Here is a 47,674-nt window from a genome sequence, read left to right as displayed (position 1 = left end):
TGAAAATTTAATATCTCTTCTTAAATCTTATAATATAATTATAGGAGCAGCTCACCCTTACAGAAAAGGAAGCAATATACCATCTCTACCCCTTAAATTATTAAATCAACTTGATTTTATAGACTTAAATGGAAAAGATATTGCTTTAAATAAAGACTACACAATAAATAAAACAAAAGAATTAAGTGAAAAACTAAATATCAATTATATAGCAGGAAGTGATACTCATCAAGCAACTCAATATGGTTGTATTTATAACAGTATATTTGATGATATTAATACTATTGAACAATTAAAATATTCAATAAAAAATAATAAATATTCAATTAATATTTCTGAAAGTATAGATATACAAGTTGAGAGTGCAACATTATTAAAAAAATGTTTAAAGAAAATCTATTCTATGGGTGGAAATTATGTTGATGTTTTAGTATCGCCAAGATAAGTATGAAATACTTATCTTGGTATTTTATCTATATAATAATCTTTTAAGCAATGAAGTTCTTCCAATTTATTTATAACATCTTCTCCCATTTTATATGCCGTTAAAATTACCAAGCTATCTAAAAGAATAACAGGAGCAGCCATTGAATGATATTCATTAGGTTGTCCTCTATACACATTTACAACAAAGTCAACGCAATCTAATAACTTATCATGTTTTCTTCTGGTAAAAATTGCAGTTTTAAAGTAAACCTTCTTTGCATAAGATAAAATAACTTCAACTTCTTTTGATAAATTTTCAAAGGAAAAAATTATAACTAAATCATCTTTTCTAATATTAATTAAATCTTCAAACATTTCCGAGCCGCTTGAATTCATTATAATTACATTTTTCCCAAATCGTTTTAATCTAAATTTTAATAAATCACATAAACTTTTTGCAGCACCTTTACCATATAAAAAGATATTTTTAGAATCAATAATACTTTGTGAAATATTATCAATTACATTTAAATCAAGCATATCAAAAGTTTTATTAATGCAATTCTGTTGATATAAATAAAAAGAAGATATCGGATCATCAATATTTTTGTCTATAGATACTCTAATTTTTTCCCCGGGTGTCTTTTTTCCCAGATTACTTAAAATTGCATTCTTTAAAGATTTAAAATTTGAATATCCAGCATGCCTAACAAATCTAGAAATCGTTGCTTGAGAAATGTTTAAATCTTTTGAAATTTCACCAATTGTCATAAAAAAAATAGAATCTATATTATCATAAAAATAATCAATAATTCTTTCTTCTAATTTTGTATAATTTTTGTTCTTATCAAAAAATTTATATATATCCATTTTATATTACCTTTAATCATATTATTTTATATTATATCATTAAAATAAATATCTTAATATTATATTTACAAACTATTTACATAAAATTATTATATTGCTAAACGTATACATAATGAAGTATAATAGTATATATAAACATAAAGAGGTGAGCCTATGAAAAAATATATATTGGCAATCGACCAAGGTACAACAAGCTGTAGAACGATTTTATTTGATGAAAACGCAGACATAGTCAGTGTTGAACAAAGAGAATTCAAACAAATTTATCCAAAGGCAGGATATGTTGAGCATGACGCAATGGAAATATGGATGACACAATTGTTTACCATAAAACAATGTGTTCAAAAAGCTAATATAAATATTGATGATATTAAAGGAGTCGGTATAACTAATCAAAGAGAAACCACTGTTTTATGGGATAAAGATACAGGATACCCAATATATAACGCAATAGTATGGCAGTGCAGAAGAACTGCAGATATATGCGAAGACCTAAGAGAAAAAGGTCTTGAACAACATATAATAAATACAACAGGACTTAAGATTGATGCTTATTTCTCTGCAACAAAAATTAAATGGATTTTAGATAATGTCGAGGGAGCAAGAAAGAAAGCCGAAGAAGGGAAAATTCTTTTTGGAACCATTGATACATGGCTTATATACAATCTAACAAAAGGAAAAGTACATGCAACAGACTACACAAATGCATCAAGAACAATGCTTTATGATATCCATAATCTAAAATGGGATGAAAAAATAATGGAAGCTTTAGATATTCCTAAAAATATCTTACCTGAAGTTGTTAATAGCAGTGGGATAATTGGATATATGGATAAAGAAATTTTAGGAAAAGAAATTCCTATTGCAGGCGTTGCAGGAGATCAACAATCTGCCCTATTCGGTCAAGGATGCTACAATATAGGAGAAGCAAAAAATACATACGGTACAGGACTATTCCTACTTATGAATACAGGAGAAGAACCAATAAAATCTCATAACGGACTTTTAACAACTATCGCTTATGGTATTGACGGAAAAATCACTTATGCCCTTGAAGGAAGCGTATTTATTGGAGGAGCTGTTGTTCAGTGGCTAAGAGATGAACTTGGTATGATTCAAACAGCAGCAGAAACATATCAAATCGCAACAAGTGTAAATGATACTAATGGTGTATATATAGTGCCTGCATTTACAGGTCTTGGAGCTCCTTATTGGGATATGTATGCAAAAGGAATTATAACCGGAATTACAAGAGGAGCAAAAAAAGCGCATATTGTAAGAGCAGCTCTTGAAAGCATCTGTTATCAAACAAAAGATCTCCTTGATGCAATAGAAGATGACAGTAAGATTCCTCTAAAAGAACTTATGGTTGACGGAGGTGCTTGTCAAAACGACTTTATAATGCAGTTCCAATCAGATATACTAAACTGCCCTGTAAACAAACCAAACTGCATAGAATCTACAGCAATGGGAGCAGCATTCCTTGCTGGACTTGCAACAGGAGTATGGAATAGTGAAAAAGAATTAAAAGAAGTAAGAAAAACAAGCAAACTTTTTAATAGTGAAATAACAGAAGAGAAAAGAAAAGAATTATATGCAGGCTGGAAACATTCTGTAAAAATGTGTTTAACAAAAAAAGATGAAATATAAAAAAAGACCTTATATAAGGTCTTTTTTTATATTGAATTTCCAAGTTCAATGCTTATTTCATTAAATTTAGAAAGAAGATCATCTATATCTATATTTTCTTTTTCTTCCCCTGCTTTATCAATAATCACATTACCTTTATGCATCATTAAAATTCTATTTCCATATTCAGTAGCAAAACGAAGATTATGAGTTACCATTATTGTAGTTATCTTCTTTTCTTTTACAATCTCATCTGTAAATTTCATTATAAGTTCAGCAGTTTTAGGATCAAGCGCAGCTGTATGCTCATCTAAAATTAAGAATTTTATATCTGACATTGTTGTCATTAAAAGAGCCATTGCCTGTCTTTGCCCTCCTGATAATGCACCAACTTTCGTATCTAGCATATTTTCAAGTCCAAGGTTTAATCTAGACAAAAGATCTTTATAATAATTTACTCTCTTCTTATTTGTCCCCATTCCAAGCCCATAAGATTTTCCTTTATTATCAGCTAAGGACATATTTTCAAGTATAGTCATGCTTGGACAAGTTCCCATTGACGGATCTTGATATACTCTTCCTATTTTTCTACTTCTTATATATTCTTTTTGTTTTGTTATATCTTCATTATCTAATATAATTTTACCATTTTCAGGTTCTAAACTTCCACATATTAAGTTTAATACCGTAGTTTTTCCTGAACCGTTACTTCCTATAACAGAAATAAAATCACCGTCATTAATATCTAAGTTAAAATCTTTAAATAAACATAATTCGTTTATAGTTCCTATATTAAAATATTTATCTATATGTTCAAGTTTTATCATGATTTCACCTTCTTCTTCCTATCCATGCTGAATACCAAAATAACAAAGAATAAAACAGCCGTTACAAGTTTCAAATCAGAAGCTTCAAGTCCACATTCAATAGCTATTGCAACACATGCCTTATAAATAACAGAACCTAAAACAACTGCGGTAGTTGCTTTTAACTTATTTGTTTTAAAAACATTCATACCTATTATTACGCTTGCAAGACCTATAACGATTGTTCCCGTTCCCATTGTAATTTCAAAAAATCTTTGTTGTTGACACATTACACTTCCCGCAAGAGCAACAAGCCCATTTGCAAGAGCAAGCCCAATTATCTTTGTTATTCCGCTGTCTTTTGCAAGAGAAGTAACTATTTTTTCATTATCCCCTACTGCTCTTAATAAATATCCTGATTTTGTTTTTAAATATAAATCAAGTAATAATTTAGCAATTAAAAGTATAATAAAAACTACTATAACTGTTTTAAACTGCGATATGGAATCAGGGAAAATACCATTTATAAAATCATTATCAAAAATAGTTTTATAATTAAAAATAGGAACATTTGCCACTCCACCGGCTATTCGTAAATTTATAGTATATAAAGCCGTCATCATAATAATCCCTGAAAGCAAGTCCCTTACTTTAAACTTTACGTGTATTATACCCGTAAGCACTCCGGCTAAAGCTCCCCCAAGTAGAGAAATTATTAAAGTTACATAAGGATTAACTCCCATTGTAATAAGTACTGCAGTAATTGCAGCCCCAAGGGGAAAAGTTCCGTCAACTGATAAATCCGGAAAATCCAAAATTTTATATGTAATATATACGCCAAGAGCCATTATTGCATATATAAAGCCCTGTTCAAAAATACTAAGTAATAAATCCAAAACACTCTCCTCTTTTCTTAAAATGTATAAATATGAAATTAAATATTAATCTTATATTTATAAACTTTTATAGTTTGCCATATATAAGAAAACTTATATATGGCAATTAAATTATTATTATTCTTCAGAAGCAACACTATCAAAAGTTTGTGAAGCACTTGATTGTACACTATCAGGAATTGTTATTCCAAGATCAGATGCAACTTTTGTATTTATAACAATTTCGCCAGCATTAAATGTTTCAAATTCCATATCTTTTGCCGTAGCTTCACCTTTTAATATTTTTGCAGCCATTTTTCCTGTTTGGTTTCCAAGTTTTACATAATCAATACCGACACAAGCAATACAACCATTTTTTATTTGTTCAACTTCAGAACCGAAAACTGGAATTTTCGCTTTGTTTGCTTTATCTAAAATTGTTGGAAGATTGCTTACAACAGTATTATCAGTTAAATTTGTTATACAATCAACTTTTTTAAGTAAACTGTCTGTTGCCATAGGAATATCAGCAGAAGAGCTTATACCTTGTGTAACAATAGTTATTCCATATTTTGAAGCTGCATTTTCATATGCTTCAATACCTGACTGTGAATTAACTTCACTTGTACTGTAAAGAATTCCTACATTTTTAACATCAGGCATCATATCTTTTATTAATTTTAATTGTTCGTCTGCCAAAATCAAATCAGATGTACCTGTTATATTTCCAACATTTTTATTATTATCGTCTACAAATCCAGCAAGTTTTGGAGATGTAACAGCTGTGTAAACAACGGGAGTATCCTTATCTTTAGTTGCGTTGTATGCGCTTTGTGCACTTGGAGTTGCTATTGCACAAATAAGATCATAATCTTTTGAAGCAAAACTTGATGCAATTTGATTATCAGTTGCCATATCTGAACCAGAATTTTTATATGTAACTGTTAAATTCTTTCCTTCTTCAATTCCTTCTTCCTTTAATCCTTGTAAAAAACCTTCTCTGCAGTTATCCAAAGAACCGTGATTTGCAAATTGTAAAATACCTATTTCATAATTTCCATCACTTGATCCTGATGAATTACCACATCCTGCAAGCACTCCTGCCATACACATTAAACTTAGTCCTACCATTAATACTTTTTTCATTTTCATTTGTCTTTCCTCTCTTTATTAAAAATTTTTATTTTTAATATAGAAAAAGCCTCAAGCAAAATTGCTTGAGGCGAAATATCCGCGTTGCCACTCAAATTGACATATATAATATGCCCACTCAAATTCGTATACCATCATATACGCCCTTTATGATAACGGGTCGGGTGCCCGATGGCCCATACTTTTTTCATTTCAAAGCCACCCTCAAAAGTCCATTCAACAAGGAAATCATGCTATAATCTCACCGTCTTATAACTCTCTGTAAATCATTCTTATCTTGTCTACTACTCTTTCTCTACGGTTTTCTATATTAATGTTGTTTTGATGATACTACCTTTTAAAAGAATTGTCAATAGTTTTTTGAAAATTTAGACAATATTAAAATTTATTCTTTTATAAATAAAGGCGGCGTAATTGGTGGAATTCGACCAAATGCAGACAAAATTTGAGAAATTAAAAGAGAAACTGTACAAATTGAACAGCTTAAAAAGAAATCCTCATTTTCGAGTATCACTTTTTTCAAATCCTCTTGTTTTATTTTAGATAGAAAAACAATTGTATTATCAAATTCTTTCTTAACCTTGAATGTAATCAAAACGCTTATTTCAAGGAACAATTCATCAAGATCCAATTCAATAAGACTTCTTGTAAATTCTATGGTTAACATTTTATCATTTACATCGATAATTTCTATATGGTCATTTATTTTAAAATCCACATCAAAACCAATTTCGGGATTTTCAAAATTAATGCTGCTTAATTCACTTATTTCATTTTCTTCAAAATAATCAACAAAATTATTCAACGTTATCTCCTTAAAATTTTATAGGTTTATTATATCAAAAAAAGACAAATCTTTAATAAAAAAAGGCATATAATTTTATAATAATAATAAAATCTCACAATATTAATTTTTAATTATCAGATAATATACAAATAAATGACAAAAAGAAATGATAACATATGTATATAAATATTAAAGGAGTGATAAAATGGATACATATATAAAAGCGACCATTGATGCAAGAAAAAATTTAATATTTAATCATTGCTATAATAGCAAAATAAAAAAATTTACTGATTTTTTATTTGAAAAAATAGAAAAAATGGCCGAAAATTGTAAAAATGTTGAAGAATTTGAAAACAAATTTTTAGAAAGTAAACTATGTGACAGATATAGATATATATATGAAAAAACCAATAATATAAAATAATTAAAAGTATATCCACTGGATATACTTTTTTTATTGACTTTTTTTATTTCTTGATATAATATATAATTATAATATATCCACTGGGTATATAAAGGAGGTAAAATGAGCAAAGAACCTTTATATAAAAAAATAAAAGAAGAATTAATAACAGACTTTAAAAACTTAGGATATTATTCAATATTACCAAGCGAAAGAGAACTTTGTGAAAAATATAACGTCAGCAGGCCTACAATAAAATCTGCATTAAAACTTATTGAAGAAGAAGGATTAATAGAAAAACGAGAGCGAAAAGGTACTTTCTATTTAGGCAATAGCCCTTATATAGACCATCAACTTACTTCAACATTAGGTTTTTACAGTGATGCAAAACTTCAAGGCAAGGAAATAAAAAGTAAAGTTTTATTTCAAAACATATGGAAAGCTGATGAATATATTGCAAAAAAATTAAATATAAATGAAGGTGATGAAGTTTTTAAACTGGAAAGACAAAGATATATAGATGATAAATTGTTTTCCCTTACAACATCTTACTTATTAAAAAAATATGCAAAATATTTAATGAAAGAAGATTTTACAAATGCATCTTTGTACAAAACATTATCAAATATAGGCATAATACCTTATAAAGGAAAACAAGAATTAGTAATAATTAAAGCTGATGAATACGATGCAATGCATTTAGACATTAAATTAAATGATCCAATAAGTTTATTAAAATCAACAACTTATACAATAACAAATGAACCAATTGAATATGTCGAAGCAAAATCAAACGCATACAAAACAAGATACGAAATGGAAGTATACCATAGAAAATAAAAAGGAGATTAAAATGAAATATATATTAGAAATGAGTATAAATGAAATGTCAAACCTGAGTTTTGATTGTGAATGCGGGAAAAAACATACTTTGAACATACACGATATATGTATAAAAGAAAATGCAATAGAAGAACTTGACAGAATAATATCACCTTTTAAAGATAATAAGATATTTGTTTTTAGTGATACAAATACATTTAACGCCGCAGGAAAAGAAACGTTAAATGAACTAGATAAAAACAATTATAATTATAAAAATTTTATAATTGAAACCGGAGAAGAAATATTAATCCCTGATGAAAAAGTTGTTGGCAGACTTTTTATGGAAATGGACAACGATACAAAACTTATTATAGCCATAGGAAGTGGAACCATAAACGATATTGGTAAATTCTTATCCATAAAAACAGGTATTCCATATATAATCATATGCACGGCTCCTTCAATGGACGGTTATGCATCAGACGGCGCTCCTCTTATATGTAACGGAATGAAAATATCTTTTAATGCAACTTTAGCTTATGCAATCATAGGAGATATAAACATAATGAAAAATGCTCCAATGAAACTTATAAGAGCCGGATATGGAGATATAATAGGTAAAATAACTGCTTTAATGGACTGGGAATTATCAAAAGAAATAAACGATGAATACTACTGCGAAACCTGTATTCAATTAACAAAAGAAGCTGTTCAAAAAACAATTAACAGCGCTGATAAATTAAAAGACAGAGATGAAAATGCAATAAAATACTTAATTGAAGCCCTTACACTTACAGGAGTTGCAATGGGACTTGTTGGTGTTTCTCGTCCTGCATCAGGAGCAGAACATATGCTTTCACATTATTGGGAAGTAGATTTTATAAAAAATAATAGATACCCTGAGCTACATGGAATAAAAGTAGGAATTGCCACTCCAATTGTTTCAAAAATGTTTTACCTATTAAGAGATATTATACCTAACAATATAATGGAAAATGTTTATACTCCAGAAGATATAGAAAATATGTTAAAAATAATGGGAAATCCGGTTTTACCAAAAGATATCGGAATAGATAAAAATCTATTTTATGAAAGCATGTTAAACTGTCATAAAATAAGAGAACGTTACAGTGTATTCAAATTTGCATTAGACAGAGGAAAACTTGAAGAATGTGCAAAAATAATCACTGATGAGATATATTAAAAAAGTGCCATAAGGCACTTTTTTAAACCCTTATAATATTAATTTCATTCTCAATATATTCTTTATATATATTTTCATCAAGCTCTTTTCCTGTTATTATTATATCAATGTCTTTTAATCCACAAACAGAAGCAAAAGCATTTTTTTCAAATTTTGAATGATCACATAACAAAATTTTCTGTCTTGCTTTTTTTATTCCCAGATTTTTTATGGAAACTTCTTCCATATTTGTTATCATGCATCCCCCATCCAAACTTATTGCATCAAAACTCATAAATGATATATCTACCCTAAGAGAATTTAAGTTTTGCTCTGTTAAAAAACCGGAAACAGTATAAAAACCATGTCGTAAAACGCCGCCTGCAATTATAACTTGCATATTTTTAGCACCTGATAAATTGGAAGCAATTTTTAAATCATTTGTAATAACCTGAATATCTTTATAATCATTCATAAAAGATGTCATTTCAGTTACAGTCGTGCTTGAATCCATAAAAATAGTTTGATTTGTATTAATAAAACCCAAAGCTGTTTTGGCAATTCTTATTTTTTCTTCTGTATTATGTGATTTCTTTTCATAATATGGCATTTCAAAACTACTGCCTTGATTAATTTTACTTACCCCTCCTCTTGTTACATTTAATTTCCCTTGAATATTCAAGTCTTTCAAATCTCTGTAAATAGTTGCTCTGGAAACATCGAGAATTTTTTCAAGCTCATTTACGCTAACATAACCTCTCTGATCCACTATTTCCAATATCCTATCAAATCTTTCAATTTGTATCATAATCTTACCTACTTTATTATTTTATATTATTTTCTCAAATTATATCATTAAATGATTTTCTTTTCAACCCATAAAACCCTTTATTTAAAAGCTTATCAATTTACATATATAATTACTTAAAGTAATATTTATGATACAAAATGATAAATTTTAATATTTTTTGTATCAAACTATTGCATTTATTCTCATATTGTGTTATATTCTACTCAAGAAATAGGAAAGGAGAAAGAAAATGAAATTAAATCCTTCAATAGCCTCTTCTAACACATTAAATATAAAAGAAGAACTTGATAAATTAAAAGAATGGCCTTTACTTCATCTTGACATTGAAGACAGTAGTTTTAGCCCAAACATAACATTTGGAATAAAAACGGCAAAATTAATATCAAAATATGCACCTGAAAAAGAGATTGATACACACCTTGTTGTAAAAGAACCTCTTCAATTTGTTGAAAATTTGTCAAAATTAAATATAAAATCTATAAGCTGCCATATAGAACCTTTATTATACCCTTTGGAATTTATCAATCTTGCAAAAAAATGCAAATTTGAAAATATAGGTTTTGCATTAAACATATCTACACCTATAAGTTATTTAAAACCTTTTTTAAATGATATAAATTATATAATTTTAATGACTGCAGAGCCTGATAATAAAGGAGTGACTTTTTATGAACCTGTAATCGAAAAAATAAAAGAAGCAAAGGAAGTCCTACCTTCTCACGTAAAGATATGGGTAGACGGAGGACTATCAAAAGAAACAATAGAAAAAATAAAAGATCTTGATATAGATACAGCCGTTGTAGGAAGATATGTTTTTTCAAGTGAAAATTATATAAACGCATTAGAAGAATACTCTTCTTAAAATATATGCAAATAAAACTTTAATCCAATTAAATACTAAGGAGGAAATAAAATGAGTTGGACAAAAGAAATCTTTAATGTAGAAAAACCTATTATTGCAATGTGCCATTTACCTGCACTTCCATCAGATCCCGGATTTGATAAAGAAGGAGGAATGGAAAAAGTAATCGAAAAAGCCAGAAGAGAATTTTTAGCACTACAAGATGGAGGAGTAGACGGTGTAATGTTCTCAAATGAATTCAGTTTACCATATTTAACAAAAGTAGAAACTCCCACTGTAGCGGCTATGGCTTACATAATAGGAAGATTAATGCCTGATATAAAAATACCTTATGGTGTGAACTGTTTATGGGATCCCATTGCATCTCTTGATTTAGCAGTATCTGTCGGCGCTAAGTTTATAAGAGAAATCATAAGCGGTGTTTATGCTTCTGACTTTGGGCTTTGGAACACAAATGCAGGGGAAAACTGTAAGACACCAATATAAAATCGGCGCAGAAAACGTTAAACTTCTTTATAATATTGTTCCGGAAGCAGCTGTATATTTAGCTGAAAGACCTATTGAGTCAATAGCAAAATCTACCGTATTTAACCATAAACCTGATGCACTTTGCGTTTCTGGACTTACGGCAGGCTCTCCAACAGATACGCAAACATTAATGAAAGTTAAAAATGCAGTACCTGATACAACAGTTTTATGTAATACAGGATGTAACAAAAATAATATAATTGAACAACTAAAACATGCAGATGGTGCTGTTGTTGCAACAACATTCAAAGTTGACGGTAAATTCGAAAATTAAGTAGACGGACAAAGAGTAAAAGAGTTTATGGATATCGTTAAAGAATACAGAAAAACATTATAAAACAAAAGTTCTATGTTATAAAACATAGGACTTTTGCATATACAAAATAAAAATAAATTTAACAAACAATGAAAAATCTGATATATATTAAATATACTACATTCATGCATAAGAAAAACATCCTTAAACTTGGTAAAAAAACTTCATTTGAAGCAAAACATTTCACGGTCATAAAAAAACTGAAAAATCTAATTTAACAATTTTAAAACTTTATTTAATCTTAGGTTACAATATTATAGGAAAAAAAATATTTAGCTCTTCCTCTTTTAAATATTTTATATTTGTAAATTATTGACTTTTTTATCATACTTTATTATAATAATAAAGCATGATAAATGGTCCGTTAGCTCAGCTGGCAGAGCACCTGACTCTTAATCAGGGTGTCCAGGGTTCGATCCCCTGACGGATCACCATTTTTGAAATTTAAGCCTTAAGATATTCTTAAGGCTTTTTTATTTATTGCAATAAAAAAATACATTTATGAAAATCATAAATGTATTTTTTTTATTATTCAGTTTCTTCAATTTCTTTTGCTTTTTTAACTGCATCATCAATTGTTCCAACAAGTAAAAATGCAGCTTCAGGTAAATCATCATGTTTACCTTGTAAGATTTCTTTAAAGCCTCTAAGAGTTTCTGAAATAGGAACATATGCTCCTTGTAAACCTGTAAATTGTTCAGCAACATGGAATGGTTGAGATAAGAATCTTTCAATTTTTCTTGCTCTTCCAACAATAAGTTTATCTTCTTCGCTTAATTCTTCCATACCTAAAATTGCAATGATATCTTGAAGTTCTTTGTATCTTTGAAGTATTTCTTGAACTCCTCTTGCAATTTGATAATGTTCTTCACCAACTACTTTTGGATCCAAAATTCTACTTGTTGATTCAAGAGGGTCAACAGCAGGATAAATACCTTTTTCACTGATTGCTCTTGAAAGTACAGTTGTAGCATCCAAGTGAGCGAATGTTGTTGCAGGAGCAGGGTCTGTTAAGTCATCGGCAGGTACGTATACCGCTTGAACCGATGTAATTGAACCATTCTTTGTAGATGTGATTCTTTCTTGTAATGCACCCATTTCTGTAGCAAGTGTTGGTTGATAACCTACGGCTGAAGGCATTCTACCAAGTAAAGCAGAAACTTCACTACCGGCTTGAGTAAATCTAAAGATGTTATCAATGAATAAAAGTACATCTTGATTTTCTTCATCTCTAAAATATTCTGCCATAGTAAGCCCTGTTAAAGCAACTCTCATTCTTGCTCCAGGAGGCTCATTCATCTGACCAAAGCATAATGAAGTTTTTTCTAAAACTCCTGAATCTTTCATTTCATAATATAGGTCGTTTCCTTCTCTTGTTCTTTCACCTACACCGGCAAAAACAGAAAGACCACCATGTTCTGTGGCAATATTACTGATAAGTTCTTGGATTAATACAGTTTTACCAACTCCGGCACCACCGAATAAACCGATTTTACCACCCTTTGTGTAAGGACAAATTAAGTCTACAACTTTAATTCCTGTTTCAAATACTTCAGGAACAGTTTGTTGTTGTTCAAAAGATGGTGGATCTCTATGAATTGGAGAAAGTTTAACTCCATCCATATCCATTTCTTTTCCATCTATTGGTTGTCCTAAAACATTAACCATTCTGCCTAATGTTTTTTCTCCTACCGGAACCATAATAGGATTACCGGTAGCAGTAGCTTCCATTCCTCTAATTAGCCCGTCAGTTGTATCCATAGCAATACATCTTACTGTATTGTCCCCGATATGTTCGCTAACTTCTATGATTAATTCTTCACCGTGATTATCTATTTTAATAGCTTCGTTTAATTTAGGTAATTCTCCGTCGTTAAACTGAACATCAACAACCGGTCCTACAACTTGGACTATTTTTCCTTTTATATTTTCCATAGGACTTTTTTGTCTCCTTTAATTCATGTGACTAATATTTCTTATGTCTAGAAATACCTTCATACGTATTTGCTAAATCTATTCTTACTAAAGCTTTCTTTAACTTATGTTCTGCATGAACAAATTCTTGACGGTTATATTTGCTTGAATGAAGTTTTTCTTCAGCTCTTCTTCTAGCTTCTTCAGCTCTTTTTACGTCAACTTCTTCAGGCCATAAAGCATCGTCTGTTACAACAAGGATTTTATTGTTTTCTATTAAAACAGTTCCTCCAAACAATGTCGCCTCTTGCCTTTCACCTTCTAAATTTGTTATATGCATTATTCCAATATCAGCAACAGTCATTGTAGGCACGTGATTACGCAGCACTGTCATTTCTCCGCTTGTAGCTCTAAAAGTAAATTTCTCTACATAATCTTTATAAAAAGTCCTTGTAGGAGTTGCAATTTCTAAATGTAAATTTTCATCATTCATTGTTCTTCTCCTTTACTTCAAGGCTTCTGCACCTGAAACTATTTCTATAAGTTCATTTGTAATACTTGACTGTCTGGCTGAATTGTATCTTATTTCAAGTTCATCTAAAAGCTCGTTTGCATTGTCTGTAGCTGCACTCATTGCCATTCTTCTTGATGCTTCTTCACCAGCATGATTTTCAATCATGGCACCATAAAGAAGACTTGTTATATATTGAGGAACTAATTCTTCCAATAATTCCTCTCCACCCGGCTCTATGACTAATTCACTTTTAACATCACTGCCGTCGCTGTTCTTCGCTTTTCTTGAAATAGGAAGAACTTTTGCACTTAATACACCTTGAGATACAACAGAGTTGAATTTAGAATAAATCATTCTTACCCCTCTGACATCTTTATTGCTGCTGTAAAGATTAATTACTGTACCGATAATCTTTTTAGCAACACCGTAGTTAGGGTCATCGCTTATTCCAATATATTCACCTACTACATCATATCCGTTTTTCTTAAAATAGTCGGCACCCTTTGCACCAAGTGCAAAAATATATGCATCTTCTTTTTTATCGCCTATTTGACTTACAGTTTCTTTAATAACATTAGAGTTAAAACCGCCGGCAAGCCCTTTATCACCGCTTAAAACAATATATATTATTTTATGAGCATCATCTCTTACATTAAAATATAAATTGTTTATGTGAGAAGTATATTTTGCTATTCTAAGAAGAAGTTGATATGTTGCATCTGTATAATGACTTCTGCTTATAGCTCTTTCTTTTGCTTTTCTAAGTTTTGAACTTGCAACAAGTTCCATTGCTTTAGTTATTTGCTTTGTACTTGACACACTTTTTATTCTTCTTTTAATGTCTGCCATATTTTCAGCCATAACTCATAGCTCCTTTATATTCGACCAGTTAGAAAAATATCTTTATAGTCGTTAATTAATTTTGTCAATTCTTCAGTTAATTGATCATCAAATCCTTTTGCAACTTTTAATTTTTCTAAAGTACTAGCTGCATTTGTATGTGCATATTCAACTAATCCTTTTTCAAAGTCTTTGATATCATCAACTTTAACATCTCTTGCAAAGTTATTTGTAATAGCATAAATAACAAGTATTTGTTCTTCTACTTTCATAGGAGAATATTGCTCTTGCTTTAACATTTCAACAATTCTCTTCCCTTTTTCAAGACTTGCCTTTGTTGACTTATCAAGATCAGAACCGAATTGTGCGAATGAAGCAAGTTCTCTGTATTGTGCATACTCTATTCTAAGAGGTCCGCCAACTTTTTTCATTGTTGTAATTTGTGCATCTCCCCCAACCCTTGAAACTGAAATACCAGGGTTTACAGCAGGTCTTACACCGGCATGGAAAAGTTCACTTTCAAGGAATATTTGTCCGTCTGTAATTGAAATTACGTTAGTTGGAATATATGCTGAAATATCCCCTGCTTGTGTTTCAATAATAGGAAGAGCAGTTATTGAACCGCCTTTTTCAAGTCTTGCAGCTCTTTCCAAAAGTCTTGAATGCAAATAGAATACATCCCCTGGATAAGCTTCCCTTCCAGGTGGTCTACGAAGTAGTAATGTCATTGAACGATAAGCCACCGCATGTTTACTTAAATCATCGTAAACTATTAATACATCTTTTCCTTTATCCATAAAATATTCTGCAATTGCACATCCTGAATAAGGAGAAAGATATTGAAGCGGTGCCATTTCACTGGCTGTGGCACATACTACTGTTGTATAATCCATTGCACCGTATTCTTCAAGTGTTCCTACAATTTGCGCTACTGTACTTGCTTTTTGTCCGATAGCAACATATACACAAATTACGTCTTCATCTTTTTGATTTAAAATTGTATCAACTGCTAAAGCAGTTTTACCTGTTTGTCTATCACCAATGATAAGTTCTCTTTGTCCTCTTCCGATTGGAATTAAAGAGTCAATGGCTTTATAACCTGTTTGTAGCGGTACACTTACTTTTTTTCTTTCAATTACACCGCTGGCTTTTACATCGGCTCTTCTGTATTCTTCAGCTATGATATTTCCTTTACCGTCAATAGGTTCACCAAGAGCATTTACAACTCTTCCGATAACACCTTCTCCTACAGGTACACTCATAATTTTACCTGTACATTTTACAGTGTCTCCCTCTACGATATTTGTATCATCACCAAGCAGAACACAACCAACATTGTCTTCTTCAAGGTTTAAAACCATACCATAAACATCACCAGGGAACAAAATAAGTTCACCCATCATTGCGCCATCTAAACCATGAACTCTGGCGATACCATCACCAACACTTAAGATAGTACCTACTGAAGTAGTTTCTATTTTTTGGTCATAGTTTTTAATTTGGTCTTTTATAATTCTACTGATTTCTTCGGGTTTTAAATTCATTTTTATTTCCCTTCTTAAACTATCTTTGTTTCTTTTAACTGTCTTTTTATTTGATTAAGTTCATTTTTTACTGATAAATCAATCATTTTTCCATTAATAAATAGTACGATACCCCCAATGATATCTTTATCTATTTTTTCATTTAAGATAATTGTTTTATCAAGTTTTTTTGATAACTTATTTTTTAAACTTTCTTTTAATTCATCACTTAACGGATTTGCACTTACAACCTCAACATCTAAAATACCTTTATATTCTAAGTACATTTTCTTAAAATTAAGATATATCATTTTGATTTCGCAAATCCTATCCTTATCAACTAAAATATTAAAAAAGTTTTTAAGTATTTTATTATCTTCATCACTAAGAATATTGTTAATGATACTTTTTTTATCTTCTTTCATTATTGTTTCGTTTGAAAGAACGTTATAAAGTTCTTCGTTACTTAATAATGAATCATAAAATGATGTAAATTTATCATATACAGTATCTATTATGTTTTCTTCTATACATAAAGATGATAAAGAATAAGCATATCTGTAAGCAGCATTACTCATAATGCACCTCATCCAAACTTGCAATAGCTTTTTTAATCAATGCTTCATCAGCATCTTTATCAAGTTTTGCATCTATAACTTTATTCGTTATATCTAAAGAAATATCAATAATATTATCTTTCATTTCTTTCATTGCAAGTTCTCTTGCACTTTCAATATCTTTTTTAGATTTAGCTTTAATCTTTCTAGCTTCCTCATTTGCCTGAGAAATAATATTTTCTTTTATTTCTTTAGCTTCTTTGGTAGCCTCGTTAGTAATAGCTAAAGCTTCTTCATTGATACTTTTTACTTTCTTTTCATATTCTTGTTTTAAAGCGTTTGCTTTTAAATTTTCATTTTCCGCTTTGTCAAATTCTTCGGTTATAATACTTTGTCTTTTATCAATAACATCTACGACTTTATCATAAAAGAATTTCTTTACCAAAATAAAGAATAGTAAAAATATTGCACCCTGAATTAACATTTGATAAAGCATTTCAGTTGAAAAGTTTATTAATGATCCAGCTAGCATATAATCACCACCTTACCTTTATTATCGTTGTCTTTTTTAGCTAAAAGGTTTAACAAATAATAAAATTAAAGCGACAACCAAACAATAAATAGCTGATGTTTCCGCAACAGCACAACCTGTTAATAATGTTTTTAATATTGTTCCTTCTGCTTCTGGTTGTCTTGCAACTGATTCACAAGCTTTACCTGTTGCATTACCTTGTCCAACCCCTGTACCTAATGCACCTATCATGGCAAGACCGGCACCTATTGCTGAACATGCTAAAATTAAATCACTTCCTGAAATATTCATTATTATTTCCTCCTTGAATAAAAAAGCATTTTTCTATTTTTATATTTTATCCGATTAAAAATCGGGTAAAGGCAAATTATTCTTCATCCATTGCGGATGAAATGAATACCATCGATAACATACAGAATATAAATGTTTGAAGTATTCCGGCAAACCAGTCAAAATAACCGTGACAGAATGCTACAAAGAATGATGGTATAAGTAATAATATGGCAACAATTCTAACAATCTTATTTTCCGTAAATTTGTTTGCTTTCCCAAAACATAAGTATAGACATAAAATCAATGATGTAAAGAAAACAAACATTGCAACTTTTGCGGAACCGACAAATATAGAATATACCAATGATAATATTATAAGTCCACCTGTAATGTTACCGAATAAACGGAAACCAAGTGAAACAGGATTTGCGATTTCACCAATAATATTTATAGGTAAAAAGAAAAATACCGGTTCTGTAAAATCCTTCAAGTATTTTTTTATACCTTTTGTTTTTAATCCATAATATTGAGTTAATACAAAAGTTATAATTCCAAGTGTAAGTGTTGTAGCCAAATCCGCAGTAGGAGGTCTTACTATCCCAAGGAATACAAAACTACTTAAGTTTGCAACAAGCAAGAAAGCAGCCAAGGCAAAAAAGTATGGTGTAAAACCAATGTTTTTCTTACCCATAGTACTGCTTACAAAATCTCTGCAAGCACTTACCATATATTCAGCAATAACTTGTTTTTTAGAATTAGGTCTAATTTCAAGACCTTTTGCTAAATACATTAAAAAAACGAAGGTTAAAGCTAAAATAATTACAGTCCAAATAATTGTATTAGATATAGGTATTTTGCCGATATTAAAAATATTATCAACAGTACTAATACTTACATTCATTTTCTCTTCTCCATTTTTTTATTACTTGTTTTTTAAACTAATAAGATTATAAACATATAACACGGCTCTAAAAGATAATAACCCTATTATTAGTCCTATTACATTTACTTTTATCCACTTATTAGCAACAAGAAAAACTAATACCAATATCAAGAGTACTTTTCTTATGGCAGCATGTAAATTGGCATAATTTACGGCACTGTCCTTATCCATCTTTATTGCCGTTCTTAAATCATTGAATAACATCCAATGAAATATTAAAGCAACAAGACATCCTGATATTATTCCAAGAATTATACTCTTATCTAATTTAAAAAGCAATACAAAAATTATAAAAATAAAATTTAAAATCAAAGTAAATATACTTATTTGAATTTGCTCTTTTAGTAAATCTTCAATGGTAAAATTCTCGTTATTTTCCTTATTCATTTTAAGCCTCATTCATTATTATTCGTATTGCTTATATGGTGGTTTGCAAAAGCAAACCACCATATTTTTTTATTTTTTCATTACATTTTTAAGAATATAATACATATTCCTAATGGCTGCCAATATACCAAGAAATAAAAATATTAACGTCCAAATATTACCCGTTTGAAACTTTGTATCTAAGAATTTTCCAAAAAACAAACATAAAACTATTGTTACAACAATAGTAATGCCCAGCTGAAAAAATATCGCCAAAGCTTTTGCAATACTTGAGATATCATTATTTTTATTATTTTCCGTCATATTTAACAACCTCAACTCCTGCTTCCTTTAATAATTCCATACTAAATTCATCAGGATAATTACCTTTATATACAATTCTTTTAATACCTGCATTTATTAACATTTTTGAACAGAGAATACAAGGAGAATCAGTTATATAAATATCTGCTCCTTCCACACTTACTCCCATGGTTGCCGCAGAAATAATAGCATTTTGTTCTGCATGGGTAGCCCTGCAAAGCTCATGTCTTTCTCCGCTTTTTATATTGTTTTTAAGTCTTATGCAAGTATCTTTTGTACAATGCTTAAGACCTTTTGGAGCTCCGTTATAACCGGTAGAAATAATTTTATGGTCTTTTACTATTATTGCTCCAACTTGTCTTCTTATACAAGTTGAACGAGTTTTTACAACTTCCAACATATCCATAAAATATTCATCCCACGAAGGTCTTTGATTATTTTCCATTATTTTTTCCTTTTATTATTTGTATACTTTTTCTTCGTATGCTTTAATTTTGTTAATTCTGTTTTCGTGTCTTCCGCCTAAAAATTCTTTTTCATCTAAATAAGCTCTAAGGATTTCAGCAGCAAGTTCAGGACCTGTAATTCTTCCGCCTAATACAATGATGTTTGCATTGTTGTGTTGTTTACACATTTTAGCAGAGAATGTATCTGTACAATGAGCAGCTCTGATACCTTTTACTTTATTAGCAGCAATGCTGATACCAATACCTGTACCACAAATTAAAATACCTCTATCAAATTCTCCTGCTGCAACAGCTTCGCCAACTTTAATTGCATAGTCAGGATAGTCAACACTATCTGCAGAATCTGTTCCGTAATCTACAAAATCATAACCTTCCTTTTTAAATGTGTCGATTAAGAATTGTTTTAATTCATAACCACCATGATCACTTGCAATAACTATTTTCATAATTTTTCTCCTTTAAAATTAATTTATTTAAACTGCAAAGCAGTTATTAACTATTTATAGATTTATTATATCTCCGGATGCAGACTTAAGAAGTCTATTCATATACGCAAGCCCTATACCTTCCGTATCCATAGCTTGAGCATAAATCACATTTAAATTTTCTTTATCCATTTCCCTTAAAAGAAAATATAAATTTTTGCTTGCATCAACAATATCTTTTCCCAAAGATTTTAGGAATACTTTATCATTTTCAATTTTACCTAAAATATTATTTAATCCTAAAAATCCTATATGTTCTTCTTTTAAATTATTTAGATAATTAATAATAGATTTATCTTCACCGCTTAAAACAACCACCTTTGTTTTAGGTTTATAATGTTCATATTTCATTCCCGGAGATTTTGGAAGAAGTGCATCTTCTTTGCTGTATCCATAAACTTTTTTGTTTATTACCTCTTCAATTTCTTTTGCACTTATTTTTCCCGGTCTAAGTAATTTTACTTTATCAGTCGAAACATCTAAAACCGTAGATTCCAAACCTATTTGAGATTCCTTTGAACATAGAATCATATCTACTTTACCACTAAGTTCCTCTACCAAATATTTTTTATTAGTTATACTTGGTCTTTTTGATATATTTGCACTTGGTGCTGCTATCGGAGTATTACAAGCTTTTATAAAAGCATTTGCTTCTTTGTCACTTGGCATTCTTATTCCGACTGTATCCAAGTTATTTGATACGCTGTTTGGAATATTATCTGATTTTTTCATAATTAAAGTAAGAGGACCCGGGAAAAATTTATCCATTAGTTTTTTTGCATCATTGCTTACTTCTCTAACTAATCCCTCAAGCATACCAAAATCACTAATATGGACTATTAATGGATTATCCATAGGTCTGTTTTTTGCTTTAAAAATCTTTTTAACAGCTTCATCATCGTAAGCATTTGCTCCAAGACCATATACTGTTTCCGTTGGGAAAACAACGGTTCCTCCGTTATTTATTACTCTGGCGGCTTCATTAAAAATATCTGTTAAATTGTCATTATTTGTTAAATCATATATTTTTGTTTCCATAATATTCCTAAGACATTTTTCTAAATTATATCATTAATTTTTTCATTTACATACAATTTATAATCAAATATATTGCATTATTTATAAAATAAATTTTAGTGTATAATAAAATTTTATTATATATATCTCTCCAAACTAAAAGGGTGCCAATTATAAAAATTACACCCTTGTAAAAAATATTATATTTTTATAAATCTCGGTAATTAATACTAATTATCAATTAATAATCATTATAATTACAATTCTTAAAATAACCTTTAAAAATTATCAAATTAAAAACTATTTTAATATTTTTAGTATCAATTTAGCTTCATCCATAATATTTTTAAGACTTCTCTTATTAAGAATATTTACTACTTCCAATACATGCATAGGTTCATGAATAACATAGTCGGCACCAGCCTTAATCAATGATTCACCACCTCTGAATCCCCAACCACAACCAATAGAAAATGCTCTCGCATTTTTTGCAATTTGGATATCAACTTCGCTGTCTCCTATAAACACAACTTCATCATGATGAATATCAAGTGTTTGCATCAATTGATTACAAGATGCAGGATTTGGTTTTAAAGGAAATCCTGAATCTGCTGCTATAATATGTTTAAATTCAATATCTTCAAAAAATTCGTTTAATAAAGGAACCAATAATCTTGAAGGCTTATTTGTTATAACACATAAGTCTATATTCTTTTTTCTAAGTCCTCTTAATGCATGTCTTATATTTTTATAAGGCTTACAATTTTCATTAAAATGTTTTGAATAATAGTATTGTACTTCAACATCCATTTCATGTAAAAGTTGTGGGTCGTTCATTGATTTTGGAGTAACCATGTTTATCATATCATAACAGCTTCCTCCAAATACATCCTTATATTGTTCAATTGGAACTTCATCGAATCCATGAGCTTTTAATACATGATTAATACTGTTTGCAGTATCCACCAAAGTATCCATTAACGTTCCATCAAAATCAAATACTGCTGCTTTTATCATATTTCTTCTCCTTTTATATTATTAATTATTTAATTTATTTACTATATCAATAATTTCTTCTGGGCTATCTACAATATATTTTGCCCCGGCTTGTTTAAGTTCTTCAACAGGTCTAAAGCCCCAGCTTACACCAATTATTTCACTAATATTTCCGTTTATTGCTGTTTGCATATCAACATTGCTGTCTCCAATATAAATGCATTCTTCACCACTTACTTCTAATTTATTCATTACATAATCAATACATTCTTTGCTTGGTTTAACTGGGAATTTATCAGTCTTACCTAAAATCACACTAAATGGGAAATCTCCATAAACTTTTTTTAGCATAGGAACAGTAAATTCATGACCTTTATTTGTAAGAACGCCTACTTTTATATTCATTTCAATAAGCTTATTAAGCATATTTTCAACACCCTCATATGCCTTTGTATTATCCATATAATGTTTACCATAATATGCATTAAATTCATTAAATATTTTAGTTATTAATTCTTCATCGTTTTTCTTTTCCTCAGGTAATATTCTTATACATAAATTTCTTATTCCGCTTCCAACAAAAAATCTGTATTTTTCTTTATCATGCACTTCAAATCCGTTTTGTTTTAACACATAGTTACCTGCATTTGCCAAATCTTCAAGAGTATCTATTATTGTTCCGTCTAAATCAAATATTGCTGCTTTAATCATAAATATTTTCCCCTCTATACTTTTATAATTTTAATATTTTATTTATTTTATTTTTTGATATAATAATACAAGTATGAAAAATTTATTAATAAAACTAACGAAAAAAAACAATTTAATATATTTTTTTATTATTATATATGTCCTTTTCATTTTGTGGATTTTAAATATATCGTATAGTAATAATTATAACAAAGTATGCAAAATTTTACAAAATAAAAATGAAATAACTTCAATAAGCAAAAGTTCTTCTAATCCTATAAATTATGAAAGAAATAAAAATTCAAACTATATTATTGTAAAAGAAAGTATATTAACAAACGAGAGAAATGAATGCATAGGATTTATAGATAAAGGTAATAAAATCAAAATAATAAAAAGTAATAATGATAAAAAAATAATAGCTTTTGCAAATACAAAAAGAATATCACTATCAAAAACATTTTCTAAAATGAAAAACATCCCTTTTCATATATTAACAATAGGTAGCATTAATAGCGACAGCATACAAAAAATAAAGTTAAAAAAAATTTATTTAACATTTGATGACGGCCCTACACAAATGACAAAGGAAGTATTAGACGTATTAGAGAAAAATGATGTAAAAGCGACCTTTTTCTTTAATGCTGCAAAAGGTAAAGAAGATGAAAAAATAATTAAAGAAATAGTAAACGACGGACACCTTCTTGCTCTACACACTTATTCTCATGATTACAAAAAAATTTATAAAAATCCCAAAGCTTTTATTGAAGATTTAGAAAAAAACAGAAAAAACTTTAAAGACATAACAGGATATGATTGTAGAATTTTTAGATTTCCTGGAGGAACAAACAATACAGTATCATTCTCTTATGGAGGGAAAAAAGTAATCAAAAATATAATAAAACTGTCAAAAGAATACGGATATGATTATGTAGATTGGAATGCATTCCCTAATGATACAATATCAAAAGTTTCAACAAAACAATATAGTATTATAATAAAACAAGCAAAATGGAATGAAGAAACAGTTGTTTTAATTCATGTATTTGACAGAAATAAAAGTTTGCCAAACGGGCTTGACAATGTAATAAAACAACTAAAAAAACAAGGATATACCTTTGATACAGTAGACAATCTTTCAACGGAAATAAAATTCTCACCTGCAAATTAAAAGGCCCAGCGCCTTTTTTTTTTGTATTTTTGCATTGCATTTTTGCAACAAAAATATACTTTTTGTTTAAACATAGCCTTTTTACAGTAAAAATTGTTGGCATGCAATTTGCATTATATATTATAAAACCCAACTACCCTAACATAAAACATTCGAAAGGAAGGTATATATTATGGCTTTAATGACAGGTAAAGAATATATCGAAAGTATACGAAAATTAAATTTACAAGTATATATGTTTGGAGAAAAAATTGAAAATCCAGTAGATAATCCAATTTTACGACCTTCATTGAATTCAGTAAGAGCTACATATGATTTAGCACAAATGCCGGAATACGAAGATTTAATGACAGTAACATTAGAAGACGGCAGAAAAATAAATAGATTTACACATATTCATCAAAGCACAGATGATTTAATTAAAAAAGTCAAAATGCAAAGACTATGCGGACAAAAAACAGCATCATGCTTCCAAAGATGTGTAGGAATGGATGCATTCAATGCAGTATATAGTACAACTTACGAAACAGATAAAGCACATGGAACAAATTATCATGAAAACTTTAAAAAGTTCTTAAGATATTGCCAAGACAATGACCTCGTTATTGACGGTGCAATGACAGACCCTAAGGGAGACAGAGGACTTCCTCCTTCTAAACAAGAAGATCCAGATTTATATTTAAGAGTCGTTGAAAGAAGAGAAGACGGAGTTATTGTAAGAGGTGCAAAAGCGCATCAAACAGGAATGGTTAACTCTCATGAAGTTTTGGTTATGCCTACGATAAATATGACAGAACAAGACAAAGACTATGCTATTTCCTTTGCGGTTCCAACAGATACTGAAGGTATTTTAATGATTGTAGGCAGACAATCTTGTGACACCAGAAAACTTGAAGATTCTGATATGGATGTAGGAAATGCAGAATTTGGAGGAATGGAAGCTCTTGTTATTTTTGATAATGTTTTTGTTCCAAATGAAAGAATATTTTTAAATGGAGAATATGATTTTTCAGGAATGCTTGTTGAAAGATTTGCAGGTTATCACAGACAATCTTACGGAGGATGTAAAGTTGGTGTAGGAGATGTTCTTATAGGTGCAGCAGCAGTGGTTGCAGAATATAACGGAGCAGCAAAAGCTTCTCACATAAAAGATAAATTAATTGAAATGACACACCTAAATGAAACTTTATACAGCTGTGGTATAGCTTGTTCTTCTCAAGGATATAAAACAATGTCCGGTAATTATATGATTGATTTACTTCTTGCAAATGTATGTAAACAAAACGTAACAAGATATCCTTATGAAATTGCAAGACTTGCAGAAGACATTGCAGGAGGAATAATGGTTACAGCTCCTTCACAAAAAGATTTAGAAAGTCCTGTTGTAGGAAAATACGTAGAAAAATATTTAAAAGGTGTAGCTAATATACCTACAAAAGACAGACTAAAAATTTTAAGACTTATAGAAAATCTAACACTTGGAACAGCAGCAGTAGGTTACAGAACAGAATCCCTACACGGAGCAGGCTCACCTCAAGCTCAAAGAATCATGATAGCAAGACAAGGTAATTTAAATATGAAAAAAGAACTTGCAAAAAATATTGCAAATATAAAAGAATAACTTATATTTTTCTTTTACCTTAATCAAAATAAGAGGAAAGGAGTAAAAGATGGATATAAATAAACTATATAAAAGTAAATTAAAGACCGCTGAGGAAGCTGTAAATTATATAAAATCAAACGATAGAGTAGTTATTGCCCATGCGGTAGGAGAACCTATTTATATTGTAGATAAAATGGTAGAAAATTATAAAGCATATAAGAATGTTGAAATTGTTCAACTTGTTCCTATGGGACATTCTCTTTATGCAAAAGAAGAAATGAAAGAACACTTTAAATTAAATGCTTTCTTTCTTGGAGGGAATACAAGAGATGCTGTTTATGAAGGAAGAGGAGATTTCACACCATGCTTCTTTTATCAAATTCCTACTCTTTTCAGATCTTCCCTACCTGTTGATGTTGCTTTAGTTACTGTTTCTCCTCCTGATAAAGATGGATTTTGTTCCCTTGGGACATCATGTGACTACACAAAACCAACAACACAAGCCGCAAAATTAACAATTGCACAAGTAAACAAAAAAATGCCAAGAACTTTAGGAGATAATTTCTTGCATATTAATGATATTGACATCTTAGTTGAACACGATGAGCAAATTCCAGAACTTCCAAATCCTAAAATAACAGATGTTGAAATGAAAATAGGAGAAAATTGTGCAAAATTAATTAATGACGGAGATACACTTCAACTTGGCATAGGTGCTATTCCTGATGCAGTGTTAAAATTTCTTACAAATAAAAAGGATTTAGGCATACATTCAGAAATGATTTCTGATGGCGTAGTTGACTTATACGAAAAAGGTGTAATAACATGTAAAAAGAAAACTTTACATAAGAATAAAATGGTTGTTGCGTTTTTAATGGGGACTCAAAAATTATATGATTTTGTTCACGATAACCCTATTGTAAGTATGATGGATATTGAATATGTAAATAATCCAGTGGTAATAGGACAAAATGATAATATGATTTCTATCAACTCAGCATTAGAAGTTGATTTAATGGGACAAGTTTGTGCTGAAGCAATAGGATTAAAACAGTTTAGCGGAATTGGAGGACAGGTTGACTTTGTAAGAGGTTCTGCTTTTTCAAAAGGCGGAAAATCCATAATTGCATTTCCTGCAACCGCGAGAAACGGCACAATTTCAAAAATTGTTCCGTTTCTTCAAAAAGGAAGTGCTGTAACTACATCAAGAACCGATGTAGATTATATTGTCACCGAATATGGGATTGCCCATTTAAAAGGTGAAACATTAAGAACAAGAGCAAAAAATCTTATCAATATTGCTGCTCCTCAATTTAGAGAAGAACTGATTATTGAATACGAAAACAGATTTAAAGAAAAATTTAATAACTAAATAAAAACCACGTATATATTACGTGGTTTTATTCATAAAAAAAGGAGTGTAATAATACACTCCTTTTTACTAGTTAGATTTTATGATTATATTAAGCATTCTTAATAGCTTCTGTTAATAATGGAACGATTTTGTTTAAATCGCCTACTACACCATAATCAGCAATGCTGAAGATTGGAGCAGATTCATCTTTGTTGATTGCAATGATAATATCAGATTCTTCCATACCAGCAGCATGTTGGATAGCACCTGAAATACCAATAGCAAAGTAAACTTGTGGACGAACAGTTTTACCTGTTTGACCTACTTGGATATCTTTTGGAACCCAACCAGCGTCAACGCAAGCTCTTGAAGCAGAAACTTCACCACCGATAGCATCAGCTAAATCTTCTAATAATTTGAAGTTTTCAGCACTACCTACACCACGACCACCTGATACTAAGATTTTAGCTTCAGAAATATCAACTTTGTCTTTTACAGCTTTAACAACATCTAGTACTTCTACATATTTGTTGTTTTTAGTAAAGTCAACTTTAACTTCTTCTACGTTAGCTTTAGCACCTTCTTTAGGTTCAATTTTTTGCATAACGCCAGGTCTTACTGTAGCCATTTGAGGTTTGTTGTCAGGACATACGATTGTAGCCATTAAGTTACCACCAAATGCAGGTCTTGTTGCGTTTAAGAACATTTTACCTTCATAACCTTTGTTTACGTTACCTAAAGCATTTTTAAATTCACCGATTTCAAGAACTGTACAGTCAGCTGTAAGACCTGTAGCAACTCTTGCAGAAACTCTAGGAGCTAAATCTCTACCGATTGCAGTAGCACCGTAAAGAACGATATCTGGTTTATATTGTTTAATAATTTCATCCATAGCATGTGCATATGGTTCTGTTGTATATGTTTCTAATGCAGGATCATCTACAACTAAAACTCTATTAGCACCATAAGCTGCTAATTCATCAGCTAATCCTTTTACATCTTTTCCTAAAAGAACAGCTGTAACTTCTGTGTTTAAAGCAGCAGCAAGCTTTGTAGCTTCACTTGTTAATTCAAGCGCAACATTGTTGATAACACCATCAACTTGTTGTGCGAAGACAAATACGCCTTTATATTCTTCAAAACTCATTATTTCAATTTCCTTTCCTAATTAATTAGATAATATGTTTTTCTTTTAATTTTCCTAAAATGTAATCAGCTGAAGCATCAGCATCTAATTCAACTTTTTCACCTGCAGCTTTAACAGGTTTAGGGAATGATTTAGCAACATTTGTAGGAGAACCAGCTTTACCGATTTTTTCATCAGCGATATCAACATCTTTTCTTGTAATAATTTGGATGTCTTCTTTAAATGCATCAAAGATTCCGCCCGGTGTCATATATCTTGGTTTGTTTAAATCGCCAAGAGCTGTGATTAGGCAAGGCATTTGAGCTTTTTCTACATGATAACCATCATCATATTGTCTTTCAACAGTGATGCTATCATCTGTTACTTCAACAACTTTTTGAACATAAGAAATGTTTGGAATTCCTAAATGTTCAGCAATTTGAGGACCTACTTGAGCTGTATCACCATCGATAGCTTGTCTACCTGTGATGATTAGGTCATATTCCATTGTTTTTAAAGCAGCAGCTAATGTATTAGATGTTGCAAGAGTATCAGCACCACCGAATGGTCTATCTGTTACTAATACACCTTTATCAGCACCCATAGCCATAGCTTCTCTTAAAATTTCTTCTGCAGCTGGTAAACCCATTGTTATAACAGTTACTTCTGCACCTGTTTTATCTTTAATTTGAAGTGCAGCTTCTAGACCAGCTTTATCGTCTGGGTTCATAATAGCAGGTACGCCTTCTCTGATTAGAGTACCTGTTTTTTGATCTATTCTAACTTCGTTTGTATCTGGAACTTGCTTAGCGCAAACTACGATTTTCACTATAATTATCTCCTTTTCCTATTATTTTAATAAGTTACCTGAGATTACCATTCTTTGAACTTCTGAAGTTCCTTCGTAAATTTCAGTAATCTTAGCATCTCTCATCATACGTTCAACATCATATTCTCTTGTGTAACCATATCCACCGTGAAGTTGAACAGCTTTTGTTGTAACTTCCATAGCAACTTCTGCAGCATATAATTTAGCTTGAGCAGCTTCGAAAGAGAATCTCTTTTGATTATCTTTAGCTCTTGCAGCTTTGTAAACTAATAATCTAGCAGCTTCAACTTTTGTTGCCATATCAGCAAGTTGGAATTGAGTATTTTGGAATTTAGCGATAGGTCTACCGAATTGTTTTCTTTCTTTAACGAATTCAATTGTAGAATCTAAAGCACCTTGAGCTAAACCAAGAGCTTGAGAAGCGATACCAATTCTACCGCCATCAAGTGTTTGCATAGCAATAGCAAATCCCTTACCTTCTTGACCAAGAAGATTTTCTTTTGGAATTCTGCAGTCTGTAAAGATTAATTCATATGTAGAAGAACCTCTGATACCCATTTTCTTTTCTTTAGTACCAAATGTAAATCCAGGTGTTCCTTTTTCTACGATGAATGCAGAAATACCGTGATTTCCTTTTGATTTATCTGTCATAGCAAAGATTACATATGTATCAGCTTCTTTACCGTTTGTGATAAAGATTTTAGAACCGTTAAGTACATATTCATCTCCGTCTAAAACAGCTTTTGTTTGTTGACCTGAAGCATCTGTACCAGCGTTTGGTTCTGTTAAACCAAAAGCACCAAGTTTTTCACCACTGATAAGTGGTCTTAAGAATTTTTCTTTTTGTTCTGGTGTACCGAATTTTTTAATTGGTTCAGCACCTAAAGATGTATGTGCAGAAACGATAACGCCTGTTGTACCACATACTCTAGATAATTCTTCAACACAGATTGCATATGTTAAAGAATCACAACCTTGTCCGCCGTATTCTTTTGGCATAGGAATTCCTAAGAATCCTAATTTTTGCATTTTTTCAACAGTTTCTCTTGGGAATACTTCTGTTTCATCTACCTCTTGAGCTAGAGGTTTTACTTCTGTTTCAGCAAATTCTCTGAATAGAGATCTCGCCATTTCATGCTCTTTACTTAATGTAAAATCCATTTGTTTTGAATCCTCCTATTTATAATCATAAAATCCGTGACCAGATTTTTGACCTAACTTGCCGCCACGAACCATTTTCTTAAGTAATGTGTGTGGACGATATTTAGGGTCGCCAGTTTCGTCATATAAAACGTTCATAATAGCTAAACAAACGTCAAGACCGATTAAGTCACCTAATGCTAAAGGTCCCATTGGGTGGTTAGCACCAAGTTTCATAGCTGCGTCGATACCTTCAACGCTGGCAACGCCTTCTGCATAAATAGCAACAGCTTCGTTAATCATTGGAATTAAAATTCTGTTTACAACGAATCCTGGAGCTTCAGCAACTTCTACTGGAGTTTTACCGATTTCTTTAGAAATTGCTTTAATTTTGTCTACAATTTCTACAGGAGTATTTAAACCTGCGATAACTTCTACTAATTTCATTACAGGAGCTGGGTTAAAGAAATGCATACCGATAAGTGGTCTGTTTACTTTAGCACCGATTTCTGTAACTGATAAAGAAGAAGTGTTTGTAGCAAAGATACAATCTTCTTTACAAATTTTATCTAATTCTTGGAATGTTTCTTGTTTGATAGACATAACTTCAAGAACAGCTTCTACGATTAAATCGCAGTCACCACAGATATCTTTAACACCTGTTGTAATTTTAGCTAAAATTTCATCAGCTTTAGCTTGTTCCATTTTGCCTTTTGCTACTCTTTTAGCAAATCCTGCTTCAATTCTTTTTTTACCGTTTGCAGCGAATTCTTCATTGATATCACATAAACAAACTTCATAACCTTCTGTTTGTGCAAAAGCTTGAGCTATACCAGAACCCATAGCTCCAGCACCAATAATACCTACTTTCATTATTATCCTCCAAATTATTTTTTTAAGTCCGGAAAAATCCGGACTATATTTACTTAAATTAAAACACTATTTGTTTTGGAATTCAGCTTTTCCTTTTTCTAAGAATGCTTTCATGCCTGCTTTTTGGTCTTCACTATTGAAGCAATCTCCGAATAATTTTTCTTCGATTACGATAGCTTGATCCATATCTACTTGTAAACCTTCGTTCATTGCTTTTTTACAATTTCTTACAGCAATAGGAGCTTGTTTAGCAATTTTACCTGCTAATTTTTTAGCTTGTTCCATTAATTCTTCAGGAGCATAAACAGCATTTACAAGGCCGATTTCCAAAGCTTTATCGGCTTTAATGTTGTATCCAGCATATACTAATTCTTTAGCCATGCCAACGCCGATAATTCTTGCAAGTCTTTGTGTTCCGCCAAATCCAGGAGTAATACCAAGTCCTACTTCAGGTTGACCAAATAATGCTTTATCAGAACAAATTCTGATATCACAACTCATAGCAAGTTCGTTTCCGCCACCTAAAGCAAAACCGTTAATAGCAGCGATTACAGGAATTGGGAAAGTTTCAATTTTTCTGAAGATGTCATTACCGAATTTACCGAATGCTTCACCTTCTTCAGCAGTCATTGTGCTCATAGATGCAATATCAGCACCTGCTACGAAAGATTTACCTTCACCTGTTACGATAACTGCTCTTGTGTTATCTAAATCAATAGCATCAAAAGTAGCTTCTAAATCTTTTAAAACTTCTTCGTTTAAAGCATTTAAAGCTTTTGGACGGTCAATAGTAACTATTCCTACAAAACCATCTTGTTCATATCTAACAAAACCCATTTTTATAATCTCCTTAATTTAATCAATAAATTAGTCTCTTTCAACGATAGTAGCACAACCCATACCACCACCGATACAAAGTGTTGCTAAACCTTTTTTAGCATCAGCTTTTTGCATTTCATGTAATAGTGTTACAAGGATACGACAACCTGAAGCACCTACTGGGTGACCAAGAGCGATAGCACCACCGTTTGGATTTAATTTATTTAAGTCAAATCCTAATTCTTTACCAACAGCGATTGATTGAGAAGCGAAAGCTTCGTTTGCTTCGATAATATCGAAATCATCAACACTCATACCAGTTTTAGCTAAAACTTTCTTTGTAGCAGCAACAGGACCGATACCCATGATTGTAGGATCAACACCACCTAAAGCACCTGCTACCCATGTAGCCATTGGTTTAACACCAAGTTCTTTAGCTTTTTCTTCGCTCATTACAACAACAGCAGCAGCACCGTCATTGATACCTGAAGCGTTACCAGCTGTTACAACACCGTCTGGTTTGAATGCAGGACGAAGTCTTGCAATACCTTCAGCTGTTGTTCCAGGACGAGGACCTTCGTCTTTGTTGAAGATAATTGTTTCTTTTTTCTTTTTAACTTCTACAGGTACGATTTCATCATCAAAAGCACCTGCTTCTTGAGCAGCTACAGCTTTTTGTTGAGAATTAGCAGCAAATTCGTCTAATTCTTCTCTTGATAAATTCCATTGTTCTGCAATGTTTTCAGCTGTAATACCCATATGATATTGGTTAAATGCATCCCATAAAGCATCATTTACCATTGTATCAACTAAAGTACCATTGTTCATTCTGTAACCATAACGACCATTCATTACTGCATATGGAGCCATTGACATGTTTTCCATACCACCTGCAACAACGATATCAGCATCCCCTGCTTTAATCATTTGTGCAGCCATGTTTACACAGTTAAGACCAGAACCGCAAACTACGTTTACAGTAACAGCTGGAACTTCAATTGGTAAACCAGCATTGATTGAAGCTTGTCTTGCTACGTTTTGACCTAAGCCAGCTTGGATAACACAACCCATATATACTTGATCAACTTGATCAGCCGGAACATTAGCTCTCTTTAAAGCTTCTTTTATTACGATTGAACCTAATTTTGCAGCAGGTGTAGTGCTTAATGTACCGCCCATTGTACCGATTGCAGTACGACAAGCACCTGCTATAACTACTTTATTTGCCATTTTTTTTCCTCCTAAATTTAAAACTTTAATCATAGCAAAAGGCAAAGCTATGAACTTATATATAAGCCGGTATATATTACCAAACTTTTATAAACTTAATTATTTAAACCCCTATAAATAAAGGTTTTATTTATATTTTGATTATATAATAATATCAAAAACTTTACAATATTATTTATTTATCTTTATCCATTTTTTCACGCAAGTGAATAGATAACAAGGCTAGTGAGGCAGCTGTATTTTCATGTTGAACAAGGATATTATCAGGAACTACCAAGTGAGATGGAGCAAAGTTCCATATAGCTAAAATCCCGCATTCGACAAGCATATCACATACATCTTGGGCTTCATTTGCCGATACGGTTATAATTCCGATATGAATATTATTTTTTTTGCATATATCATATAGCTTGTTTACATGATAAATCGGTTTCCCTTTAAACCTTTTACCGATAATGTCCTTATTTACATCAAAAGCTGCAACAATTTCAAGACCATAATCTGCATATCCATTATAAGAAAGAAGGGCTCTACCAAGCTGTCCTGCTCCTATTAATACGGCTTTATCAGTTTCGTCATAACCCAGAAAATTTTTTATATCTCCTATTAACGTATCAACATCATATCCAAGTCTTGGTTTTCCTCCTGTAGAGCTTATTGCCGCCAAATCTTTTCTGACTTGAACTTCGTTTAATCTCAAATCATTTGCAATTGTCGGAGAAGATATATTTTTTATATTTTCTCTCTTTGCCCAATTAAGATAATTTAAATAAGAAGGTAATCGTTGGAGAGCTTGTTTTGAAACAGAATTCCTATCCATTTTATATGATTTTCCTCCTTATATCAGTAATTTTTTATCAGTATAATTATACTGATATATAAAGTTTATGTCAACCAAATTTAATTTAAATTTAAAATAAAAAAAGATTCCCACAATCCTATTTTGTGAAAATCTTAAAGTCATCAATATTTAATTCATATCCAAAAATATTAATAATATTACTTTCATTATTGCTATCTTCAGCGCTGTTTTGATCAAGAAAAACACTTGTTTCATGTTCTTTAAAACTATCATAATACATATTTTTCAGATAAAAGAACATATATATTCCTGCTATAATTATCAAAACAAGAAAAAAAATCATTGTTTTAAAAGAAATATTTCGTTTATACATATTATTTCATATCCTCTTTTATAACCTCTCCAACTACTCTTCCAAGAAGCTTTGCGGAATATTTTGCTTCTTCCAAATTATTTAAATTACTCCCTATTTCAAAAAGCAGACTGTTTGGACTAAGCCACTGATTGTATCTATATGGTTCTCTTTTTATTATTCCAAGATTAATATCAGGATACATACTGCTAAACTGTTTATTTATTTTATTTGCAAAACTTAAATTTTTACTAGAATTTTTATGATTCATCCCAAGAACAGTCATAACTTTTGCAGCAGACTTACTTCCAACTTTTCCATTATATTTTTCATTATTATTTGAAGAAGGAAGTCCATCTCTATGTATATCAAAAACGTATTTTATACTTGGATTTTCTTTTAATATTTTCTCTGCACTCTCAAGAGAATTATCGTATGCTGCATTATAACTTGGATAATCATGTAAAGAAGTATCATGAATACAAATAATACCATATTCTTTTTCTAAAACTTCTGCCATTTCCTCTCCTACACTTACCATATTTTCGTCATTTTCTCTTGAACGATAAGTTCCTTTTGAAGTTTTGTCTTTAAAAGATTCAGTTGCATGAGTATGATATATTAAAACAAGAGGTTTCCCATCATTAACTTTACTTACGGTTTTATCATCATTCATTTTTTTATTTGCAATTTTAAGCTCGCTACTATTTAATGCTTCTTCTTTATCTTTACCTACTTCGACCTCTTCATAACCTACATCATTCAAAGCCAAACAAGGAATAGTAAGAGAGAAAATATTTTTTGTAAAACCATAAATACTACCTGTTTTCTTATTACTATTTGAATCATCATTCATCACTACAACACTTTTTTTTATAATGTCTTTAAAAACAGCCGTACCGTTAGTCTTCTCCTCTATTTGACTCTTTATACCAAAAGGAATCGAAAAATTAAAAATTAATAAACATATTAAAATTAACCCTTTATTTTTAACTAATCCACTTAACACTTGTTCACCTTTTCCTTTTAGAAAATAATAAAACTTAATAAAAAAGAAGTTTGTATATACTTGTCAAATTAAAATTAGAATTTAATTAAAAATATATAATTTTAAATATTATAGTGCTATAATTGTTCTGCTTAAAATATGTACATTTGAGGGGATGAACATATTTAATACAAAAGAAAAGAGGAAAATTATCTATGCTAGGCATGAATTACAGATTAAAAGATTTACATGAAAAAAATAATCCTATTAAAGTCGGCATAATAGGTGCCGGACAAATGGGAAGAGGTTTAATAAGCCAGTTATACAAAATGAAAGGAATGACACCAAGCGTTGTATGTGACATAGACGTAAATAAAGTTTTACATGCATTTTCAAAATCAAATATTACAGAAAATGATTATGTCATTACAAACAATTTATCACAAGCAAATGATGCTATCAAAAAAGGTAAAATTGTAGTAAGTGAAGATAAACAAATTGCTTCTTTTGTTGAAGCAACAGACTGCGTTGTTGATGCAACAGGTTTTACTGATATTGGAGCAGAAATTGCAATTGATACAATAAACAATGGCAAAAACATTGTAATGCTTGATGTTGAAGCAGATGTTGTTGTTGGTCCTATTTTAAAAAGAAAAGCTGACAAAGCAGGTGTAATTTATACAGGAAGTGCAGGAGACGAACCCGGAGCAGTTAAAGAAATGTTTGACTTTAGTGAAGCTTTGGGCTTTGATATAAAAGTAATAGGAAAAGGAAAAAATAATGAAGTTGATCACAGCTGCACACCTGACAGTATAAGAGATTATGCAATAAGCAGAGGCGTAAGCCCTAAAATGCAATGTTCTTTCTCTGACGGAACAAAAAACATGGTTGAACTTTGCTGTATGGCAAACTCTACAGGACTTGTTCCAGATGTTAGAGGTGGACATGGCCCAAAATGTGACATTAAAAACTTAGATAAAGTTCTTTGTTTAAAAGAAGAAGGCGGTATTTTAAACAATTACGGTGTTGTAGAATGGGTAAATGGTATTGCCCCTGGTGTATTTGTAATAGTTTCATCAGATCTTGAGTTTATACATCATGAAATGCAATACTTAAGAATCGGAGATGGTCCAAATTACGTATTATACAGACCTTATCACTTATGCGGAATGGAAACACCACTTACAATAGCAAGAGCAGTTTTAGATAAAGCACCAACAATCGTTCCTATGGATGGTCTTGTATGTGAAGCTATAACAGTTGCAAAAAAAGATCTTAAAAAAGGAGAATCAGTAGATGGTATAGGAGGTTTTTCTACTTACGGAACAATTGATAAAAGAGAAGTTGCAAAAGAACTAAATGCACTTCCAATAGGTCTTATAAATAAAAACACAAAAATGGCAAAAGATGTTAAAAAAGGTGAAATTATAACTTATGATGATGTCATCTTGGATGAAGATTCTTTACTTGTTAAACTTAGAAGAGAACAAGATAAGATTTGGGAATAATAATAAATTAAAAGACAAAATATAAATTATATTTTGTCTTTTTTTATGTAAACTGTCGGTTTACCTTTTTCTCTTATAAGTAGATAGACTATTTATTTATAATGAATTAAAATATATCTATAATAATTGGTCAAGGAGAAAAATATGAATTCAAATATAGGTGAAAAAATAAAACAAAAAAGAAAAGAAAAAAACATGACACAGCAAGAACTTGCAAAAAAATTAAATATTACAGATAAAGCTGTGTCAAAGTGGGAAAGGAATTTATCATATCCTGACATTTCAATAATACCTCTCCTTTGCGAAATTCTTGATATGGATACAAATGATTTTTTAGGTTTAGAGCAAAAAAAGTTAGATTTTAAAAACTTAAACAAATCAGACTTTTCAGAAATGATTAACTTAACAGCAAAATGCGTAGGGTTAGCCCTTGGAATAGGCGTTCTTGTTTTAAACATATTAAAAGAAATATCAGCAAATGATAGTATTATATTACTCAGCATAGCAATAATATGCTTCGGCATTACATCTTTTACAAAAAAATAAGGCTACCTAAACGGTAGCCCTTTTCAATTAACCTTCAATCGCTATAGTTTTCTTTTCTTCAACTTGTTTTTGATCTTTCTTAGGAACATTTAATTTCAAAATACCATTTTCGTATTTAGCTTTAATTTCATCTTCTTTAATTTCAGTTCCTATATAAAAACTTCTTGAACAAGAACCACTATAACGTTCTTTTCTTATATATTTTCCGTTTTCGTCTTTTTCATCATTATTTACATCTTTGCTTGCGCTTACTGTTAAATAACCATCTTTCAAATGAGCTGAAATTTCATCTTTACTAAATCCAGGTAAGTCAATATCTACTTCATAATTATCTTCATTTTCTTTAACATCAGTTTTCATTAAATTTGTTTCTTGTTTGTATAGTGGATTTTTACCACCAAAGAAATCTCTATCCAAAGACAAGTCCATTAAATCATCAAATAAGTTTTCTCCAAAAATACTAGGTAACATCATAAGTCATTCCTCCTTTTCTTAGACATTCTATCTATGTCACTAGTTTTTTTGAACTATGGGGTTTGAATCTTTCTGAGGTTCTCCTCTTTGTTCAAGTATAATATATCACTTTTTGTTAGCACTGTCAAGAGATGAGTGCTAATTATTTTAATTTTTATAAAAATACTCCTGCATAATTACTGTTTTATACAGGAGTATTTATTTTCGTATCAATTATATTAAATCTTAAATTTGCAATAGTTTTATATATACAATATAACTATTTTATTTACATTTATTTTCTATTAAAATATAAAATATTATTTTTCTATTTAACGTTGTTTTCTTTTACTAAATAAAACTAATGATAAAATTCCAATTACAGATACTATAAGTAATGCATACCAAACAAAAACATTTGTATTATCACTTGTTGATACTTTTTCAGATGTATCAGATTGATTAGTATTATTGGTTTTATCTGTATCACTTGGTGGTACATTTTTTTCAACAACATTTACGATAATATCTGTTTCCACAACTTCATAATTTTGAGTATCAGATGGTATAAAAATGGCTTTAAAAGCATGTACCCCTGATCTATCAGCTATCTGATTTTCATCTTTCCATGAAAAACCTTCAGGAAGTTTTATAGTTGAAAGAGATTTTCCTTTTTCAATAGTTATTTGATTTGGAACTTCATATTTGGGAACGGCTTTTTTAATTTCAAAGAATTTAATTGCTTCTAATCCCATGTAATTTTTATTTTCTTCTACTTCAGCCTTAACATACCATGTTCCTGCATTAATTGGAATTGTTTCTTTATATGTACCGTCTTTTTTGTCACTGTATGTAAACTTAACAGCACCATATTTTGAAACGGCTTTAGGAGTATTCCCTTGCTCTCCATATGTCCAACCAGTAATAGATAAATTATCTACCCATTCGTTTGATAATTTACTAATGTTAAATTCAAGCTCATCAGAAGCACCACTATAGTTATCATCAGCCTCTACACTTGCAATAACCTTATAATTCCCTGCGTCAATAGGAGCAGATTCAATTTGAATCCAAGAATTATTATCTTTTTCAAACCATCTAATTGTATAATCTTTACTGCTTCCTATTTTATCTATATCAGGAGTATTTACAGCATTTCCATCAAATTCTTTATCAAGACTCTGGTTTTTAATTGTAATCTTACTATCAGCTTTAGCAATATTAACTGTTAAATTACGTTCTACATAATGCCCTTGTGCATTATATCCTTCCACATTTGCAAAGCCATATTCATCTTCATAAGCTGAAACATCAAAACGAGCAAGATATGTCTTTTCTCCTACAGAAACCGCGGTATCTTCATCTGACCATGTCCAGCCATCCGGTAAATTAATATCCGACAGTTTTTGTCCATAAACAGCAGTTAAATTAGTTGGAGGATTTATAATAGTATTTCCATCAATATACGCAGTTGCTTCAGGTAAAGAAAGATATACGTCACTATTTGGAGTACCTTGAATCATAAAGCCATTATCTGTTTTTGTTATTTGTAATGCCTCTAATACATTTAAAGCCATAATTTTATCAATATAATCATCCGGTAGATAATAGCCGTCATTTACTGTAACTTCGATAGGCTCGATACTACCCCATACACCTGTTTGAGAACCATTATTGGATGTAATATTCATACTAACTCCAGTTTTGAATTTTACATTAATATCTCTTTTATTATAACTCGCCAAATTTGCATAGGTTATTCTATCTGATGTTGTTTCTAACCAAACCTTGCAATTTTCAAATGAAGACAGAGAATCAGAAATTTCACTTGCAAACAATAAGTCATTATTAGATACTTTTTTTGCCCATGCCCCTTCACTATTTTGCACAACAAGATAGGTGTTGTCATTTGTAATACCACTTACTGAAACACTTTTATATTCTCCGCTGAGTGTTGCAGTACCCACATTTCCTTGATATCTAATTGTAAAGGCACCATCACCATCAGTATCAGATAATGTCATGGCGCCATTAGATGTTGCAGGCATTGCACAAGATGCAAAAAGTGCAGATGACAAATCTAATTTAAAAGCAGGAGCTAATCCACATCCGTATTCAACAGCCCAATCCGATACATAAGAAACATATCCATACATTACAGTTGATTTATATGGTAAAGTAGAACTTGGAGCACGTAACCAGAAAATTTCAGTTCCACAATAATTTATATCAATACGAAGACCTGTATTTAATACATCTGAGTATGTACCATTTGTTCCTACATTTATATGATCTCTACCAAAATTCTGATTACCATATGGAAGATACAATATATCTGTTGTAGAATATGCTCTACTATTATAACTATCTAAAGTATAAATGGTCGTACTTTTCATAAATTTTTGCTCTTCATTTGTAAAATAGGATGTCAATAAATTTTCTAACTTGTTTCTTATGGGACTCCCACCGTAATGATTTGGATTGACTTTTTCAATATTTCTTCCCTCTGGATATTCACAGTTCCAATTTGGATCATAGTCTTTCTTATCCCAGTCTGTTACCTCAGATTCAAACACAACACCTTGTTCCATCATACTTGCAGCAAATAATGTTATACTATCATTACTTTGGCTTCCTGCTATCCACCACTGCTGATTATTATTCCCAAAATATACTTTAGCAGGATTAACCGAACCATCAGTATCATCAGTATTAAAACTCCTCAACTGCTCAACTGTTGCAAACTCAGTAATATCCGGACTTTCAGCTGCATAAACATTTGTATTAAATTGAAATACAATTGTTAGCATAAAAACTAAAGTGAAAAAAATTAATTCTACTCTTTTCCAAATGTATTTTTTTTTCAATTAAAACAGCCCCCCTTCTTTATTTAACTATTTATTTTTTATGTTATTAAAACATTTACATTAACATTTACATTATAAATAGTTTATTTTATAAAGCCACGGTTAAAAGCATACTTTACATGATTATAAAATATTTTTTTAATTACAGACTTTTTATAAAATAGACGTTATTATCATATTTTCATAATAACGACAAATGTTTAACGTAAATCATTAATGTTTGTCGCTTATTGTTCGTTTATTGGAGTCAATTATTATTCCTAAAATCTATTTAAAAATTGACAGCAAACTTTTCTCCTTAAAATCAATAAAAGATAAGATATATTTAAACATTCTTTTTTGTACTTTTTCATAAGTTACTATTAAATATATTTTAGCATAATTATTTTTTCTTGAGTACACCCGTTTTTGATGAAAAATGGGGGATATATAATTGAATTTTATTTGTATTTTTAGTTAAAATAATAAAAATTTGAATAAGAAAAACTTGAATAAGAAAAGTTATATATCATAAAATTTAGTAAACTCTCACAATTAATATAAAATTATTTGATTATTTTTAATTTTTTTATATAAATACATTTTTATAGTGAAATAGAAGAAATATATTGGAATACTAATAAATTTAATGAACTTATATAAAATATGTTATCTATATTTCTTAATTAAACATATTAAATACCAACAATTTTTCTAACAGTATTTGCTGTCCTTATAGTTAGTTTTTTGCTAATATCTCCACTTGCTGTTTTAGACCACCAGTTTGTCTTTTGATAATCTTTACGAACAAAAGACCAAAAAATAACATTTTTATAATTTTGAATTTTTTCTAATCCTCTCTTAGGCTGTCCAATCTTTTCATAAACATCATCAAAAGTCATAGGTGGAATAATAAAAATTAAATTATCATAAATCTCTTTATTATCATTCCCCCACCATTCAGGTACATTTTGTAAAATATCAACAAGATCTTCTTTTGATAAAACTAAAACAGGAATATCCAAATTAAATTGATTTTTAATCATTACCTCAATTTGTTCGCTAACTTTTTTTGTGCTATCTTCATTACTTGTAAAAATCACATTACCACTATTCAAATAAGTTTTTACGTCTTCAAAACCAATTTCTTCAAAATATTTTCTTAACATTGCCATTGGCACTTTATTTTTTCCGCTTACATTAACACCTCTTAATAAGGCAATATATTTTTTCATATAATAAATCTCCTATTTTTAATTAATAAAAATTATATCATTCTTCTCACATAAATTTATAACATAAAATTAATTAAATTAAAAAAAGAGATACCCCAAAGTATCTCTTATAAAGCTCTCTTTTCATATATTTTAACCGAAACAAAATATGATACTATCCATAAAAGAGCGATTAAAACTAAATACACAAAAGAAGGTATATTCATAAAATAATTTATTAATTCAACACTGCCTGATGACTGAGAAAAAAGTCCTCCACCAATTACACCAATAATAACACAAATCAAAATCGTTCCAAGTCTTCCCTTTTCAGCACCAAATTTAAAATTAATAGGTAGATTAATTGAACTTATTATTATCGCCATAAGACAAAATGGAAGTATAATATTAAAAGAATCTACAATACTCATTGCATAACTTGAATTTATAAAATAAATAATAATATTTACAAATTCATATAAAACAGACATAAATATTACACCGCCTAATGATAATATATATTTACTTAATACCATCTCTTTTCTTGTATAAGGCATTGTTATCGCATAGCTTTCCCACTTACTTCTTTCATCCAATGCCATAATTGTAGTTGGAAGAAGAGAGAAAAATATTATTGAAAAAGCTAAGAAAAAATATCCGCTTTCTGTATAAGATAAAAAAACATATACTACACAAAAAAGTAAAATAAATTTACATTGCTTTATAAGTTCATACATATCTTTTAAAAGTAAACCTTTCATCTTATTTTCCCTCCTTTGCCATAAAAACAATAATATCTTCAATGGTTGGTTTTTCTAAATTAAACACAGGATTAATTTTTTCTTTTAAAACCAAAGCTTCTACTCCATAAGGAGATTTCCTTAGTCCAACAATACAGTCTGAATCAACATTTTCAAAATCATCTTTTGAACATTTTAATATTCTGTAATTATCAAGAAGCACATCTTTTTCCTCTACAAATAACATTTTACCTTTATGAATAAAAGCTATATAATCACAAAGCTTTTCAAGGTCAGAAACAATATGTGAAGAAATTAAAATTGAGTGGTCTTCCTCTCTTGTAAATTCATAAAACAGCTCTAAAATTTCATCCCTTACTATTGGATCAAGACCACTTGTTGCTTCGTCTAAAATAAGTAATTTTGCATCATGACTCAATGCAACAGCAATCATAAGTTTCATTCTCATTCCCCTTGAAAAATCTTTAAAAGATTTCTTTAAAGGCAACTCAAACTGTTTCATATAATTAAAAAATGTATTTTCATCCCAATTTTTATATGTGTTTTTCATAATGGAATTAACCTGTTTTGGGTTAATACTTTCAGGAAAGTGAGCTTCATCAAGAACAACGCCAATATCTTCTTTGGTTGCTTTAAAATTATCTTTATTATTCTTACCTAAAATAAATATTTCTCCATCATCTCTTGTAATTGCATCAAGAAGTAATTTTATTGTCGTACTTTTCCCGGCTCCGTTTTCTCCGATAAGCCCCATTATACATCCCATTGGAAGTGTAAAACTTATTTTATCAAGAGTAAAATCACTATACCTTTTTGTCAAATTTTTTACTTCAATTGCGTTCATCATTCTCCTCCAAAATAATATCAAACATCTCGTAAATGTCTTCTATTTTTAATTCATTTATTTTTGCCAAATCCAATATCTCTTTAATATGAAATTCAATCTTTTTTAGGTTTTCTTCTTTAATTAGTTTTATGTTCTTTTCATTTACAAATGAACCTTTTGCCTTAACCGTATAAATGTATCCATCTTTTTCCAGTTCTTCATAAGCTCTTTTGGTGGTTATGACACTTATTCTTAAATCTTTTGCTAAATTTCTTATAGAAGGAAGAGAATCACCTTCTTTTAATTTACCGGATACAATCATATTTTTTATTTGTATGTATATTTGCTCATATATTGGTTTATCGTCTATATTACTTATAATTATATCCAAAGCATTCATCCTTTCTTTGTTTTCTGTATATATACAGTATATACAGTATAATCAGTTTTGTCAATAAATAAATAATATTTTTATTGCAAAACGTTTACAAGTATTGTATTATTAATTTAACAAAATATTACGGAGGGAAATTATGAAAAAAATATTTAAAGCTATTCTTGTATGTACATTGATTTTATCTTTATTTTCTTTAACAGGCTGCGGAGGAAAAGAACAAACGGTAATATTAAAATGTGATTATGCCGCTGGAGTAGAAATACAAGCAACTTTACATGCAAAGGGGGATACAATAGACAAAATCAAACAAGTAACATCAATAGATATTTCTAATTATTCAGATAAGCAAATAGAAAGTTTATATAATCAAAATGATATATTAAAAAAACAATTTGAATCAATTGAAGGGCTAACCTATGACATAAAAGAAGAAAATAAAGTAGTATATGAAACTATAGAAGTTACATTTACAAAAGATAATATGAAACAACTAGCTAATGCAAATATTTTTATAACTAATGGAAGTAATGTTAGTAAAATATCTTTAGAAAAAACTATAAAACAATTTGAAAGTCAAGGATTTGAAATTGTTGAACAAAAATAAAAAAGGTAAGATTAATTTCTTACCTTTTATTTTTTTACCCTTGGAAGTGACCATTCGTATTTTTTTGATAAAACTCTAATTAAAATTGTAATAAATATACCTATGATCAATGAAAAATTCGAATTAATTCCATTTTTTAATAGAACAATATACACACCGCCTCCCAGTATCGCTGCAAGAGCATATATTCGTTTTCTAAGAATAAAAGGAATATCTTTAACCATTATATCTCTGAGTATTCCTCCTCCTATACCTGTTATTACACCTATAAACATAATAAGAAAATTATTATCACTATATCCACTATACATTGCCGTGTTTACCCCAAGAACAACAAACACACCTAAACCTATACTATCAAAAAAATTTAAAGCATTTTCAAATACTTTTCTATTTTTTTGGATATATTTATAGTTGAAATATGAAAAAATAAATATTACAAGCGACGATATTGCAGCCAGTGCAGCATAATTACTGCTTATAAACATTGTAGGTGGATTTATCGCAAGTATTAAATCTCTGATAACTCCCCCACCTAAAGCCGTCGTTACCCCAAGAACAACTACTCCAAAAATATCCAAATCCTTTTCAATAGCCACCATTGCACCAGAGATTGCAAATGCAATTATACCTATAATTTCACATATATTTATAAGTTGTTGAGTAAAAGTATATTCCATCTCATTTTCCTATTAATTACCTATTATGTCATATGGAGTAATTAACCCTGTAAGCCTTTCGTTTTCTTTCCCGTTTTTTGTAATAAATATAATACCTATTCTTTTATTACTTTTATATGCTTTATAAAGTATATCTTCCAATTCAATCATTAACGTATTTTCATTTGTAAAAATAAAGCTACCTGTTATAGTATTATCCAAACTTAAATATTTCTTTATATGATAAAATTTTGTATTTTCATTTATTTCATTTATACCTTCATCCAATACACATTGGAAAACCGTACTTTCTCCAAATACTCCTCTAACAATGCCTTTATCATTAAGAATAGGTATATAACTAATTTGGTTTTGCTCCATTTTTCTCATATATTCCATTATATTATTACCAATATTTGCACTTATTATTTTACCAATGGGTTTATAAAAATCAACAACTTTTTTTGGTGATTCTATTTTTTTTATAATACTTTCTAACAAGGCTAAAATTGCTTCATTTGGCTCAATAGCATACTCATTATTTATTTTAGGATTATGCTGTAAAATATTTCTTATTTCCTTACAATATGCAAGTTCCCTTCTTATATCTTTATAACATTTCAAATTCATTAATCTTGTAATGCTTTTTCCATCCTTTGGAAATCCATATTCTAATACTGCGATTTGTTCAAGTTTAGTATAAAGTTGTATAAATTTTTCCGTACGATTCATTTTTCTTTTCCTTTTTATTTTAATAAAACAATTTTTTATTACTGTACTTTATTTATAACAAAAAAAGAGGTATTTTAAAATACCTCTTTTAAAATTAATAATGAACTACAATTGGATATCCAGCCTCAATATTATCATAAACAATTCCGGCTTTACTTGGCGGCATGTTTACACATCCATGACTTCCTCCACCTTTATATATTTCTCCACCGAATGTACTTCTCCAGTTAGCATCATGCATTCCGATACCTCCGTTAAACGGCATCCAATAAGTTACAGGAGAAGCATAATCACTTCCATCTGCGTTTTGCCCTTTTAAAGTAACATGCATTGTTTTGTATTTTAATATATAAACACCAGGAGGTGTATCGTATCCTGCATATATATTTCCTGTTACAACCGGCATTGAAATAATAAGTTTTCCATCTTTATATAACCACAATGTTTGATATGTTAAATCAATTTCAACATAACTATCTCCAATGTCGTTAGCATTTTTATATCCCTCTTGAGAATATTTAGGTTCTCTTGTTATATCTTTTTTATTCTTTAATTCAGATATTAATTTTTCTATTTCTTTATCTTCATCTATAAAGTAACCATAATCCCCACCGCTTACGGTTATTTTTCCTTGCTTTGTGGAATTAAAAGTATGATCAGACCAAGCAGTATCATATTTCTGAGCAAGTTTATGAACAAAATTTTTAACACTTTCTTCATCAACTTTTAATTCACCAAGAGTAAAATCATCATATAAATTATCTTCGCTTATACCATACATTTTTAATATATCAACTTTATTTACTTCTACATTTCCGCAGTACATTTTATATGTAATTGATGGTATGTCTAATTCTCTTAAATAACTTTGCTTTTCTAAAAGCTCTTTATCTGTAGATAAAATATCAGGTTTAACATAAAAGTCTTCAGGAATAAAGTTCATGGAAAATTTACCGCTTGAAATATAATTTACTATTTCGTTTGTAAGTAATTCTTTATCAATATTATTACCATAAACTTCTTTTACTATATCAAAGTTAGCACTCTCCAAGTTTATATAAGCATTTTTTGTTTTTGTTACTTTTCCTGACAAATTATAAATATCAAGAGAACTTATTTTTTTATTAAACTCATCAGGTGTTTTACTTATACTCATATTAATTCTAATATTATCGTTAAATAAACCAATTTTTATTAAGAAAAATTCAAATTTACTTTTATTTAGTATATTATTTAAATCATCTTCTATATCATATGTAAAACCAAAATCGCTTATTTTACCGAATACTTGTTCATTTGATTTAGATGAAATTAATTCTTCTTCCATAAACTTTGTAACTTGTTCATTTGGGGATAATATTTCTTTTGTCGACCAAGTTCTTGGAACATCAAATTTAAAAGCAGTATTTGATGATTTAACAATAAATTCTTTATTATTCCATTCTTTGGTTATTTTTTTCTCTGCTTCGTTTACTGTAAGTCCGGAACAATCAACACCATTTATGCTTATCCCATTTGGAAAAACATTTGACTCATATTTAAAATTTGAAAAAACAAAATAAAAACAAATAAAAATAATTGCTATAAAAATTAATAAATACTTCTTCTTAAATTTCATTAACTTACCCTTTAATATCGACATTTTAAATGAATATTCGACTTATTATAACACAAAAATTTATTTATATATCAAAAATATATAAAAAAATATAAACATATTATTTAATTATATAAAAATTCAAATCAAATAGAATAAAACATATAAAAAATATCAAGAGTTATTTAAGTAAAGTAACATACAACCAGATAAAGACATAATACAAGACAAGGAAATAAAAAAAGAACCTAGTTCATAGGTTCAAAGGAATAAAAAAAACCCCGCGACTACCTACCCTCCCAGTCCGTCTCCAGACAAGTACTCTAG

53 protein-coding genes, 1 tRNA gene and 1 other annotated feature are annotated in these 47,674 nt (G+C 29.8%); of the genes, 15 read left to right on the top strand and 39 right to left on the bottom strand.

The features are described 5' to 3' along the window. A partial coding sequence (locus FGQ49_RS05000) for a PHP-associated domain-containing protein (RefSeq protein WP_279222111.1) occupies nt 1-445 on the top strand: 445 nt, incomplete at its 5' end. A gap of 11 nt (nt 446-456) precedes the next feature. Here the strand turns inward: FGQ49_RS05000 and FGQ49_RS04995 are convergent. After that, on the bottom strand, nt 457-1,296 hold the full coding sequence (locus FGQ49_RS04995; protein WP_138268776.1) for a MurR/RpiR family transcriptional regulator: 840 nt from the start codon (nt 1,294-1,296) through the stop codon (nt 457-459). 153 nt (nt 1,297-1,449) lie between these two features. On the opposite strand from FGQ49_RS04995, the gene glpK reads away from it, so the two are divergent. Continuing rightward, nucleotides 1,450-2,946 carry a glycerol kinase GlpK gene (gene glpK, locus FGQ49_RS04990; RefSeq protein ID WP_138268775.1) on the top strand — a complete coding sequence of 499 codons (1,497 nt, stop codon included), beginning with the start codon at nt 1,450-1,452 and terminating at the stop codon, nt 2,944-2,946. Nucleotides 2,947-2,972: 26 nt separating this feature from the next. Here glpK and FGQ49_RS04985 read toward each other — a convergent pair whose 3' ends face one another. From FGQ49_RS04985 to FGQ49_RS04970, 4 genes are all read right to left on the bottom strand, one after another. Then, on the bottom strand, nt 2,973-3,752 hold the full coding sequence (locus FGQ49_RS04985) for an ABC transporter ATP-binding protein (protein ID WP_138268774.1): 780 nt from the start codon (nt 3,750-3,752) through the stop codon (nt 2,973-2,975). Then, nucleotides 3,749-4,627, bottom strand: coding sequence for an ABC transporter permease (locus FGQ49_RS04980; protein ID WP_138268773.1), 879 nt, complete (start codon nt 4,625-4,627; stop codon nt 3,749-3,751). Before FGQ49_RS04980 ends, FGQ49_RS04985 begins: the two co-directional genes overlap by 4 nt. 117 nt (nt 4,628-4,744) lie before the next feature. Continuing rightward, the gene (locus FGQ49_RS04975) at nt 4,745-5,758 is read right to left on the bottom strand and encodes an ABC transporter substrate-binding protein (RefSeq protein WP_138268772.1); all 1,014 of its coding nucleotides are present in this window, start codon (nt 5,756-5,758) and stop codon (nt 4,745-4,747) included. Nucleotides 5,759-5,821: 63 nt separating this feature from the next. After that, nucleotides 5,822-6,065 (bottom strand) — a binding site (T-box leader). A 78-nt stretch (nt 6,066-6,143) separates the two neighbouring features. Then, nucleotides 6,144-6,563, bottom strand: coding sequence for a hypothetical protein (locus tag FGQ49_RS04970; RefSeq protein WP_138268771.1), 420 nt, complete (start codon nt 6,561-6,563; stop codon nt 6,144-6,146). Between the two features lie 187 nt (nt 6,564-6,750). On the opposite strand from FGQ49_RS04970, the gene FGQ49_RS04965 reads away from it, so the two are divergent. From FGQ49_RS04965 to FGQ49_RS04955, 3 genes are all read left to right on the top strand, one after another. Continuing rightward, nucleotides 6,751-6,972, top strand: a complete 222-nt coding sequence (locus FGQ49_RS04965; protein WP_138268770.1) for a hypothetical protein — start codon at nt 6,751-6,753, stop codon at nt 6,970-6,972. A 102-nt stretch (nt 6,973-7,074) separates the two neighbouring features. Further along, on the top strand, nt 7,075-7,791 hold the full coding sequence (locus tag FGQ49_RS04960) for a GntR family transcriptional regulator (RefSeq protein WP_138268769.1): 717 nt from the start codon (nt 7,075-7,077) through the stop codon (nt 7,789-7,791). 13 nt (nt 7,792-7,804) lie between these two features. Next, complete coding sequence (locus FGQ49_RS04955; RefSeq protein WP_138268768.1) at nt 7,805-8,980, top strand: sn-glycerol-1-phosphate dehydrogenase; 1,176 nt, start codon at nt 7,805-7,807, stop codon at nt 8,978-8,980. A gap of 22 nt (nt 8,981-9,002) precedes the next feature. Here FGQ49_RS04955 and FGQ49_RS04950 read toward each other — a convergent pair whose 3' ends face one another. After that, complete coding sequence (locus FGQ49_RS04950; protein ID WP_138268767.1) at nt 9,003-9,767, bottom strand: DeoR/GlpR family DNA-binding transcription regulator; 765 nt, start codon at nt 9,765-9,767, stop codon at nt 9,003-9,005. Nucleotides 9,768-9,999: 232 nt separating this feature from the next. On the opposite strand from FGQ49_RS04950, the gene FGQ49_RS04945 reads away from it, so the two are divergent. From FGQ49_RS04945 to FGQ49_RS04935, 4 genes are all read left to right on the top strand, one after another. Then, nucleotides 10,000-10,632, top strand: a complete 633-nt coding sequence (locus tag FGQ49_RS04945) for a ribulose-phosphate 3-epimerase (RefSeq protein ID WP_138268766.1) — start codon at nt 10,000-10,002, stop codon at nt 10,630-10,632. 51 nt (nt 10,633-10,683) lie between these two features. Continuing rightward, complete coding sequence (locus FGQ49_RS10735; protein ID WP_347559325.1) at nt 10,684-11,118, top strand: BtpA/SgcQ family protein; 435 nt, start codon at nt 10,684-10,686, stop codon at nt 11,116-11,118. Beyond that, nucleotides 11,057-11,434 carry a BtpA/SgcQ family protein gene (locus FGQ49_RS10730; RefSeq protein ID WP_347559324.1) on the top strand — a complete coding sequence of 126 codons (378 nt, stop codon included), beginning with the start codon at nt 11,057-11,059 and terminating at the stop codon, nt 11,432-11,434. Before FGQ49_RS10735 ends, FGQ49_RS10730 begins: the two co-directional genes overlap by 62 nt. A 400-nt stretch (nt 11,435-11,834) precedes the next feature. After that, nucleotides 11,835-11,910: transfer RNA gene (locus FGQ49_RS04935), tRNA-Lys, on the top strand. 94 nt (nt 11,911-12,004) lie between these two features. On the opposite strand, the gene atpD is transcribed toward FGQ49_RS04935, so the two are convergent. The 15 genes from atpD to FGQ49_RS04860 form a co-directional block, all read right to left on the bottom strand. After that, nucleotides 12,005-13,411, bottom strand: a complete 1,407-nt coding sequence (gene atpD / locus FGQ49_RS04930) for a F0F1 ATP synthase subunit beta (RefSeq protein ID WP_138268765.1) — start codon at nt 13,409-13,411, stop codon at nt 12,005-12,007. Nucleotides 13,412-13,442: 31 nt separating this feature from the next. Continuing rightward, nucleotides 13,443-13,883, bottom strand: a complete 441-nt coding sequence (gene atpC, locus FGQ49_RS04925; RefSeq protein WP_138268764.1) for an ATP synthase F1 subunit epsilon — start codon at nt 13,881-13,883, stop codon at nt 13,443-13,445. Between the two features lie 12 nt (nt 13,884-13,895). Next, complete coding sequence (gene atpG / locus FGQ49_RS04920; protein WP_138268763.1) at nt 13,896-14,765, bottom strand: ATP synthase F1 subunit gamma; 870 nt, start codon at nt 14,763-14,765, stop codon at nt 13,896-13,898. 14 nt (nt 14,766-14,779) lie between these two features. Further along, complete coding sequence (atpA, locus tag FGQ49_RS04915; RefSeq protein WP_138268762.1) at nt 14,780-16,288, bottom strand: F0F1 ATP synthase subunit alpha; 1,509 nt, start codon at nt 16,286-16,288, stop codon at nt 14,780-14,782. A 14-nt stretch (nt 16,289-16,302) separates the two neighbouring features. Next, nucleotides 16,303-16,845, bottom strand: a complete 543-nt coding sequence (gene atpH, locus FGQ49_RS04910) for an ATP synthase F1 subunit delta (RefSeq protein ID WP_171020589.1) — start codon at nt 16,843-16,845, stop codon at nt 16,303-16,305. Beyond that, on the bottom strand, nt 16,838-17,356 hold the full coding sequence (atpF, locus tag FGQ49_RS04905; RefSeq protein ID WP_138268760.1) for a F0F1 ATP synthase subunit B: 519 nt from the start codon (nt 17,354-17,356) through the stop codon (nt 16,838-16,840). Before atpF ends, atpH begins: the two co-directional genes overlap by 8 nt. A gap of 36 nt (nt 17,357-17,392) precedes the next feature. Next, complete coding sequence (atpE, locus tag FGQ49_RS04900; RefSeq protein ID WP_138268759.1) at nt 17,393-17,647, bottom strand: ATP synthase F0 subunit C; 255 nt, start codon at nt 17,645-17,647, stop codon at nt 17,393-17,395. Between the two features lie 76 nt (nt 17,648-17,723). Then, nucleotides 17,724-18,530, bottom strand: coding sequence for a F0F1 ATP synthase subunit A (locus FGQ49_RS04895; protein ID WP_138268758.1), 807 nt, complete (start codon nt 18,528-18,530; stop codon nt 17,724-17,726). Nucleotides 18,531-18,551: 21 nt separating this feature from the next. Beyond that, a complete protein-coding gene (locus tag FGQ49_RS04890; RefSeq protein ID WP_171020588.1) occupies nt 18,552-18,959 on the bottom strand; it encodes an ATP synthase subunit I in 408 nt (135 codons plus the stop codon). Nucleotides 18,960-19,028: 69 nt separating this feature from the next. Next, entirely contained in the window at nt 19,029-19,262 is a 234-nt protein-coding gene (locus FGQ49_RS04885) for an AtpZ/AtpI family protein (RefSeq protein ID WP_138268756.1), read from the bottom strand. After that, on the bottom strand, nt 19,249-19,707 hold the full coding sequence (locus FGQ49_RS04880) for a deoxycytidylate deaminase (RefSeq protein ID WP_138268755.1): 459 nt from the start codon (nt 19,705-19,707) through the stop codon (nt 19,249-19,251). The genes FGQ49_RS04885 and FGQ49_RS04880 overlap by 14 nt, the downstream gene beginning before the upstream one ends. A 15-nt stretch (nt 19,708-19,722) precedes the next feature. Then, nucleotides 19,723-20,175 carry a ribose 5-phosphate isomerase B gene (rpiB, locus tag FGQ49_RS04875; RefSeq protein ID WP_138268754.1) on the bottom strand — a complete coding sequence of 151 codons (453 nt, stop codon included), beginning with the start codon at nt 20,173-20,175 and terminating at the stop codon, nt 19,723-19,725. 54 nt (nt 20,176-20,229) lie between these two features. Then, nucleotides 20,230-21,252 (bottom strand): L-threonylcarbamoyladenylate synthase, encoded by a 1,023-nt coding sequence (locus FGQ49_RS04870; protein WP_138268753.1) that lies wholly within the window; start codon nt 21,250-21,252, stop codon nt 20,230-20,232. Between the two features lie 279 nt (nt 21,253-21,531). After that, a complete protein-coding gene (locus tag FGQ49_RS04865; RefSeq protein WP_138268752.1) occupies nt 21,532-22,248 on the bottom strand; it encodes an HAD family hydrolase in 717 nt (238 codons plus the stop codon). A 21-nt stretch (nt 22,249-22,269) separates the two neighbouring features. Then, the gene (locus FGQ49_RS04860) at nt 22,270-22,938 is read right to left on the bottom strand and encodes an HAD family hydrolase (RefSeq protein WP_138268751.1); all 669 of its coding nucleotides are present in this window, start codon (nt 22,936-22,938) and stop codon (nt 22,270-22,272) included. Between the two features lie 151 nt (nt 22,939-23,089). On the opposite strand from FGQ49_RS04860, the gene FGQ49_RS04855 reads away from it, so the two are divergent. The 3 genes from FGQ49_RS04855 to FGQ49_RS04845 all read left to right on the top strand — a co-directional run bounded on the left by FGQ49_RS04855 (nt 23,090) and on the right by FGQ49_RS04845 (nt 27,063). Further along, on the top strand, nt 23,090-24,088 hold the full coding sequence (locus FGQ49_RS04855) for a polysaccharide deacetylase family protein (RefSeq protein WP_171020586.1): 999 nt from the start codon (nt 23,090-23,092) through the stop codon (nt 24,086-24,088). Nucleotides 24,089-24,260: 172 nt separating this feature from the next. Further along, nucleotides 24,261-25,709, top strand: coding sequence for a 4-hydroxyphenylacetate 3-hydroxylase family protein (locus FGQ49_RS04850; RefSeq protein ID WP_138268749.1), 1,449 nt, complete (start codon nt 24,261-24,263; stop codon nt 25,707-25,709). A 49-nt stretch (nt 25,710-25,758) separates the two neighbouring features. Further along, nucleotides 25,759-27,063 (top strand): acetyl-CoA hydrolase/transferase family protein, encoded by a 1,305-nt coding sequence (locus FGQ49_RS04845; protein ID WP_138268748.1) that lies wholly within the window; start codon nt 25,759-25,761, stop codon nt 27,061-27,063. A gap of 91 nt (nt 27,064-27,154) precedes the next feature. Here FGQ49_RS04845 and FGQ49_RS04840 read toward each other — a convergent pair whose 3' ends face one another. The 9 genes from FGQ49_RS04840 to spoIIP all read right to left on the bottom strand — a co-directional run bounded on the left by FGQ49_RS04840 (nt 27,155) and on the right by spoIIP (nt 35,072). After that, entirely contained in the window at nt 27,155-28,192 is a 1,038-nt protein-coding gene (locus tag FGQ49_RS04840; protein WP_138268747.1) for an electron transfer flavoprotein subunit alpha/FixB family protein, read from the bottom strand. Nucleotides 28,193-28,217: 25 nt separating this feature from the next. Further along, entirely contained in the window at nt 28,218-29,000 is a 783-nt protein-coding gene (locus FGQ49_RS04835) for an electron transfer flavoprotein subunit beta/FixA family protein (RefSeq protein ID WP_138268746.1), read from the bottom strand. A 21-nt stretch (nt 29,001-29,021) separates the two neighbouring features. Next, nucleotides 29,022-30,161 (bottom strand): acyl-CoA dehydrogenase, encoded by a 1,140-nt coding sequence (locus FGQ49_RS04830; RefSeq protein ID WP_138268745.1) that lies wholly within the window; start codon nt 30,159-30,161, stop codon nt 29,022-29,024. A 15-nt stretch (nt 30,162-30,176) separates the two neighbouring features. Then, nucleotides 30,177-31,013 (bottom strand): 3-hydroxyacyl-CoA dehydrogenase family protein, encoded by an 837-nt coding sequence (locus FGQ49_RS04825; RefSeq protein ID WP_138268744.1) that lies wholly within the window; start codon nt 31,011-31,013, stop codon nt 30,177-30,179. 66 nt (nt 31,014-31,079) lie between these two features. Next, nucleotides 31,080-31,850: an enoyl-CoA hydratase-related protein gene (locus FGQ49_RS04820; RefSeq protein ID WP_138268743.1), complete on the bottom strand. Its 771-nt coding sequence runs from the start codon at nt 31,848-31,850 to the stop codon at nt 31,080-31,082. Between the two features lie 30 nt (nt 31,851-31,880). Then, a complete protein-coding gene (locus FGQ49_RS04815; protein ID WP_138268742.1) occupies nt 31,881-33,062 on the bottom strand; it encodes an acetyl-CoA C-acetyltransferase in 1,182 nt (393 codons plus the stop codon). Nucleotides 33,063-33,237: 175 nt separating this feature from the next. Then, a complete protein-coding gene (locus FGQ49_RS04810) occupies nt 33,238-33,882 on the bottom strand; it encodes a redox-sensing transcriptional repressor Rex (protein WP_138268741.1) in 645 nt (214 codons plus the stop codon). Nucleotides 33,883-34,000: 118 nt separating this feature from the next. Further along, nucleotides 34,001-34,237 (bottom strand): hypothetical protein, encoded by a 237-nt coding sequence (locus tag FGQ49_RS04805; protein WP_138268740.1) that lies wholly within the window; start codon nt 34,235-34,237, stop codon nt 34,001-34,003. 1 nt (nt 34,238) lies between these two features. After that, complete coding sequence (gene spoIIP / locus FGQ49_RS04800) at nt 34,239-35,072, bottom strand: stage II sporulation protein P (RefSeq protein ID WP_138268739.1); 834 nt, start codon at nt 35,070-35,072, stop codon at nt 34,239-34,241. A 347-nt stretch (nt 35,073-35,419) separates the two neighbouring features. Here spoIIP and FGQ49_RS04795 point away from each other — a divergent pair, with 347 nt between their 5' ends. Together FGQ49_RS04795 and FGQ49_RS04790 are read left to right on the top strand one after the other, a co-directional pair. Beyond that, on the top strand, nt 35,420-36,712 hold the full coding sequence (locus FGQ49_RS04795; protein ID WP_138268738.1) for an NAD(P)H-dependent oxidoreductase: 1,293 nt from the start codon (nt 35,420-35,422) through the stop codon (nt 36,710-36,712). Between the two features lie 144 nt (nt 36,713-36,856). Beyond that, nucleotides 36,857-37,258: a helix-turn-helix domain-containing protein gene (locus FGQ49_RS04790; RefSeq protein WP_138268737.1), complete on the top strand. Its 402-nt coding sequence runs from the start codon at nt 36,857-36,859 to the stop codon at nt 37,256-37,258. Nucleotides 37,259-37,285: 27 nt separating this feature from the next. Here FGQ49_RS04790 and FGQ49_RS04785 read toward each other — a convergent pair whose 3' ends face one another. The 6 genes from FGQ49_RS04785 to FGQ49_RS04760 form a co-directional block, all read right to left on the bottom strand. Beyond that, nucleotides 37,286-37,732 (bottom strand): Hsp20/alpha crystallin family protein, encoded by a 447-nt coding sequence (locus FGQ49_RS04785; RefSeq protein ID WP_138268736.1) that lies wholly within the window; start codon nt 37,730-37,732, stop codon nt 37,286-37,288. A 311-nt stretch (nt 37,733-38,043) separates the two neighbouring features. Beyond that, on the bottom strand, nt 38,044-40,578 hold the full coding sequence (locus FGQ49_RS04780; RefSeq protein ID WP_171020585.1) for an MBG domain-containing protein: 2,535 nt from the start codon (nt 40,576-40,578) through the stop codon (nt 38,044-38,046). 674 nt (nt 40,579-41,252) lie between these two features. Continuing rightward, nucleotides 41,253-41,792 carry a DUF1697 domain-containing protein gene (locus FGQ49_RS04775; RefSeq protein ID WP_138268734.1) on the bottom strand — a complete coding sequence of 180 codons (540 nt, stop codon included), beginning with the start codon at nt 41,790-41,792 and terminating at the stop codon, nt 41,253-41,255. A 107-nt stretch (nt 41,793-41,899) separates the two neighbouring features. Continuing rightward, nucleotides 41,900-42,532 carry an ABC-2 transporter permease gene (locus FGQ49_RS04770; protein ID WP_138268733.1) on the bottom strand — a complete coding sequence of 211 codons (633 nt, stop codon included), beginning with the start codon at nt 42,530-42,532 and terminating at the stop codon, nt 41,900-41,902. 1 nt (nt 42,533) lies between these two features. Next, nucleotides 42,534-43,379 carry an ABC transporter ATP-binding protein gene (locus FGQ49_RS04765; RefSeq protein WP_138268732.1) on the bottom strand — a complete coding sequence of 282 codons (846 nt, stop codon included), beginning with the start codon at nt 43,377-43,379 and terminating at the stop codon, nt 42,534-42,536. After that, the gene (locus tag FGQ49_RS04760; protein ID WP_138268731.1) at nt 43,363-43,749 is read right to left on the bottom strand and encodes a GntR family transcriptional regulator; all 387 of its coding nucleotides are present in this window, start codon (nt 43,747-43,749) and stop codon (nt 43,363-43,365) included. Before FGQ49_RS04760 ends, FGQ49_RS04765 begins: the two co-directional genes overlap by 17 nt. A gap of 142 nt (nt 43,750-43,891) precedes the next feature. On the opposite strand from FGQ49_RS04760, the gene FGQ49_RS04755 reads away from it, so the two are divergent. After that, the gene (locus FGQ49_RS04755; protein WP_138268730.1) at nt 43,892-44,359 is read left to right on the top strand and encodes a DUF1307 domain-containing protein; all 468 of its coding nucleotides are present in this window, start codon (nt 43,892-43,894) and stop codon (nt 44,357-44,359) included. A gap of 26 nt (nt 44,360-44,385) precedes the next feature. Here FGQ49_RS04755 and FGQ49_RS04750 read toward each other — a convergent pair whose 3' ends face one another. The 3 genes from FGQ49_RS04750 to FGQ49_RS04740 form a co-directional block, all read right to left on the bottom strand. Continuing rightward, nucleotides 44,386-45,039, bottom strand: coding sequence for a trimeric intracellular cation channel family protein (locus FGQ49_RS04750; protein ID WP_138268729.1), 654 nt, complete (start codon nt 45,037-45,039; stop codon nt 44,386-44,388). Nucleotides 45,040-45,051: 12 nt separating this feature from the next. Further along, the gene (locus FGQ49_RS04745) at nt 45,052-45,750 is read right to left on the bottom strand and encodes a CBS domain-containing protein (RefSeq protein WP_138268728.1); all 699 of its coding nucleotides are present in this window, start codon (nt 45,748-45,750) and stop codon (nt 45,052-45,054) included. A 94-nt stretch (nt 45,751-45,844) separates the two neighbouring features. Then, complete coding sequence (locus tag FGQ49_RS04740) at nt 45,845-47,368, bottom strand: L,D-transpeptidase family protein (protein ID WP_171020584.1); 1,524 nt, start codon at nt 47,366-47,368, stop codon at nt 45,845-45,847. Nucleotides 47,369-47,674 lie beyond the last annotated feature (306 nt).

The organism is Anaerofustis stercorihominis (genome assembly GCF_005844425.1).
GTDB classification, from domain to species: Bacteria; Bacillota; Clostridia; order Eubacteriales; family Anaerofustaceae; genus Anaerofustis; species Anaerofustis butyriciformans.
Note: the sequence above shows the minus strand (reverse complement) of the source record. Positions and strands in the feature narration are given on the sequence as shown.

Excerpts from the sequence above, each read along its gene's own strand:
- FGQ49_RS04995 (WP_138268776.1), bottom strand. The coding sequence starts at position 1,296 with ATGGATATATATAAATTTTTTGATAAGAACAAAAATTATACAAAATTA.
- glpK (WP_138268775.1), top strand. The coding sequence starts at position 1,450 with ATGAAAAAATATATATTGGCAATCGACCAAGGTACAACAAGCTGTAGA.
- FGQ49_RS04985 (WP_138268774.1), bottom strand. The coding sequence starts at position 3,752 with ATGATAAAACTTGAACATATAGATAAATATTTTAATATAGGAACTATA.
- FGQ49_RS04975 (WP_138268772.1), bottom strand. The coding sequence starts at position 5,758 with ATGAAAATGAAAAAAGTATTAATGGTAGGACTAAGTTTAATGTGTATG.
- FGQ49_RS04965 (WP_138268770.1), top strand. The coding sequence starts at position 6,751 with ATGGATACATATATAAAAGCGACCATTGATGCAAGAAAAAATTTAATA.
- FGQ49_RS04960 (WP_138268769.1), top strand. The coding sequence starts at position 7,075 with ATGAGCAAAGAACCTTTATATAAAAAAATAAAAGAAGAATTAATAACA.
- FGQ49_RS04955 (WP_138268768.1), top strand. The coding sequence starts at position 7,805 with ATGAAATATATATTAGAAATGAGTATAAATGAAATGTCAAACCTGAGT.
- FGQ49_RS04950 (WP_138268767.1), bottom strand. The coding sequence starts at position 9,767 with ATGATACAAATTGAAAGATTTGATAGGATATTGGAAATAGTGGATCAG.
- FGQ49_RS04945 (WP_138268766.1), top strand. The coding sequence starts at position 10,000 with ATGAAATTAAATCCTTCAATAGCCTCTTCTAACACATTAAATATAAAA.
- FGQ49_RS10735 (WP_347559325.1), top strand. The coding sequence starts at position 10,684 with ATGAGTTGGACAAAAGAAATCTTTAATGTAGAAAAACCTATTATTGCA.
- FGQ49_RS10730 (WP_347559324.1), top strand. The coding sequence starts at position 11,057 with ATGCTTCTGACTTTGGGCTTTGGAACACAAATGCAGGGGAAAACTGTA.
- atpD (WP_138268765.1), bottom strand. The coding sequence starts at position 13,411 with ATGGAAAATATAAAAGGAAAAATAGTCCAAGTTGTAGGACCGGTTGTT.
- atpC (WP_138268764.1), bottom strand. The coding sequence starts at position 13,883 with ATGAATGATGAAAATTTACATTTAGAAATTGCAACTCCTACAAGGACT.
- atpG (WP_138268763.1), bottom strand. The coding sequence starts at position 14,765 with ATGGCTGAAAATATGGCAGACATTAAAAGAAGAATAAAAAGTGTGTCA.
- atpA (WP_138268762.1), bottom strand. The coding sequence starts at position 16,288 with ATGAATTTAAAACCCGAAGAAATCAGTAGAATTATAAAAGACCAAATT.
- atpH (WP_171020589.1), bottom strand. The coding sequence starts at position 16,845 with ATGAGTAATGCTGCTTACAGATATGCTTATTCTTTATCATCTTTATGT.
- atpF (WP_138268760.1), bottom strand. The coding sequence starts at position 17,356 with ATGCTAGCTGGATCATTAATAAACTTTTCAACTGAAATGCTTTATCAA.
- atpE (WP_138268759.1), bottom strand. The coding sequence starts at position 17,647 with ATGAATATTTCAGGAAGTGATTTAATTTTAGCATGTTCAGCAATAGGT.
- FGQ49_RS04895 (WP_138268758.1), bottom strand. The coding sequence starts at position 18,530 with ATGAATGTAAGTATTAGTACTGTTGATAATATTTTTAATATCGGCAAA.
- FGQ49_RS04890 (WP_171020588.1), bottom strand. The coding sequence starts at position 18,959 with ATGAATAAGGAAAATAACGAGAATTTTACCATTGAAGATTTACTAAAA.
- FGQ49_RS04885 (WP_138268756.1), bottom strand. The coding sequence starts at position 19,262 with ATGACGGAAAATAATAAAAATAATGATATCTCAAGTATTGCAAAAGCT.
- FGQ49_RS04880 (WP_138268755.1), bottom strand. The coding sequence starts at position 19,707 with ATGGAAAATAATCAAAGACCTTCGTGGGATGAATATTTTATGGATATG.
- rpiB (WP_138268754.1), bottom strand. The coding sequence starts at position 20,175 with ATGAAAATAGTTATTGCAAGTGATCATGGTGGTTATGAATTAAAACAA.
- FGQ49_RS04870 (WP_138268753.1), bottom strand. The coding sequence starts at position 21,252 with ATGGAAACAAAAATATATGATTTAACAAATAATGACAATTTAACAGAT.
- FGQ49_RS04865 (WP_138268752.1), bottom strand. The coding sequence starts at position 22,248 with ATGATAAAAGCAGCAGTATTTGATTTTGATGGAACGTTAATGGATACT.
- FGQ49_RS04860 (WP_138268751.1), bottom strand. The coding sequence starts at position 22,938 with ATGATTAAAGCAGCAATATTTGATTTAGACGGAACAATAATAGATACT.
- FGQ49_RS04850 (WP_138268749.1), top strand. The coding sequence starts at position 24,261 with ATGGCTTTAATGACAGGTAAAGAATATATCGAAAGTATACGAAAATTA.
- FGQ49_RS04845 (WP_138268748.1), top strand. The coding sequence starts at position 25,759 with ATGGATATAAATAAACTATATAAAAGTAAATTAAAGACCGCTGAGGAA.
- FGQ49_RS04840 (WP_138268747.1), bottom strand. The coding sequence starts at position 28,192 with ATGAGTTTTGAAGAATATAAAGGCGTATTTGTCTTCGCACAACAAGTT.
- FGQ49_RS04830 (WP_138268745.1), bottom strand. The coding sequence starts at position 30,161 with ATGGATTTTACATTAAGTAAAGAGCATGAAATGGCGAGATCTCTATTC.
- FGQ49_RS04825 (WP_138268744.1), bottom strand. The coding sequence starts at position 31,013 with ATGAAAGTAGGTATTATTGGTGCTGGAGCTATGGGTTCTGGTATAGCT.
- FGQ49_RS04820 (WP_138268743.1), bottom strand. The coding sequence starts at position 31,850 with ATGGGTTTTGTTAGATATGAACAAGATGGTTTTGTAGGAATAGTTACT.
- FGQ49_RS04815 (WP_138268742.1), bottom strand. The coding sequence starts at position 33,062 with ATGGCAAATAAAGTAGTTATAGCAGGTGCTTGTCGTACTGCAATCGGT.
- FGQ49_RS04810 (WP_138268741.1), bottom strand. The coding sequence starts at position 33,882 with ATGGATAGGAATTCTGTTTCAAAACAAGCTCTCCAACGATTACCTTCT.
- FGQ49_RS04805 (WP_138268740.1), bottom strand. The coding sequence starts at position 34,237 with ATGTATAAACGAAATATTTCTTTTAAAACAATGATTTTTTTTCTTGTT.
- spoIIP (WP_138268739.1), bottom strand. The coding sequence starts at position 35,072 with ATGAATGATGATTCAAATAGTAATAAGAAAACAGGTAGTATTTATGGT.
- FGQ49_RS04795 (WP_138268738.1), top strand. The coding sequence starts at position 35,420 with ATGCTAGGCATGAATTACAGATTAAAAGATTTACATGAAAAAAATAAT.
- FGQ49_RS04790 (WP_138268737.1), top strand. The coding sequence starts at position 36,857 with ATGAATTCAAATATAGGTGAAAAAATAAAACAAAAAAGAAAAGAAAAA.
- FGQ49_RS04785 (WP_138268736.1), bottom strand. The coding sequence starts at position 37,732 with ATGATGTTACCTAGTATTTTTGGAGAAAACTTATTTGATGATTTAATG.
- FGQ49_RS04775 (WP_138268734.1), bottom strand. The coding sequence starts at position 41,792 with ATGAAAAAATATATTGCCTTATTAAGAGGTGTTAATGTAAGCGGAAAA.
- FGQ49_RS04770 (WP_138268733.1), bottom strand. The coding sequence starts at position 42,532 with ATGAAAGGTTTACTTTTAAAAGATATGTATGAACTTATAAAGCAATGT.
- FGQ49_RS04765 (WP_138268732.1), bottom strand. The coding sequence starts at position 43,379 with ATGATGAACGCAATTGAAGTAAAAAATTTGACAAAAAGGTATAGTGAT.
- FGQ49_RS04755 (WP_138268730.1), top strand. The coding sequence starts at position 43,892 with ATGAAAAAAATATTTAAAGCTATTCTTGTATGTACATTGATTTTATCT.
- FGQ49_RS04750 (WP_138268729.1), bottom strand. The coding sequence starts at position 45,039 with ATGGAATATACTTTTACTCAACAACTTATAAATATATGTGAAATTATA.
- FGQ49_RS04745 (WP_138268728.1), bottom strand. The coding sequence starts at position 45,750 with ATGAATCGTACGGAAAAATTTATACAACTTTATACTAAACTTGAACAA.
- FGQ49_RS04740 (WP_171020584.1), bottom strand. The coding sequence starts at position 47,368 with ATGAAATTTAAGAAGAAGTATTTATTAATTTTTATAGCAATTATTTTT.